Annotated in this window: 57 protein-coding genes, 2 riboswitches and 1 other annotated feature (1 of these 60 running past the window's edge); of the genes, 7 read left to right on the forward strand and 50 right to left on the reverse strand. The window is 29.9% G+C overall.

What is annotated here, in order from left to right:
- From CLCHR_RS11095 to CLCHR_RS11290, 40 genes are all read right to left on the reverse strand, one after another.
- A partial coding sequence (locus tag CLCHR_RS11095; RefSeq protein WP_341456896.1) for a peptide deformylase occupies nt 1-212 on the reverse strand: 212 nt, incomplete at its 3' end.
- Between the two features lie 161 nt (nt 213-373).
- Nucleotides 374-2,368, reverse strand: a complete 1,995-nt coding sequence (locus CLCHR_RS11100) for a methyl-accepting chemotaxis protein (RefSeq protein WP_079439869.1) — start codon at nt 2,366-2,368, stop codon at nt 374-376.
- 538 nt (nt 2,369-2,906) lie between these two features.
- Nucleotides 2,907-3,569 (reverse strand): phosphate signaling complex protein PhoU, encoded by a 663-nt coding sequence (gene phoU, locus CLCHR_RS11105; protein WP_079439870.1) that lies wholly within the window; start codon nt 3,567-3,569, stop codon nt 2,907-2,909.
- Nucleotides 3,570-3,862: 293 nt separating this feature from the next.
- On the reverse strand, nt 3,863-4,525 hold the full coding sequence (phoU, locus tag CLCHR_RS11110) for a phosphate signaling complex protein PhoU (RefSeq protein WP_079439871.1): 663 nt from the start codon (nt 4,523-4,525) through the stop codon (nt 3,863-3,865).
- An 18-nt stretch (nt 4,526-4,543) separates the two neighbouring features.
- The gene (pstB, locus tag CLCHR_RS11115) at nt 4,544-5,293 is read right to left on the reverse strand and encodes a phosphate ABC transporter ATP-binding protein PstB (protein ID WP_079439872.1); all 750 of its coding nucleotides are present in this window, start codon (nt 5,291-5,293) and stop codon (nt 4,544-4,546) included.
- Nucleotides 5,294-5,302: 9 nt separating this feature from the next.
- A complete protein-coding gene (gene pstA / locus CLCHR_RS11120) occupies nt 5,303-6,187 on the reverse strand; it encodes a phosphate ABC transporter permease PstA (protein ID WP_079439873.1) in 885 nt (294 codons plus the stop codon).
- Nucleotides 6,187-7,080, reverse strand: a complete 894-nt coding sequence (gene pstC, locus CLCHR_RS11125; RefSeq protein WP_079439874.1) for a phosphate ABC transporter permease subunit PstC — start codon at nt 7,078-7,080, stop codon at nt 6,187-6,189. Before pstC ends, pstA begins: the two co-directional genes overlap by 1 nt.
- Before the next feature lie 23 nt (nt 7,081-7,103).
- Nucleotides 7,104-8,021, reverse strand: coding sequence for a phosphate ABC transporter substrate-binding protein (locus tag CLCHR_RS11130; protein ID WP_079439875.1), 918 nt, complete (start codon nt 8,019-8,021; stop codon nt 7,104-7,106).
- Between the two features lie 200 nt (nt 8,022-8,221).
- Nucleotides 8,222-9,928, reverse strand: a complete 1,707-nt coding sequence (locus CLCHR_RS11135; protein WP_079439876.1) for a sensor histidine kinase — start codon at nt 9,926-9,928, stop codon at nt 8,222-8,224.
- 2 nt (nt 9,929-9,930) lie between these two features.
- The gene (locus CLCHR_RS11140) at nt 9,931-10,632 is read right to left on the reverse strand and encodes a winged helix-turn-helix domain-containing protein (protein ID WP_079439877.1); all 702 of its coding nucleotides are present in this window, start codon (nt 10,630-10,632) and stop codon (nt 9,931-9,933) included.
- 14 nt (nt 10,633-10,646) lie between these two features.
- Entirely contained in the window at nt 10,647-11,387 is a 741-nt protein-coding gene (gene pgeF, locus CLCHR_RS11145) for a peptidoglycan editing factor PgeF (protein ID WP_079439878.1), read from the reverse strand.
- Between the two features lie 307 nt (nt 11,388-11,694).
- Nucleotides 11,695-12,144, reverse strand: a complete 450-nt coding sequence (nrdR, locus tag CLCHR_RS11150) for a transcriptional regulator NrdR (protein ID WP_079439879.1) — start codon at nt 12,142-12,144, stop codon at nt 11,695-11,697.
- Between the two features lie 71 nt (nt 12,145-12,215).
- Complete coding sequence (locus CLCHR_RS11155) at nt 12,216-12,479, reverse strand: YlmC/YmxH family sporulation protein (RefSeq protein ID WP_079439880.1); 264 nt, start codon at nt 12,477-12,479, stop codon at nt 12,216-12,218.
- Nucleotides 12,480-12,515: 36 nt separating this feature from the next.
- Entirely contained in the window at nt 12,516-13,289 is a 774-nt protein-coding gene (gene sigG, locus CLCHR_RS11160; protein WP_079439881.1) for an RNA polymerase sporulation sigma factor SigG, read from the reverse strand.
- An 82-nt stretch (nt 13,290-13,371) separates the two neighbouring features.
- Nucleotides 13,372-14,079, reverse strand: coding sequence for an RNA polymerase sporulation sigma factor SigE (sigE, locus tag CLCHR_RS11165; RefSeq protein WP_079439882.1), 708 nt, complete (start codon nt 14,077-14,079; stop codon nt 13,372-13,374).
- A complete protein-coding gene (locus CLCHR_RS11170; RefSeq protein WP_079439883.1) occupies nt 14,054-14,896 on the reverse strand; it encodes a sigma-E processing peptidase SpoIIGA in 843 nt (280 codons plus the stop codon). The genes sigE and CLCHR_RS11170 overlap by 26 nt, the downstream gene beginning before the upstream one ends.
- A 449-nt stretch (nt 14,897-15,345) precedes the next feature.
- A complete protein-coding gene (gene ftsZ / locus CLCHR_RS11175; RefSeq protein WP_079439884.1) occupies nt 15,346-16,479 on the reverse strand; it encodes a cell division protein FtsZ in 1,134 nt (377 codons plus the stop codon).
- 14 nt (nt 16,480-16,493) lie between these two features.
- On the reverse strand, nt 16,494-17,744 hold the full coding sequence (locus tag CLCHR_RS11180; RefSeq protein WP_079439885.1) for a cell division FtsA domain-containing protein: 1,251 nt from the start codon (nt 17,742-17,744) through the stop codon (nt 16,494-16,496).
- A 322-nt stretch (nt 17,745-18,066) separates the two neighbouring features.
- Complete coding sequence (gene sigK, locus CLCHR_RS11185; protein WP_079439886.1) at nt 18,067-18,765, reverse strand: RNA polymerase sporulation sigma factor SigK; 699 nt, start codon at nt 18,763-18,765, stop codon at nt 18,067-18,069.
- 130 nt (nt 18,766-18,895) lie between these two features.
- Complete coding sequence (locus tag CLCHR_RS11190; RefSeq protein ID WP_079439937.1) at nt 18,896-20,515, reverse strand: penicillin-binding transpeptidase domain-containing protein; 1,620 nt, start codon at nt 20,513-20,515, stop codon at nt 18,896-18,898.
- Nucleotides 20,516-20,562: 47 nt separating this feature from the next.
- Nucleotides 20,563-21,783, reverse strand: coding sequence for a peptidase U32 family protein (locus CLCHR_RS11195; protein ID WP_079439887.1), 1,221 nt, complete (start codon nt 21,781-21,783; stop codon nt 20,563-20,565).
- Between the two features lie 6 nt (nt 21,784-21,789).
- Nucleotides 21,790-22,434, reverse strand: coding sequence for an O-methyltransferase (locus CLCHR_RS11200; RefSeq protein ID WP_079439888.1), 645 nt, complete (start codon nt 22,432-22,434; stop codon nt 21,790-21,792).
- Between the two features lie 17 nt (nt 22,435-22,451).
- A complete protein-coding gene (gene mltG, locus CLCHR_RS11205; protein ID WP_079439889.1) occupies nt 22,452-23,477 on the reverse strand; it encodes an endolytic transglycosylase MltG in 1,026 nt (341 codons plus the stop codon).
- Between the two features lie 100 nt (nt 23,478-23,577).
- Nucleotides 23,578-25,404 (reverse strand): translational GTPase TypA, encoded by a 1,827-nt coding sequence (gene typA, locus CLCHR_RS11210; RefSeq protein ID WP_079439890.1) that lies wholly within the window; start codon nt 25,402-25,404, stop codon nt 23,578-23,580.
- Between the two features lie 370 nt (nt 25,405-25,774).
- Nucleotides 25,775-27,442 carry a ribonuclease J gene (locus tag CLCHR_RS11215; protein WP_079439891.1) on the reverse strand — a complete coding sequence of 556 codons (1,668 nt, stop codon included), beginning with the start codon at nt 27,440-27,442 and terminating at the stop codon, nt 25,775-25,777.
- Between the two features lie 203 nt (nt 27,443-27,645).
- Complete coding sequence (locus CLCHR_RS11220) at nt 27,646-28,110, reverse strand: Fur family transcriptional regulator (RefSeq protein ID WP_079439892.1); 465 nt, start codon at nt 28,108-28,110, stop codon at nt 27,646-27,648.
- Between the two features lie 93 nt (nt 28,111-28,203).
- A complete protein-coding gene (locus tag CLCHR_RS11225) occupies nt 28,204-28,482 on the reverse strand; it encodes a DUF1292 domain-containing protein (protein ID WP_079439893.1) in 279 nt (92 codons plus the stop codon).
- 141 nt (nt 28,483-28,623) lie between these two features.
- Complete coding sequence (gene ruvX, locus CLCHR_RS11230) at nt 28,624-29,037, reverse strand: Holliday junction resolvase RuvX (protein ID WP_079439894.1); 414 nt, start codon at nt 29,035-29,037, stop codon at nt 28,624-28,626.
- Nucleotides 29,038-29,146: 109 nt separating this feature from the next.
- Complete coding sequence (locus tag CLCHR_RS11235; RefSeq protein WP_008424959.1) at nt 29,147-29,404, reverse strand: IreB family regulatory phosphoprotein; 258 nt, start codon at nt 29,402-29,404, stop codon at nt 29,147-29,149.
- A gap of 159 nt (nt 29,405-29,563) precedes the next feature.
- Nucleotides 29,564-32,203 carry an alanine--tRNA ligase gene (gene alaS / locus CLCHR_RS11240; RefSeq protein WP_079439895.1) on the reverse strand — a complete coding sequence of 880 codons (2,640 nt, stop codon included), beginning with the start codon at nt 32,201-32,203 and terminating at the stop codon, nt 29,564-29,566.
- A gap of 80 nt (nt 32,204-32,283) precedes the next feature.
- Nucleotides 32,284-32,462, reverse strand: a binding site (T-box leader).
- Nucleotides 32,463-32,518: 56 nt separating this feature from the next.
- Nucleotides 32,519-33,547, reverse strand: a complete 1,029-nt coding sequence (locus tag CLCHR_RS11245) for an AI-2E family transporter (RefSeq protein WP_079439896.1) — start codon at nt 33,545-33,547, stop codon at nt 32,519-32,521.
- A complete protein-coding gene (locus CLCHR_RS11250) occupies nt 33,528-34,028 on the reverse strand; it encodes a PRC-barrel domain-containing protein (protein ID WP_079439897.1) in 501 nt (166 codons plus the stop codon). Before CLCHR_RS11250 ends, CLCHR_RS11245 begins: the two co-directional genes overlap by 20 nt.
- A 765-nt stretch (nt 34,029-34,793) precedes the next feature.
- Nucleotides 34,794-35,870 (reverse strand): tRNA 2-thiouridine(34) synthase MnmA, encoded by a 1,077-nt coding sequence (gene mnmA / locus CLCHR_RS11255; RefSeq protein WP_079439898.1) that lies wholly within the window; start codon nt 35,868-35,870, stop codon nt 34,794-34,796.
- Nucleotides 35,871-35,881: 11 nt separating this feature from the next.
- On the reverse strand, nt 35,882-36,319 hold the full coding sequence (gene nifU, locus CLCHR_RS11260) for a Fe-S cluster assembly scaffold protein NifU (protein WP_079439899.1): 438 nt from the start codon (nt 36,317-36,319) through the stop codon (nt 35,882-35,884).
- A gap of 1 nt (nt 36,320) precedes the next feature.
- Nucleotides 36,321-37,502 carry a cysteine desulfurase NifS gene (nifS, locus tag CLCHR_RS11265; protein WP_079439900.1) on the reverse strand — a complete coding sequence of 394 codons (1,182 nt, stop codon included), beginning with the start codon at nt 37,500-37,502 and terminating at the stop codon, nt 36,321-36,323.
- A 2-nt stretch (nt 37,503-37,504) separates the two neighbouring features.
- Nucleotides 37,505-37,957, reverse strand: a complete 453-nt coding sequence (locus CLCHR_RS11270) for an RrF2 family transcriptional regulator (RefSeq protein WP_079439901.1) — start codon at nt 37,955-37,957, stop codon at nt 37,505-37,507.
- Nucleotides 37,958-38,076: 119 nt separating this feature from the next.
- On the reverse strand, nt 38,077-39,321 hold the full coding sequence (locus tag CLCHR_RS11275; RefSeq protein ID WP_079439902.1) for a replication-associated recombination protein A: 1,245 nt from the start codon (nt 39,319-39,321) through the stop codon (nt 38,077-38,079).
- A 266-nt stretch (nt 39,322-39,587) separates the two neighbouring features.
- On the reverse strand, nt 39,588-40,625 hold the full coding sequence (locus tag CLCHR_RS11280) for a PspC-like choline-binding domain-containing protein (protein ID WP_079439903.1): 1,038 nt from the start codon (nt 40,623-40,625) through the stop codon (nt 39,588-39,590).
- Between the two features lie 109 nt (nt 40,626-40,734).
- On the reverse strand, nt 40,735-42,060 hold the full coding sequence (locus CLCHR_RS11285) for an MPP10 family protein (protein WP_079439904.1): 1,326 nt from the start codon (nt 42,058-42,060) through the stop codon (nt 40,735-40,737).
- Nucleotide 42,061: 1 nt separating this feature from the next.
- Nucleotides 42,062-42,718 (reverse strand): hypothetical protein, encoded by a 657-nt coding sequence (locus tag CLCHR_RS11290; RefSeq protein ID WP_079439905.1) that lies wholly within the window; start codon nt 42,716-42,718, stop codon nt 42,062-42,064.
- Between the two features lie 436 nt (nt 42,719-43,154).
- Here CLCHR_RS11290 and CLCHR_RS11295 point away from each other — a divergent pair, with 436 nt between their 5' ends.
- On the forward strand, nt 43,155-44,171 hold the full coding sequence (locus CLCHR_RS11295) for an N-acetylmuramoyl-L-alanine amidase family protein (protein ID WP_079439906.1): 1,017 nt from the start codon (nt 43,155-43,157) through the stop codon (nt 44,169-44,171).
- Nucleotides 44,172-44,363: 192 nt separating this feature from the next.
- On the opposite strand, the gene CLCHR_RS11300 is transcribed toward CLCHR_RS11295, so the two are convergent.
- A complete protein-coding gene (locus CLCHR_RS11300; protein WP_079439907.1) occupies nt 44,364-46,337 on the reverse strand; it encodes an ABC transporter ATP-binding protein/permease in 1,974 nt (657 codons plus the stop codon).
- An 81-nt stretch (nt 46,338-46,418) separates the two neighbouring features.
- Nucleotides 46,419-46,931 (reverse strand): VanZ family protein, encoded by a 513-nt coding sequence (locus CLCHR_RS11305; protein WP_079439908.1) that lies wholly within the window; start codon nt 46,929-46,931, stop codon nt 46,419-46,421.
- 344 nt (nt 46,932-47,275) lie between these two features.
- On the opposite strand from CLCHR_RS11305, the gene CLCHR_RS11310 reads away from it, so the two are divergent.
- On the forward strand, nt 47,276-47,953 hold the full coding sequence (locus tag CLCHR_RS11310) for a CpsD/CapB family tyrosine-protein kinase (RefSeq protein WP_079439909.1): 678 nt from the start codon (nt 47,276-47,278) through the stop codon (nt 47,951-47,953).
- A gap of 153 nt (nt 47,954-48,106) precedes the next feature.
- On the opposite strand, the gene CLCHR_RS11315 is transcribed toward CLCHR_RS11310, so the two are convergent.
- From CLCHR_RS11315 to CLCHR_RS25455, 4 genes are all read right to left on the reverse strand, one after another.
- Nucleotides 48,107-48,406, reverse strand: coding sequence for a hypothetical protein (locus CLCHR_RS11315; RefSeq protein WP_079439910.1), 300 nt, complete (start codon nt 48,404-48,406; stop codon nt 48,107-48,109).
- A gap of 234 nt (nt 48,407-48,640) precedes the next feature.
- Nucleotides 48,641-48,823 (reverse strand): Spo0E family sporulation regulatory protein-aspartic acid phosphatase, encoded by a 183-nt coding sequence (locus CLCHR_RS11320; protein WP_079439911.1) that lies wholly within the window; start codon nt 48,821-48,823, stop codon nt 48,641-48,643.
- A gap of 79 nt (nt 48,824-48,902) precedes the next feature.
- Nucleotides 48,903-48,986: riboswitch (cyclic di-GMP riboswitch) on the reverse strand.
- Nucleotides 48,987-49,339: 353 nt separating this feature from the next.
- Nucleotides 49,340-50,215, reverse strand: coding sequence for a UTP--glucose-1-phosphate uridylyltransferase GalU (gene galU, locus CLCHR_RS11325; RefSeq protein ID WP_079439912.1), 876 nt, complete (start codon nt 50,213-50,215; stop codon nt 49,340-49,342).
- Between the two features lie 173 nt (nt 50,216-50,388).
- Nucleotides 50,389-50,520 carry a hypothetical protein gene (locus CLCHR_RS25455; protein ID WP_278337001.1) on the reverse strand — a complete coding sequence of 44 codons (132 nt, stop codon included), beginning with the start codon at nt 50,518-50,520 and terminating at the stop codon, nt 50,389-50,391.
- An 85-nt stretch (nt 50,521-50,605) separates the two neighbouring features.
- Nucleotides 50,606-50,699: riboswitch (cyclic di-GMP riboswitch) on the reverse strand.
- Between the two features lie 411 nt (nt 50,700-51,110).
- Between CLCHR_RS25455 and CLCHR_RS25190 the strand changes: the two genes are divergently transcribed.
- A complete protein-coding gene (locus CLCHR_RS25190) occupies nt 51,111-52,490 on the forward strand; it encodes a tyrosine-protein kinase domain-containing protein (RefSeq protein ID WP_079439913.1) in 1,380 nt (459 codons plus the stop codon).
- 50 nt (nt 52,491-52,540) lie between these two features.
- On the opposite strand, the gene CLCHR_RS11335 is transcribed toward CLCHR_RS25190, so the two are convergent.
- The 3 genes from CLCHR_RS11335 to CLCHR_RS11345 all read right to left on the reverse strand — a co-directional run bounded on the left by CLCHR_RS11335 (nt 52,541) and on the right by CLCHR_RS11345 (nt 55,298).
- Nucleotides 52,541-53,116 (reverse strand): Uma2 family endonuclease, encoded by a 576-nt coding sequence (locus CLCHR_RS11335; protein ID WP_079439914.1) that lies wholly within the window; start codon nt 53,114-53,116, stop codon nt 52,541-52,543.
- 177 nt (nt 53,117-53,293) lie between these two features.
- Nucleotides 53,294-54,199, reverse strand: coding sequence for a GH25 family lysozyme (locus CLCHR_RS11340; RefSeq protein ID WP_079439915.1), 906 nt, complete (start codon nt 54,197-54,199; stop codon nt 53,294-53,296).
- A 64-nt stretch (nt 54,200-54,263) separates the two neighbouring features.
- Nucleotides 54,264-55,298, reverse strand: a complete 1,035-nt coding sequence (locus CLCHR_RS11345) for a phage replisome organizer N-terminal domain-containing protein (protein ID WP_079439916.1) — start codon at nt 55,296-55,298, stop codon at nt 54,264-54,266.
- 632 nt (nt 55,299-55,930) lie between these two features.
- Here CLCHR_RS11345 and CLCHR_RS11350 point away from each other — a divergent pair.
- From CLCHR_RS11350 to CLCHR_RS11365, 4 genes are all read left to right on the forward strand, one after another.
- Nucleotides 55,931-56,521, forward strand: coding sequence for a sigma-70 family RNA polymerase sigma factor (locus CLCHR_RS11350; RefSeq protein ID WP_169896787.1), 591 nt, complete (start codon nt 55,931-55,933; stop codon nt 56,519-56,521).
- Nucleotides 56,503-56,688 (forward strand): YvrJ family protein, encoded by a 186-nt coding sequence (locus CLCHR_RS11355; protein ID WP_079439918.1) that lies wholly within the window; start codon nt 56,503-56,505, stop codon nt 56,686-56,688. The genes CLCHR_RS11350 and CLCHR_RS11355 overlap by 19 nt, the downstream gene beginning before the upstream one ends.
- A 95-nt stretch (nt 56,689-56,783) precedes the next feature.
- Nucleotides 56,784-57,008, forward strand: coding sequence for a DUF1659 domain-containing protein (locus tag CLCHR_RS11360; protein ID WP_079439919.1), 225 nt, complete (start codon nt 56,784-56,786; stop codon nt 57,006-57,008).
- A 50-nt stretch (nt 57,009-57,058) separates the two neighbouring features.
- Entirely contained in the window at nt 57,059-57,277 is a 219-nt protein-coding gene (locus tag CLCHR_RS11365; protein WP_079439920.1) for a DUF2922 domain-containing protein, read from the forward strand.
- A 67-nt stretch (nt 57,278-57,344) separates the two neighbouring features.
- Here CLCHR_RS11365 and CLCHR_RS11370 read toward each other — a convergent pair whose 3' ends face one another.
- Nucleotides 57,345-57,671: the 3' portion of a Uma2 family endonuclease gene (locus CLCHR_RS11370; RefSeq protein ID WP_079439921.1), read on the reverse strand. It continues 228 nt past the right edge of the window; the window shows 327 of its 555 coding nt (coding positions 229-555); its start codon lies beyond the right edge, outside the window; the stop codon is at nt 57,345-57,347.

Raw genomic sequence — 57,671 nt, forward strand, 5'->3', positions numbered from 1 at the left:
ACTGGATTTATCATAGGCACAATAAGGTTGCCTACAGTAAATACCAATATACGCTTTTTCACTCCAATTATATTACCAGCGAGTCCAACACAATGCTCTAAGTTTGCTCTTAATGTATCTATTAAATCATCAATTACTACAATATCATCTTTAGTTGCCTCTTCTGATTTTTGTCCTAAAAACAATATATCTTTTACAATTGGTTTTATCATAATTTATACCTCTTTTTCAGTTTTATTTTTTATAAAAAATAAGATATGATTTCAAAATATTTGAATAACACGATAATAATAAAATGCAAAAATATACTTACTTTTACTAAAATTCACTTATTATTCTTTATTTATGATACATTTATCTGTATCTGCTGCATTTAAACTTTAAACTTATTTACTTCCTCTATCATTTGATTAGTCATACTATTAAGTATTTGAGCTGCTGAAGCTACTTCCTCTGTTGAAGCATTCATTTCCTCTGATGATGCAGAAATCTCTTCCGATGATGCTGACACTTCTATCGAGACAGAAGATAAACCTTCTACTTTAAACAAAATAGAATTCTTATCATTTTCTATATTCTCTGCCGAATTTTTAACTGTTTCAATTTTAGGTATTACTTCATCTACAGCTTCTATAATCTTTTTGAATGATGCTATTGAATTATCAATAACTTTTACTTGATCCATTAATTCATTGTCCATACTCACAGAATTTTCAACTATAACATTAGTATCATTAGATATTCCATTAATTAATTTACTAATATTTTCTGATGAATCCTTTGATTGTTCAGCAAGCTTTCTTATTTCTTCTGCAACTACAGAGAATCCTTTTCCCGCTTCTCCTGCTCTAGCCGCTTCAATAGCAGCATTTAATGCTAATAAATTTGTTTGTTCTGCAACACTATTTATTAAATTTGTAATATCATTTATCTTATTTATATCTTTTCCAAGAGCTATAATTTTACTATAGAACTCTTTAAATGATTCACTTACATTAGCTACTGATTGATTTAACTGATTCATTTCATTGCTGCTCTCATTTGCCATTGTACTTATTTCCCTAGAATTTGAATCTACAACTTGTATCTCTCTAACCATTCCTGATAATTTATCACTAAAGTCATTAAGAGTTTCTGTTATTAGTATTAAGTTTTCCGACTGATTACTTGTCCCTCTTGCAATTTCTGAAATTGCTTCTGTAACATTTTGTGATACACTTGATATTTCTTCTGAAACAGAAGATAAATTATCTGATTGATTGTTAATATTTGTTGAATTCACTTTTATTTGTCTAATCATTTTCCCAAGTGATTCTTGCATCTTTTTCATTGATTTAGTCATTTCTCCAATTTCATCTGTAGAATTCAAACTTCTAGGTGAAATTTCTTCACAAAGATTTCCCTCTGCTAATAATGCTAAATGCTTTGAAGTATATTTTATTGCTCTAGACAAAGTATTAGCAACTATGTAAACTATGCAAAAACCAATTAATATAAATACTGCAGATGCTATAATAGTGGAAATTTTCAATGTATCTAATTCTGATAAAATCTCACTTTTTACTACTACAACTCCAACAGACCACTCAGTTCCTTGAACTGGAGCATACCCTATGAATTTATCAACTCCACCATAAGTATATTCTCCTAATCCTGTTTCCCCTGCACCCATTTTTTTCTCGATATCTGCTATAGCCTGTAACTTTGTATCCTTTTTTGCTTCTTCAATTGGATTATACATATTAATAACCTTATCTTTATCAGTGCTGGCAATATTAGTACCATCCTTTTTAATCATAAAAGCATAACCCGTTTCTCCTATTTTAAGTTGATTTGTTAATTCACTTAAACAATTACCATCTCTTTTTTCAATTAACACTCCCACGATTTCATTATTATATTTAATTGGAACTGCATAGACAATTATTACATTTCCATCTGCTTTACTTATTATTGGATCTGATGCATTGCTTTTTCCTGATAAAGCATTCTTGAAATATCCTCTATCTTTAATTTCAATATCTGTTCCATCTACATTTTTAGCATGTCCATTTTTGTCAGCAATTCCTAATGACATACTACCAATTCTTTTTGATTCTTCTAAAAGAATTGGCGCCTTAGCTTCCCAAGAAATGTTAGGATTTTTTATATCATCTCTTGCAGCAATAGATTCTAAGGATATCAATTGACCTTCCAACTGCCACTGAATTTTACCTGCAGTTTGTTCTGCAATTTTAGGAAGAGTCTTTCCTAAATTCGACCTTAGTGCCTTTGATGAATTTACAAATGAAATTGCCCCAAAACCAATACATATAACCCCTATTAATAATCCTATAAATACTATAAATTTTGCCTTTATACTTTTCATAATTTTATCCCCCTAGTTTATTACTTTGATATCTACTACGTATATTATATACAATTCTATGAATCACTTTAGTATATCTTCCATTATAACCTGTAATTTCCTCGATGCAATAGATACATCTTTATTCACAGAACTTATATAACTTGAACTATTTATTATTTGTAACATGAGATGTATAACTTTTTCCTTTTTAATACGTTAGTAAGTTTGCCTATTTCATAATGAAATATTTTTTATAAATACAATACACTTATTACAACAACTTATGTTATTACAGTATATATTTATTCTTTGAAGTGTATACTGCTCCAGAAAGAAAGGGGACTCTTTTGCGCAGTGTTGCATTGAGAAAATATCTATAGAATTTCTTCAGTAAAAGTTGTTCCATTCTTGCTTGTCGTGAGCTTCAGCTCATGAGCATGCAGGAATGGGTACAACTTTTACTGTTAGAAATTCATAGATGTTTTCTCTAGCAACCGAGCAAAAGAATCCCCTTTCTTTCGGTTAGTCACATCTAAAGTATAATTTTACATATACTTTATTCGTTTAAATCTACATAAGATCCACTTTTAGAATAAATAGTCCACTCACAAATATTTGTTACATGATCGCCTATTCTTTCTAAATACTTTATTACAAATAAAAGCCTTATTCCCTTATCAATTAAACTTTCATCAAGCTTTATGTCTTCAACAAATGTTGTAAATAAAGATCTATAAATAGAATCCACTTCATCGTCTCTTTCACAAATCTTGTATGCAGTTTCGTCATCATTATTAATATATGACTCTATAGCTAAACCTATCATTGCTCTAACTTTTTTCTCCATTTCCCATAATGGATCCAAATGTTTTTTAAATGAGTTAATAGTTCCACCAATCATCATTGTTATTTTACATATATCTACTGCGTGATCAGCCATTCTCTCTAAATCCGTTACTATCTTTGATGCAGTCATAACTTTTCTTAAATCTGTGGCTAATGGTTGCTCTGCCGCAATAAACTTAATACATAGTTCTTCTATTATTTTTTGTAATTCATCAACCCTATCGTCACCTTTAATAATATTTGCTGCTGCCTCTATATCGTAATTCTTTAAACTAATCATGCTATCATATATTTGTTTTTCAACTAACTTAGCCATAATTACTAGCTGCCTATTTATATTTTTCACTCTAGTATCTTGTGATCCTCTTGTCATTGTACCATTGCCCCTTTACAATTAAGTTTTATAAATTATAAATTCTCAAATTCCATAAATTTAAATATTGATAATCCCATTATATGTATCCTTTACTATTACGACATAAAATCCTATTTTTCCTTACCACTTTATCACAAAAAGTTTATTTCTATTATATTTTTATATTACATTAATATAATAATTGCGTCAAGGAAGGCATGGTTAATTATTTAAAATATTACTTATATAATATTTATTGTCATAAACAAAGGCATCCTAAATTTGTAAGGACACCTTCACTAATAATCCTATTATTCATTTAAATCAACATAAACACCGGTCTTAGAGAAAATAGTCCATTCACATATGTTAGTTACGTGATCTCCTATTCTTTCCAAGTATTTTATAACAAAAAGTAACTGAGCTCCCTTTTGAATTAGTTCTTCATCTAATTTAATTGAGTTAATTAAATTTGTAAATAAAGACTTATAAAACGCATCAATCTCATCATCTTTTTCACAAATTTTATAGGCCATTTCATCATCTTCATTAATATAAGCTTCTATAGATGATTTTATCATGGCTCTTACCTTTTTATCCATTTCCCATAATTCATCTGAATAAACTTTAAATGAATTTATATTTCCACCCATTCTTTTTGTTATCTTGCAAATGTCTACTGCATGATCAGCCATTCTTTCTAAATCCGTTACTATCTTCGACGCTGTAAACACTCTTCTTAAATCTGTTGCGAGCGGCTGCTCTGTTGCGATAAATTTTATACATTCTTCCTCTATTGTTTTTTGCATTTCATCAACTTTATCATCATCTTTAATAATTTGATCAGCCTTATCTAAATCGTAATTCTTTAAGCAAATTATACTCTCATATATTTGCTTCTCAACTAAACTCGACATATTTAATAGCTCTCTGTTAATAATTTTTACTCTTGCATCTTGCGACCCTCTTGTCATAATACTCAATACCCCTTCCTAGCCAAATCTACCTGTAATATAATCTTCTGTCCTTTTATCTCTTGGATTATAAAATATATCTTCTGTTTTTCCGTATTCTATAACTTCTCCATTTAAAAAGAATGCAGTTTTATCGGCTATTCTTCCTGCTTGTTGCATGTTATGAGTTACTATTACAACTGTGTAATTTTTTTTCAATTCATCCATAAGTTCTTCCATTTTTCCTGTTGATATCGGATCTAGAGCCGATGTTGGTTCATCCATTAAAATTACTTCTGGTGAGACTGCTAAAGTTCTAGCAATACACAATCTTTGCTGTTGTCCACCTGACATTCCAAGTGCACTTGATTTTAACCTATCTTTAGTTTCTTCCCATAGGGCTGCTCCTCTTAAGCTTTTCTCAACAATTTCATCTAACATTTTCTTATTTTTAGTACCATGTATTCTTGGTCCATATGCAATGTTATCGTAAATAGACATCGGAAATGGATTTGGTCTTTGAAACACCATTCCTATTCTTTTTCTTAAAAATATATCATCATAATCTTTATATATATCTTTATCTTCGAATAGAACTTGCCCTGTTATCTTAACAATCTCGATTAAATCATTCATTCTATTTAAAGTTCTTAAGAAAGTCGATTTACCGCAACCAGAAGGCCCAATTAGTGCTGTAACCTCATGCTTGTTTATAGACATATTAATATTTTTTAGAGCTTGATTGTCTCCATAATATAAACATAAATCTTTAGTTTCTATAATATTCATAACTATCTCCTACTTCCCACTATAAGCTTTCATTAATCTATTTCCTAATAATCTTGCACAAACATTAAATAATAGCACCGCTAATATAAGAACAGCTGCTGTTCCGTTTGCTATTTGAGCTGCATCAACTACTGTACCTTCTGAATTTAGCTTCCATATATGAACTGCTAAAGTCTCTGCCGGCCTAAAAAGTGAAAATGCCGAACTTTTTTCTGTTAAACTTATGGTATTAAAATTTATATTTTTCGAACTTAATCCTGCAGTGTATAAAAAAGCTGCTGCTTCTCCAAAGATTCTTCCTGCTGCTAATATTACACCAGTCAATATTTCCGCCATCGCTGTAGGTATAGTTAATTTAGCTAAGGTCTGCCACTTAGTTGCTCCTAGCCCCAAAGAAGCCTCTTTAACCCTTTTACTTGCTGCAACTATTGCATTCTCAGAAATTCTAGTCATAGATGGAATGTTAAGAATACTTACAGATAAAGCACCTGCAAGAATTGAATATCCCCATCCTGCCATATTAACAAAAACTAGTAATCCGAACATACCTATAACAATAGATGGCAGAGACGACATTGTCTCAAGACACATTCTTATAAATTTAAGTATAGGTCCTTCTTTTGCGTATTCAGCTAAATAAATTCCAGCTCCTACTCCTATTGGTATTGTAATAATTAAGGAAACAATCAACATATAAAACGAATTAAACAATTGTGGTCCAATTCCTCCGCCTGCTCCTGATAATTTTGGTTTACCAAATAAGAACGAAGGCTTTAGCATACTGCCTCCTTTATATAAAATATATATTATAAAAGCTCCAAGTAAAAAAACGATAAACATACTTATAATGTAGAATATAATCGTAGCTATCTTATCTATTCTTTTTGCATCCATTATCTTGCACTCCTTTTCTCTATCATTCTAACTATTACAATAAATATGAAAGAAATTACAAGTAAAATTAATGCTAGTGTCCATAATGCATCATTCCATGCAGTTCCACCAACTGTATTAGCCATGTCCATCGTTATAATACTAGTTAATGTGGCCATTGGTGTAAAAACTCCATCTGGTATCTTTACAGTATTACCAATTACCATTTGAACCGCTAATGCCTCTCCAAAAGCTCTTGCTATTCCAAGTACAACTCCTGTAAGTATCCCACTTTTTGCACCAGGAACTATTACTCTAGAAATCGTCTGCCACCTTGTAGCTCCAAGCCCATATGATGCTTCAATATGATCTCTAGGTATTGTTTTTATTGCATCTATTGATAAAGTTGCTATAGTTGGCAATATCATCAATGAAAGTACCAAAACTCCAGCAATCAAAGAAAATCCCATTCCCCCAAAATTATCTTTGATAAATGGAACTAATACAGAAATACCTACCCAACCATAAACAACCGAAGGTATTCCAACTAATATTTCTAATGAAGGCTTAATTATTCTTACTCCAAATTTACTAGATATTACATTCACAAAAATTGCTAAAGCAATAGCAATAGGTGCACTTAAAAGTACTGCACCTATTGATACTGCGGTTGAACCTAAGATGAAAGCGAGAGCTCCAAAGGAAGGCTCTCCACCTTTGTTCGGCTTCCAATTATTTGTAAACAAGAACTCAGTGAAACTATATCCGTCATTTGTAAATATCCTCAAACCTTTTGAAGCTATGAATACTATAATTGATATTGTTATTAATATTATTAATATTCCACATAGTCCCGCAAAGCCTTGGCCTAAATATTCATTTTTAAGCCTTTCTTTAAAACTTCTTTTTTCCATCTTTTACTCATCCTTTAATTGAATTATTTTACTTTCATTTCACTTCCTGAAATAAAACCTAATGTTTCTAAGTTTTCTTTATTTTCACTGCTCATAACGAAATCAATAAACGCTTTAGATAAATCTTTTGATTCACCCTTAGTATACATATGTCCCCAAGACCAGAATTTATAAGAACCATCTGTTATATGTGCTTTATCTGCTGCTACTCCATCAAGATTGGTTACTTTTAAAACATCTTGTGCTTCTTTTGTATTCATGTATGCAAGACCTAAATAACTAACTGCTCCATCATTTTCTTTCATTGCACTTAAAACCGCACCATTTGAATCTTGAGTTACACCTAAAGCTTCATTTTCTGCTGATTTATCTCCACCAAGTACTGTCTTTTCGAAAGTTGCTCTTGTTCCTGAACCAGCTGTTCTATGGATTAATAAAATCGCTTTATCTGGTCCACCAACTTCTTTCCAGTTTGTAACTTTACCAGAGAATATGTCTTTAATTTGAGCTGAAGTTAAATTATCTATTCCTAATGACTTACTTACTACAATTCCAAATCCTTGTGCTACGACTTTATGGTCAACTAATTCTTTTGCTTTTGCTGCATCTAATTTTTCTTCTGCAAATACATCAGAATTTCCTATATTTACTGTTCCATCTAATACTTGAGTAAGACCTGTACCAGATCCGCCTGCTTGAGCTCCAATTTCAGCATCTGGATATTTTTTATTAAATGTTTCTATAGTCTTCTCCATTAACGGTAACAATGCTGATGAACCACTCATAGTTATTGAGCCTGTTACTGCTTCTGATTTTGTCCCCTCTGATTTAGTGTCATTTGCCGGTGCTCCACCAGATGCATTCCCGCATCCTACCATCGCAGTTCCTAACATTGCCATCACTAAGGCAGACACCATTAATTTTATCGATTTTTTCTTCATTAACTATTACCTCCACTAATAAATTCATATTATGTTAGTTTCTAATTTTCTTCTTCTTTCATATTTTATAATATACCCTTTTAGTTAATCTATTATTAGAGTAATGTTAAGTTATATTAGATATTTGTTAAGAAAATTTAACATTGCTTTGTAAATAAAAAAAATAATGCGTAAAATTTCTACACTTTACGCATTATTTCTTACATATATGGAATTTTTACTTCAAAAATTGTTCCTTCACTTAGCTTACTTTTAACATTGATTTCTCCATTAAATATTTTAACAATATGTTTTACAATAGCCAAACCAAGACCTGTTCCGCCTTTTTTTCTCGATTTATCTACTCTATAGAATCTCTCAAAAATTCTTGAGATGTCTTCTTCTGGTATTCCTATGCCATTATCTTTTATTCTTAGGCAATAGTATTCATCTTTGGTATAACTAGTCACTTCTACACAGCCGGAACCATCCTTAGAATATTTTATGGCATTCTCAATTAAATTTAAAACCAATTGATAGAATTTATCTTTATCACCCAAAATATGTTTACTATTATTATTAATAAACTCTAACTTAATATTCTTATTTATTGCAGTTTTTCTCATCATATTAATTACTTCTTCAATTACAAGACTTGGTTCAAATTCTTTCATGTCAATAACCAAATTACTTTCTATATTTGATAATACTAATATATCATTAATAAGTCTTGATAAACGTTCAGCTTCCTTGTCGATAATATCCAAAAACTTTTCCCTTGTCTCATCATCCTTTACAAATTTTAAAGTTTCTGCAAATCCCTTAATGGATGTTAATGGTGTTTTTAATTCATGGGATACATTAGCAACAAATTGACTTCTCATAAGCTCAACTCTATTTATATCAGTTATATCTTGAAATATTATAACCTTCCCTATGTTCTCTACACCATCAAACATATCAGATTTTTTTATCTTATAATCCCGTTCAAATGGATGAAGTAATTTTATTTCCTTATCAGATTCTTCATCCTTCATTAAAAATTTACTTATATCATAATCATTAATATGATCTAGCAAGTATTCACCAACAATATTTTTCCTTATTTCAAGTAACGCCTCAGCACGAGGGTTAATGGAAATTACTCTATTATGATTATCAACAGCAACAACACCATTTTCCATGCTTTTTAATATTGACTCAATTTTATTTTGTTTATCAATTACTTCTCGAATTTTTATTTGCAATTGATCAGCCATATTATTAAAACTATTTCCTAAAATACCTAGCTCATCATGAGTTTCAATATTTGCTCGTATCTTGTAATCGCCATGAGTCATTTTTAGTGTTACACTTTCTAACTCTTTTACTGGATCAATAATTTTCTTAACAAGCCTTAAAGATAAAAATAATGAAAATGGTAAAACCAGCATTAGTATCCCTAAACTATATTTGATATTTTCTTTTTGCAGCAAAGTTATTGTGTTAATACTGACAGAACTTCTGATTACATAATTATCACTTAATCTAGTTGCATAATAAATTAAATTTCCTTTAATAGTAGCACTATATCGCTCTGAATATCCTTCGCCTTTTTCAAAAGCTTCTTTCACTTCAATTCTGTCTTTATGATTTTCGCTGCTTTTTTGTTCATTATCATACAAAACAACTCCACTACTATCAATAAGTGTGATTCTAACTTCGACATCATTTATTTTCATGTCTTTTATATTTTTTAGATCTTCATAATCATTTCTACTAACATCTGTTACATCATTGAGTTCATAAATTAAATAATTAATATTTTTAAGCTCTTCTTTTGTAATCTTAGTTTGTTCCATATTAATTAACATCATAAAAGAGCAGGCAACAATAGATATTGCAAATATCACAGTTATAATAACCGAAGTTAAAATTTTGTTCCTCATAGCTATTCTGCCGGGTTAAATCTATAACCCACACCCCTTATAGTTTCTATAAATCTAGGATTTTTATCATCTTCCTCTATTTTCTTTCTTAAATATCTTATATGAACATCCACAGTTCTTGTTTCTCCTATATATTCATAACCCCAAATCTTGTCCAACAAAGTTTCTCTTTTAAGAATTTTCCCTTTATTTTTTATTAATATTTGTAGTAATTCAAATTCCTTAAGTGTTAAATCTACTTTCTTATCGCTAATGTACACTTCATGCCTTTCAAAATCTATCTTTAGGTTTTGTGAGGTGAATACATCTTCTTCCACTTCATTAAATGAATTTGTTCTTCTTAATACTGCTTTTACACGTGCAAGTAATTCTCTAATAGAAAATGGTTTTGTTATATAATCATCTGCTCCAAGCTCTAGACCAAGTATTTTATCTAACTCTTCTCCTTTTGCTGTCAACATTATTATTGATGTGTTTTTCATATCATTGTTTCTTTTAATTTCTTTACAAACGTCAAACCCGTCAATTCCAGGCAACATTAAATCTAGTAATAATAAACTAGGCTTTTCTGCCTTAGCTATTTTTACTGCATCTATCCCATTATTGGCTGTAAAAACATCATATCCAACATTTAATAAATTAAATCTTAGCAATTCAATTATGTGTTCCTCATCATCAACTATTAATATTTTTTCTTTTGCCATATTAAATTTCCCCCTTAACGTAAAATAATAAAAGAAAACATCCTGCCATAAGACCCTTGAGATTTCCTATATGAATGTAATTTTACATCTTCACTACAGTACGTACATAAATCTATACTATTAATATTTTCATCTTGAATTCCGGCTTTTTTTAAATCATCTAATATGCAGACTTCCAAATTCAGATTTCTTCCACAAAACAAATCTTCTTTTTTAATTTCCGTTTTCTTCTCTATAAATTTAAGCTTTAATTCCTCAGAAACCTCATAACAACACTTTCTAATATGAGGCCCAATATATGCTTTTAAATTTTTAACATTAATACTAAATTCTTTTTTCATTTTTTCTATCGTTTTAAATGTAATGGATTCATAGGTTCCTCTCCATCCGCTATGTATTGCGGCTGCGACCTTTTTTTCCTCATCAACTAATATGATTGGTACACAATCAGCTGTAAAAACACCAATAATGATCCCTTTTTCCTTTGTTATTATGGCGTCCGCCTCTTCATCTTTAATACTTTTTCCATTCTCTATATAATTTAATATTTTATCACTATGAATTTGTTTTAGGTATATCACTTCATTGGCGCCAAATTCCTCTTTTAATGAATTGAGCTCTTTTATACCTTCTTCTGTATTTCTGTTAAAACTTCTTTCCTTCTCTGCATTTGTAAATCCAATATTAAATTCTTTACCATTTATTATAAAAAAATCTTCTTGCTTATCTAATACTTTTAAGTCCAATTTATTCACTATATTTAATCCTCCACTAAATTTATCTTATCACTTAAGGTATCCACTTAAATTTTATTTTTCTTCTTTATTATGAGCAATATCTATGGATATATTTTTATGATTTATTTAGCATTTTACTTACTTAATCTTAACATTCTATTTAGCATTTATCAGCTTAATTAACTAAATTTTAACTTATATATAACAATATCATAAGATATTTAATTTAAATAGAATATATATGAATTCCTCATTATTTTTATATATTATATCTAAACAATTATAAAAAGGACATTGAATTTATTCAATATCCTCAATAGTATAATTATGTTACGAGATTTTTTATTTCCTCTAAAAAAGTATTTATATCCTTAAACTGGCGGTATACTGATGCAAATCTTACATATGATATTTCATCCAACTCTTTTAGTCTGGCCATAACCATTTCTCCTATATCTTTTGATGGTATCTCTGTAAGCATACTATTAGATATTGTTTTCTCTATATCATAAGCTATATCTTCAATCTGTTTTCTAGACACAGGTCTTTTTTGGCATGCAATAATTAATCCAGTAATAATTTTCTCTTTATTAAAATTTTCTCTAGTTAGATCTTTTTTGATTACTAAAATAGGAAAATCTTCTATTTTTTCGTATGTAGTATATCGTTTGGCACATTTTAAGCATTCTCTTCTTCTTCGAATTGTTGTATTATCGTCTGTTGATCTTGAATCAACAACTTTACTCTCTTCAAATCCGCAAAATGGACATTTCATACTTTCATTCACCTCTTTGCTTTCGTGTATTAAAATCTTATAATCATTATACATATAATTTTAAAATATGGCTATATATTGTTTTCACTAACTTTTTCATTAGCTTTTACCAATATAACATCAGTGCCTATTTTAACTATATCTTTCCATAAGATTTCTTTTTCATCATCTTTAGCAAACCATGATTTTATTTCTCCAGGTAATATTAAAGCAACAATCTTATTATCTTCACTACTTATTTTAAAGTCTTTGATAAATCCTATTTTTGTTCCTGTTAATATATCTATTACCTCCATATTTCTCATAGCATTCAGTGAATGTAGTTCCAATTCCATAATTATCCCCCACAATTACAATATTATTAATCTCTTCTATACATGCTTCCTCATATGTTTTAAAGCTGTCTTTTCTAATCTTGAGACTTGCGCTTGCGAAATCCCAATTTCATCTGCAACTTCCATCTGAGTTCTACCATTAAAGAACCTTAAATTTAATATTAGTTTTTCTCTATCTGTGAGTTTTTTCATTGCTTCTTTTATGGAAATATTCTCAAGCCAATGTTCATCTGTATTCTTAGCATCACTTATTTGATCCATTACATATATTGCATCTCCTCCATCATGGTAAATTGGTTCAAATAATGATACCGGATCTTGTATCGCATCTAATGCAAACACTACTTCTTCTCTTGGTAATTCAAGTTCCTTTGCGATTTGTGAGATTGTTGGTTCTTTATTATTATCCTTTATAAATTTTTCTCTCATTATTAAAGCTTTATAAGCAATATCTCTTAACGATCTGCTTACCCTAATAGAATTATTATCTCTTAGGTATCTTCTAATTTCTCCAATTATCATCGGAACTGCATAAGTTGAAAATTTAACGTTCTGCGATAAATCAAAGTTATCTATTGATTTCATCAATCCAATACAGCCAACTTGAAATAAATCGTCTATATTTTCTCCTCTATTGTTAAACCTTTGAATAACACTAAGTACTAATCTCAAATTTCCCTTTATAAAAGTTTCTCTTGCACTTTTATCTCCATCTTTCATCTGCAGAAAAAGTTGTTTCTTTTCTTTCTCTTTTAGTATCGGGAGTTTTGAAGTATTAACGCCACATATTTCTACTTTGTTAATTATCACAAGTATTCACCCCTTCGAAAGTAATAATCCATTGCATTAAACATTATCTCCGATAGGCAATACTTTTATACTTGAAGACAAGCTAAATCATTCTACTAATTTCTTTTTTCAATCTCTTAATTATTTTTTTTTCTAGTCTTGATATATATGATTGAGAAATTCCAAGCATATCAGCTACTTCTTTTTGAGTCTTTTCTCTTGTCCCATTCAACCCAAATCTAAGCCTTACAATTTCTTTTTCTCTATCATTCAAACTCTTTAATGCCATAATTAATAATTGTTTATCAACTTCATCTTCAATCAAATTATATACAGTATCGTTTTCAGTTCCTAATATATCCGATAGTAGAAGTTCATTTCCATCCCAATCAATATTTAGCGGTTCATAAAATGAAATTTCAGCCTTTATTTTACTATTTCTTCGTAGATACATTAATATTTCATTTTCTATGCATCTAGATGCATAAGTTGCAAGTTTTATCTTTTTTTCCGGATTAAAAGTATTCACCGCTTTAATTAATCCTATAGTACCTACTGATATCAGGTCTTCAACATTTACTCCTGTATTCTCAAACTTTCTTGCGATATAAACAACTAGTCTTAAATTCCTTTCGATTAAAATACTTCTTATATTCTCATCGCCATCATTTAATTTATTTACTAGATCTTCTTCTTCATCCTTTGATAATGGCGGTGGCAATGCATCGTTGCCTCCAACATAATATAGTTTTTTTCTAAACAACCTAAATTTACAAACCAATTTATTAAACAGCAGAATTAACTTTTCCATAAACATCCCCCTCACACACTACTCCCCTTGATAATAAAGCGTTGAATTCATCTTCTTTACTCAACCGCTCCTTACATGGACATATTATCGCATCGATTTTTTCAAGTAAATAATTTTTATTTTTTATTTTTATATTATTAACTCTGATACCTTTAAGACTACCGCCATACCCTATGGAACTATAAAGTATATTATATGTATTTTTATCGTTAAAGTTCAGATGATTTATTAGATTTTCTTCAATTAGAATACATGGAAGATTTGTGATGGGTTCCCTTAATTCATTTCCAGTATCTAAAAAACTTCTAAATTTACAATGCTGGCCCTGCACTTCAAATTCAATTTCAAAAATATATTCATTTGTGAATATTTTGTCTTTTATATGATCTATAAGTCTACTAAAAATAATATATATTATCATGATTCCTAGCATAATATATTTTACGGAGTACTTTTCTATTTTAAATGTACTTCCAATCAAATATATGTTTTGCCTTAAAGAAAACAAAAAACAAATTCCACTTAACGCACAAGTTATTAGTAAAAAAACAAGTAATAATTTAATCATATTAAGGATGCTTGTCTTTCCATACACCATTCTAAGCATTATTATAGCTACTAATAATTCGCAAGGTAACGATGCTATTATATTAAGTTTTGGAATTATCAAGACTAAACTATATACACCACCGATAAAACCTGAAATAACTAAAGAAACCATTTTACATTTATGCCTTATACACTTCATTGTTATACTTAACAAAAAGAAGTTAACTATAAAATTTTCAAAAATAAAAACATCAGCATAAATTTCCATTGTAACTCCTCCAGTCTTTCTGGATTTATTATATACTTAATTAGTTTAAAAATTTGTCACAATCACATTAAATAATTTTGTTTTTTTTATTAAACTTTTTACATATATTTACACTTTATTTTTTTGTTTACATTTTATATTTAAAACCATCCTAATGACTTAAAATATATTCTTCTATATTACATAAATCACCAGAAACTTGAACGAAATATTCATTACGCTCTTTTATTCATAATTTAGACGCAAAAAAATAGAATGTAACTTTGAAATAGTCTAAAAATTTACTTACAGCTCCTGCAATAAACTTAAGTAACATAACTGTACAATAAATACAATCATTTATACTTAAATAATATTAAGAAACTTTTTTTGCAAATTTCTAGTATCTAAAACAAAATTTCATTCTATTTAAATTTACTATTTTAAAACAATACAATAATATCTATATGTTAATGTCTTTTTTGTCTTCTCAAGAAAACTGGAATATCCAAATCATCAGCTTCATAACTATTAGAGCTTATTTCTGGTTCTTTTACATCAACAGCAACTTCTGGTTCTCTCTTTATTGGTTCTTGTACTTGAACCTTTTTAGGCTCTTCTATAATTTGATTCATTCCTATTCTATTATTTTCACTTTCAAATCCTGTCGCAATAACTGTAATTCTTATTTCTTCAGTAAGTGTCTCATCAATTACTGCTCCAACAATTATATTTGCATCTGGGTCAACTGCTTCACGAACAACATCTGCAGCATCATATACTTCTAACGCACCAAGGTCCGCACCACCAGTAAAGTTTATAATAACATCTGTTGCTCCATCTATTGATGTCTCTAAAAGAGGAGAAGATATCGCTTGCTTAACTGCATCTTGAGTTCTGTTATCACCTTTACCAAATCCAACGCCCATATGAGCTAATCCCTTATTAAGCATTACTGCTTTTATATCAGCAAAGTCAGCATTAATTACCCCTGTTATTGTAATTAAGTCAGAAATTGCTTGAACACCTTGTCTTAAAACTTCATCAGCTAGTTTAAACGAGTCCAGCAATGTTGTTTTCTTATCTGCCATGTTTAGTAATCTTTCATTAGGAATAATTACTAATGTGTCAACTTTTTCTTTTAATGTTGCTATTCCCATTTCAGCGTGTCTCATTCTTCTTTTTCCTTCAAACGGAAATGGTTTAGTTACTACTCCAACAGTTAGTATATCCATGGATTTAGCTATTTCGGCAACAATTGGAGCCGCACCAGTACCTGTTCCTCCGCCCATTCCAGCAGTAATAAACACCATATTTGCACCTTTAATTGATGCTGTTATTTCTTCTCTACTTTCTTCAGCAGCTTTCTTCCCTATTTCAGGATTTGCTCCAGCTCCTAAACCTTTTGTTAACTTTTCCCCTATTTGAATTTTTTGATTTGCATTAGAAAGCATTAATGCTTGCTTATCTGTATTTATTGCAATAAATTCAACATTTTTTAATCCTTCAACGATCATTCTATTTACGGCATTGCTTCCACCGCCACCACAACCAATTACCTTAATATTGGTTAATTCTTGCATATCTGTCTCAAAATCTAACAAAACAATTCCTCCCCTTAAAAAATCTTACCAAAAAAAACTTTAATTTTTTTTAAAATATGATTTTCAACTTCAATATTGTGTAAACATTCTTTTTCATTAATTTTATCATTACTTTTATTAGTTGGAACTATGATAGCATCCTCTAATAAATTTAATCTATCATATACTTCCTTGGCTATAGCTAGAGAAGTTATATTTTCTGGATTTTTTATTCCTAAATCTTTTTTTCTTACAACTTGGGTTTTTATCTTAAAAATTTTACGAATAATTTCGCCTATATCTTCAAAATAGTTTATACCATCCCCATATAGAATTATACTACAAATTCTATCATAATGACCAGTATTTTTTAATTTCATATTAATATGACTTAATATTTCTTCTATCCTCGCATTTACTACTTCATAAAACAATTTTCTGGATACTTTAATAGTTCCTATTTCAGTTTCATCCGGAAGAGAATCATCTATATACAAAGATTTGTAATTACTCGAATAAATTTTTTTTATATTATCGGCTTCTAAAAAAGAAAATTCTCCACAAATAGCCAGATCATTGGTAATATTATTTCCTCCTACTGGTATACTACTTACACTTTTAGGGATTCCATTATTAAACACTGCCATTTCAGTAATTCCAGCACCAATATCCACTAGCGCAATATACTCCATAGAATTTTTTTCACTTAAAAATATTTGTTTACCAGCTAATATATTTAGCTTAATAGAATCTATATTATATTTTGTATCCTTAAAAATTTCATAGTATCTTTGAATCTCTTTTTTTTCTGCAATTACTAAAGTGAGGTTAATCTCCAGTCTTTTCCCTTTCCAATTAAGTATATCTTTATGTATCACCTTGCCATCTAGTATATAAAAATTTATTAAAATATCCACTATAGATTCATCATTACTTATAGTAATACTATTTTGAGCCTTTTTTAATGCTTTTATTATATCATGGCTCTTTACCTTATCCTCATCTAATTCAACAATAACTGTTGTCTCTGTTATTCTTACTTTATTTGAAGATATTCCAATTGCTATTCCTTTAACGTTCTTACCTGTCTTTATCTCTAATTCACTTAATAAATTTAAAACATTGGCTTTACATTTTTCACTATCTATCAGCATTCCTTTTTCTATACCTATTGATTTACAAGATTTAACTGCTAAAATATCTAAATTTTCTTTTCCTCTCACTGCTATAGTTGCAGAGAATTTCTTACTGCCAAAGTCTATGGATGTAATTATATCTTGCTGCATAATTAAGCCTTTCCCTTCTTTAGTAGAAAGAATCTACTAATTGCAATATATTCAACATATTTACTAAAATTCCTCTTTTATTTATGTAGTTTTTTTGATTTTTTGCTTATTATTCCCTATTTATTTCTTCTATTGCTCTCTCAAGACATAGTATCACTAATACTCTTCCATAAAAACAGGGTGCTATATTAAAAATAGCACCCTTCGTCTAAGTATGTCAATATTTCTTTATATGAATAAAATATTTCTATCTTTATCACTATCACTTCTCAAAAATTACTTTTTTATTATATAAAAAAATTCTTGATATAATGAATGTTTATTAGTTTCTTGTAAATAACTCCTTCTTTAATTTTTTCAATGCTTTCTTTTCTATTCTTGATACATACGAACGGGAAATACCTAAATTTACTGCAATTTCACGCTGCGTCTTACACTTTCCATCTATCAGCCCATATCTCATTATCAAAATAGCACTCTCTCTCTTAGTTAATGATTCTATCAATTTTTTATATAAAGCTTTAACTTGTAAATTACTCTCAACCTTTTCTAAAACGCAATCTTTTTCACTGCTTAATATATCCATTAAACAAAATTCATTACCCTCTTTATCAACTCCAATTGGATCTTGAAGATAAATTTCACTTTTTTGCTTTTTATTATTTCTAAAGAGCATTAGAATTTCATTTTCAATACATCTTGATGCATAAGTAGCAAGTCTAGTACCTTTACTAGAATCAAACGAATCGATAGCTTTTATTAACCCAACTGTACCAATGGATATTAGTTCATCTACATCCTTATTAGGAAATGAATATTTTTTTACTATATGAGCAACTAATCTTAGGTTTCTTTCAATAAGGATACTTTTTGCTGCCTTATCTCCTTCTTTAAATTTTTTCAAATACATTTGTTCTTCGCTTTCATCTAATGGTAGAGGGAATGTGTTACTGTTTGTCACATATCCTGTCAATAGAAACGAATTTAGAAACAAATCTATAAAGCTATTTAATATAAACACCTTTTTCCTCCATAGCAGTGCTTGATATTATAATATGTTTATATTTAATAAAAGTTGCTTATACTTCTTTATTTTTTTTCGCATACTTATAAACTCATCATAAAAGTCATTTATATTAAATTATTGCCTATCAATCTCTCATATTTAATTTTTTAACTATATCTTTAAATATTGGTGCCGCTGTATCTCCTCCGCCTAAGTCTTCGTTGTCAGTTCCATTTAAAGATGGTATATCTGGAGTGAATACTACCATTGTATAATTCTTATCACCTACACTAAAGAATCCCGCAAACCAACCATGTGTCTGACCATCGCTGCCAGTTGAAGTACCAGTTTTACCTCCTATATCCAAGTCACCAACATATGCCTTTATACCCGTACCCTTTATAACCACTTGCCTCATAGCATTTTTAATTAATTTAGCAGTTGTCTGACTATATACTCTTTTCTGATCAGTTTTAAATTCCTTTACAGCGTTATCGTCCTTATCTAATATGCCTTCAACTATATATGGTTTTTCATACACTCCGTTATTAGTTATAGCATTTATTGCTCCCAACATCTGTACTGGCGTTACATTCATACATTGTCCTATAGATATATTGTTTATCCCTAACTCTTCACTAGGTTTTACTCCCTTAGCTTCATTTACTATTCCACTATTTAAATTTAAAACTCTATCATATAAACCTAATGATTTTGAATACTCCATTAGTTTTTCATATCCGACTTTAGATCCTATTTCCGCAAATATATCATTACAGGATTTCTCAAATGCTTCTTCCACTGTTAATTTACCATATACCTTTTTATCTATTTTCCCAGATCCTATAAAAGTATCATTGATATTTATTAACCCCATATCTAAGGCTGATCCAAGAGTTATTATTTTATAAATAGATCCTGGCTCGTATCCTATTTGTTGAATTCCTAGATTTATATTAGCAGCACTTTCATCTTTTTGAACCATAGCTCTGATTCTACCTGTGTCGCTTTCCATTATACTCACACCTATATTCCCCAAATATGAATACTGTTCGTTACCCAAAATTTCTCTTACTTTATTCTCCATATCACTATCTATTGTTAATTTTAAATTTCTATTACTATCGCTTACACTTACTGATTGTTTTGCATATACTGCCCTATTATCCAAATAAAATTCACTTTTAGGTTTTTCATTATCCTTTAAATAACCGTACAATTGACTTTGGAGTGATCCTTCTTCATTACCTTCATCTAATATTTTTGATAACATACTGCTAACACTCCATGCCTTTTTAGTGTCAATTTTATCTGCAATATAAGTATATATTCCTTTTATATTTTTCAAATTATTTATTTTATTATATGTATCTTCAGAAATATTAAAATATATTTTTCCACTTTGCTTCATTATATCCGTATAATTAAAATCAGGATTTTCAGACTTCATAATAAAATTTAAAGCCATTAAGTCTTCTAGTGTTTCTTCATAATTATTCAAACTGAATGGTCTTGTATCAATTACTAGTACATATTTTTTATCATATTTCATCAAATCTTTTCCATTTGTATCTAAAATCATATAATTCATGTCACTTATATTTTCTTCTTGATGGTTCTGATAGGATCCTAAGACTCTTTCAGACGGATATATTTGTAATAAATACAAACGTGTTGTTAAAATCACTATAATAGTAATAAATAAAGATAAAACTTGCACTAACCTTTTATCTCTATAAAATTTTTCAGTAAAAATATAAAACACCTCCCTACGCTTAAATTCTAGCCTTAAAGGAGGTGTTTTATTCAACTTTATTCTTTATCTTTAACTATTAAATCTTTAACCTTTAGAGGAATATCAACTCTAACTTTATACAGCATTTTTGCTCTAGGTGCCGATTCAATTGGAGTTCCATTTTCTTCTGTCATGTCGTGGAGAACAATTTCAAAATTATCTCCTTCTGGTCTTAATATTTCTACTGTATCTCCATTTAATACTTTGTTTTTTTGCTCAATAGTCGCAATTTTAGTTTCTTCATCGTATTCTCTTACTATTCCGATTATATCTGCATTTCTAATATAAGCTGAATCTTCATAAACCTGTTCAGCAGTTTGCCCATAGTAAAAACCTGTATGGTATTGCCTATGACTAACTTTGAATAAATTTTCCATCCATTTTGGATCAAATTTATAATTATCAGGATCTTTCATATATGCATCTACTGCCTGCCTATATGATTTTACTACAGCCGCAACATAGTATACGCTTTTCATTCGTCCTTCAATTTTAAGAGAATATACTCCTGCTTTAATCACATCATCTATATGTTCAATCATACATAAATCTTTTGAGTTCATTATGTATGTTCCCTTTTCATCTTCATATACAGGGTAAAACTCATTCGGTCTTTTTTCTTCAACTAAATGATATTTAAACCTACATGCCTGCGCACAAGCACCTCTATTAGCATCTCTTCCAACCATATAATTTGAGATCAAGCATCTTCCTGAGTAACTTATACACATTGAGCCATGAACGAATGCTTCAATTTCACATTCTTCAGGTAAATTGTCTCTCATTGTTTTTATCTCAGTTAAGCTAAGCTCTCTAGCCATTACTATTCTCTTAACGCCTTGATCGTACCAAAATTTAGCCGCTCTCCAGTTAACATTATTAGCTTGAGTGCTTAAATGAATTTCTAAATTTGGCGCAACTTCTCTAGCTGTTGCAATTATTGCTGGATCTGATGCTATTATTGCATCAACACCTGTATCGTACAATTCTTTTATATAATCTTCAACGCCTGTTAAATCCTCATTATGAGGAAAAACGTTCATTGTTACATAAACTTTTCTATCTCTATCATGAGCATATTGTACACCTTCTTTTAATTGCTCATTTGTAAAATTATCAGCAAATGCTCTTAAGTTTAATTTGCTTCCTCCAAGGTATACAGCATCTGCTCCAAAATCTATTGCTATTTTTAGTTTGTCTAGATTTCCTGCTGGTGCTAAAATTTCTGGTCTTATCATTTAAATTTACCTCCTCTTAGTAACTGCAATTCCATCTCCCATAGGTATGACAGACGTAATTAAGTTTTCATCTTGAGTAACTAATTCCAAATAAGTCCTCATTCTTTTTACTATTGTTATTTTTCTTCTTTTTACTAATTCTTGAGATGCTACCATCCCTCTAAATAATACATTATCAGCTATTATTATACCATCATTTTTTAATAATCTTAAACAATGAGGTAAAAAATGATTATAATGGCCTTTACCTGCATCCATAAAAATCAAATCAAAAGGTTCCTCTAATCTTTCTAAAACTTCTAGGCAATCTCCCTCTTCAATTTTTATTTTATGACTTAATTCGAACTTTTCCAAATTAGAATTCGCCAATTCTATCATATTCTTATCACGTTCTATTGTAATTATTTCTGGCTCTGTTCCTGAAGATTGATACATCAATATAGAAGAAAATCCTATTGCTGTTCCAAGTTCTAATATTCTTTTAGGCTTTTTCATACTAGTCATAAATTCAAGAAAAACTCCAGTTTCTTTTTGAACAATAGGTACATGGTTTTCTCTTGCAAAATCCTCTATCTCTTTTAAAATACCATTTCTATCAGGGATTAATCCTCTAATATATTCCTCCATATAGTCATATGTAATTTCACTCATAAATTTCCTCCACGATTCTAATATCCTAACTCTTTTTTCTTCTTTAAAAATTCATCATAGTTATTAGTAAAGTAATGTGATCCATCTACCTGCAGTATATAATATAAATAGTCTGTCTTTTCAGGTATTAATGCTGCCTTTATGCATTCTATTCCCGGATTTGATATAGGCCCAATCGGCAGTCCATTATATTTATATATATTATAAGGTGAATCTATTTCTAAATGCTTGTTCAATACAACATCTACATGATATCCTAATGCATAGATTACTGCAGCATCTATTTGAAGTTTCATGTTCTTTTCCAGTCTATTATAAATGACTGATGAAATTAAAGGTCTGTCTTTAGGAATTCTAGCCTCTTTTTCGATTATTGATGCTACTGTCACTATCTTTTCTATATCTTCATTTTTAATATCAATCTTATTTTCATCTTTTACTCGGTTTAAAACATCTTCAAATCTATCAATCATAAGTTTGATTATAGTATCCGCATCAGAACTTTTTTCAATTAAATATGTATCCGGGTATAAAAATCCTTCAAGATTATATCTTTTTTTCTTATCAGCCTTTATGTAGCTAGGTAATTCATAATTATTAACTGCCTTTAAAAATTCCTCTTTTGTACAAATGCCTTTTTCTTCTACAGTTTTAGCGATATCTTCAACTGAATACCCTTCTGGTATAGTTAGCTTTACCAAATCCATATCTCCGGCTTTATTTTCCAATGAATTTATCAAATTTTCTAATGTTGTATTAGTATCTATTTCGTATATACCTTCCACTAATTCTATATTCCTTTTATCAATAGCTAAATTTAATTTAATAAGAAACTTATTATTTAATTTGTTAGCTTTATCTAGGTCATTTAAAACTTCGTAAAATCCTTCACCTTGATTTATTTCAATAATAATTTTACTTTCATTAGATTTAAGTGGATTTTCTATAACTTTATTATAAAATATTACAAATAGCACCGATATTGAGAATAAAAAAAATATAAACAGTAACATTAGTTTTCTAAAAGGCTTATATTTATTCATAAACTTTCTCCTAGATATAATTAAAAGTAAACAGCCAAATAAAGACCATTTACTTTAATTATATTTATTTTATTCAATATTTAAAGTGTTTTCAGCAAAATTATTTTTTACTTCTGCTAATCATTCTTCTTCTTTCAGCACTATCTAAAATTCTTTTTCTCATTCTTATATTTTTTGGTGTAACTTCTACTAATTCATCAGCATTTATGAATTCTAAACATTGTTCAAGAGACATTTCAACTGGTGGAGTTAATTTTAATGCATCGTCAGCACCTGATGATCTTGTATTAGTAAGCTTCTTCATTTTACATACATTAATTTCAAGATCCTCTGCTCTTGCAGAAACCCCAACAATCATACCACCATATACTGGAACACCAGCACCTATGAATAATTGACCTCTTTCTTGAGCACTATATAATCCATATGCTATTGAATCTCCTGCTTCAAATGAAACTATTGATCCTCTGCTTCTTCCTGGAATTTCACCTTTGAATTTTTCATATGAATGGAATACGTGATTCATAATTCCATTACCCTTTGTATCAGTCATTAATTCACTTCTGAATCCAATAAGACCTCTAGCTGGAATTGTGAATTCTAATCTTGTGTATCCATTTACTGCAGATGTCATATTAACCATTTCAGCTTTTCTAGGTCCTAACTTTTCCATAACTGGTCCCATAAATTCTTCTGGAACGTCAATTGTTAAGTACTCAATTGGTTCTTCCTTGTGGCCATTTACGTCTCTAAATATAACATTTGCTTTTGAAACTTGGAATTCATATCCTTCTCTTCTCATTGTTTCAATAAGAACTGAAAGATGAAGTTCTCCTCTTCCTGAAACTTCAAAACAATCTGGAGTAAGTTCGTTTACTCTTAAACTTACATTTGTTTCAAGTTCTCTCATTAATCTATCTCTTAAATGTCTTGATGTTACAAAATCACCTTCTTGACCTGCAAATGGTGAATCATTAACCATGAAGTTCATGTTTAATGTTGGTTCATCTATTTCTAAAAATGGTAATGCTTCTGGTGATGAAGAATCCGCTATAGTATCACCTATGTTAGCATCAACGACACCACTTACTGCAACTATATCTCCCATTGAAGCTTCTTCTGCTTCTTCTCTTTTTAATCCTTTGTATGTAAATATACTAGTTATTTTGTAATTAGCATTTGATCCATCGTTCTTTAATAAAGTAACAGTTTGATTTCTCTTTACTGTACCTCTATGTATCTTACCAATTGCAATTTTACCAACAAACGCATTTGAATCTAATGTACTTACTAACATTTGAAGTGGTTCATCTATATATCCTTCTGGTGGTGCAACATATTTTAATATCGTATCAAATATAGGAGTCATATCAGAATTTGTATCATCTACATTATATTTTGCAAAGCCTTCTCTAGCTGATGCATAAATAATTTGGAAGTCTAATTGTTCGTCATTAGCTCCAAGTTCTACAAACAGGTCAAATACTTCATCAATAACATCAGTTGGTCTAGCATTTGGTTTATCTATTTTGTTAATTATAACTATTGGTCTAAGTCCTAGTTCTAATGATTTCTTTAAAACGAATTTAGTTTGTGGCATTGGTCCTTCATAAGAATCAACAACAAGTAATACTGAGTCAACCATCTTAAGTACACGTTCAACTTCTCCACCGAAGTCAGCATGTCCTGGTGTATCTACTATGTTTATTTTTATGTCATTGTAAATTACTGCAGTATTCTTTGAAAGAATTGTAATTCCTCTTTCTTTTTCTAAGTCATTAGAATCCATTACTCTTTCTTCTAGTTTTTCATTTGCTCTAAATGTGTGACTTTGTCTAAGAAGTGCATCTACTAGAGTTGTCTTACCATGGTCAACGTGGGCTATTATAGCAATATTTCTTATATCTTCTCTTTTATTTAATTCCATTCTTATTCCTCCAAACAGTAATCAAACTGCATTTTTTTTCTTTTCTATTAGTTTATTTATAGTATTCATTTAACTAGGTCGAAGTTCATATATATATTGTACGTAATTTTTTAATTAACTATTATACAAAATTATATTATTAATAAACAAGTTCATTTAAACTACTTATTGTGTCGATGTAAACCTATAACTGTTTTTTTCCAAAAGAAAATTGGATACTTAAAGTATCCAATTTCCTACACAACTAGTTTAAATTCTACTCTTTTCTTCAAAAAAAGTCAACCCTATTACAAGTAATAATAAACTAATTCATTATAGATCCTGTTAATATAAACAATTTATATCTTAAATCATTTATTTCACAAGCATCCTAAAATTCCATAATTATTGGTAGTATCATAGGTTTTCTCTTAGTTTTTTCATAGAGATATTCTCTTAATTCATCTCTCATTTTTGACTTCAATGTAGCCCAATCAGTAATTTGTCTTTCTTCACAGTTTCTTAATACAGATTTAACTATCACTCTAGCTTCATCCATAAGACCCTCTGATTCTCTTACATATACAAATCCCCTTGAAATTATATCTGGCCCAGATACAACTCTGCCAGTTTGTTTTTCTATTGTCACTACAATTGTTAAAATTCCGTCTTGTGAAAGATGCTTTCTATCTCTTAGAACTATATTTCCAACATCTCCAACTCCAAGACCGTCAACAAATACCTGTCCGGAAACAACAGTACCAGTTTTTTTAATTTGGTTTCTTGCAACTTCAATTACATCTCCATTTTCAGGTATTAATAAATTCTTCTCTGGTAGACCAACTTCCATTGCTAACTCACCGTGTTTCTTCAGATGCCTATATTCACCATGAACTGGTATAAAGAATCTCGGTTTAACTAACGCTTGCATTAGTTTTAATTCTTCTTGACAAGCATGCCCCGATACATGAATCTTTTCTATTGAATCATATATTACTTGAGCACCCTTCTTAAATAATTGATTTATTACCTTTGAAACAAATTTCTCATTCCCTGGAATTGGTGTTGCTGAAATAATAACTGTATCTCCTGGAACAACATTTATTTTTCTATGTTCTGACGCTGCCATTCTTGCAAGTGCAGACATCGGTTCTCCCTGACTACCAGTCGTTATTACCACAATTTTTTCATTAGGATATTTTGAAATCTGATCTACTGGAATAAGTACGTCTTTTCCAACTGTAAGATATCCAAGTTCTATCGCTACTTGAACAATATTCTCCATACTTCTTCCTGATACCGCTACTTTCTTCTCATAAGCTTCTGCAGCTGTAATTATTTGTTGGATTCTATGAACATTAGATGCAAAAGTTGCAACTATTAATCTACCTTTTGCTTTACCAAATAAACGCAAGAAAGCCTCTCCAACAATTTTTTCTGTCATAGTATATCCTGGTCGTTCAACATTAGTTGAATCAGCCATCATTACTAATACACCTTTTCTTCCTAATTCAGCCAATCTTCCAAAATCCATCATCTCCCCATCAATAGGAGTATAATCAATTTTAAAATCCCCCGTATGAAGTACAACTCCAAGTGGAGTATGAATCGCGATTGCAACTGAATCTGCAATTGAGTGGTTTGTTTTTATGAATTCCACAGAAACGCTATCTAGTTTAATTATATCTTTTGGCTTTACTCTTATTAGTTCTGTTGAAGCTAACAGACCGTGTTCTTTCAGTTTTGTTTCAACTATACCAAGAGTAAGTTTTGTACCATATACAGGAACATTCAACTGCCTCAACACATATGGCAATGCCCCTATATGGTCCTCATGTCCATGAGTTAAAAATATTCCTTTGATCTTTTCTGCATTTTTCATGAGATATGAAACATCTGGTATTACTATATCTATTCCAAACATATCATCATCAGGAAATTTTAATCCACAGTCTATTACAATAATATCTTCCTTATATTCAATAGCTGTTATATTTTTCCCAATCTCGTTTATACCACCAAGAGGAATAATCTTTATCTTAGCTCTCTCATTTTTCATGCTTCCCCTCCTTCTTCCTATATTAATATATAAACAAAGGTTCTTTTTCCAAACGTTTAAAAGCATGCAATTTATTTAGTTTCATTTTTAATTAGTATTTCTTATACTCTTACCATATAAAAAACTACTTTATATTAAATCTAAAACAAATTTTGCATAAATATTTTATTATAATTTGCTCTCAAATACCCAGAAAACTCCTTTTATTCATCATGTTGTTTTTTTTGACATTCATCACATATTCCATAAAATTTTACACTGTGGTCAAGTATTTTAAACTTGTATTGCTTTTCAATTCCCGACTCTAGTTCCTCTAATAAATCATCTTGAACCTCTAAAACCTTATGGCAATTATTACAAATCAGATGGTGATGTCTATGAGTTTCGTTAGAATGCACTATCTCATATCTACTACAACCATCATTTAAATCTAATCTAGATATAACTCCGAGCTCTTCTAACAAAAGAATAGTTCTATATACAGTTGCCAGCCCAATTTCAGGACAACTTATTTTTACTTTATCATATATTTCTTCTGCTGTTAAATGTTGACCTTCATTATCTATAATTGTATCAACTATGGATCTTCTTTGTGGCGTTAATTTATAACCCTTCTTTTTCAAATCTTCTTTCAAGGCATTCATATCAATCAAATTTGATACATCCATTCATAACACCTCACATTTCATATTTCATTACACTAAGAAAATTCACTCTTATTTGTGTAAATTTAAAATTAACAATTTGTTAAATAAGTAGTCTTATTCTTCACTAATTCCATCTTCATCCATGAGAGTTTCATAAGTTTCTAATACCATTTCGAACTCTTCATCTTCATCTTCTAAAGCTATAAATATCTCACTACCATCTTCATCTTTAAATATCTTGAAAGCATATGCTTCATCAGTTTCTTCAAACGCAGGTGTTGCAATGATATATTGTCCTTTTAACTTTTCTATTTCAAAGTATATAATAACCTCGAATTTAACGTCGTTTCCGTCTTGATCTGGTATATATACATATTTTGCATCTTTATCCATAACTATATCCCTTTCTATCTTTAATTTTTTATATTTCTAAGCATAACAAACTCAACCTATACTATTTCATTTTTTTATATTAAGTATAAATTACTCTTAAGCTATTTTATTATGCACAATTGTAATCAAATCAATTGTAGGCTACCTTGAAATCATATCTAAATATCCTTGCAGGATATAAGTTGACGCCACTTTATCTACTATCTTTTTTCTCTTACTTCTTGACAAATCCGCTTCAAGCATTGCTTTATGTGCTGCTACTGTTGTTAAACGCTCATCCCAAAACTTAATTTCCACCTTAAGTTCTTCCTCTATCAATTTACCAAAAGACATAATAATTTCCCCTGATGGCCCTATTGTTCCATTCATATTTTTCGGTAATCCGACTACTATGGTTTTAACATCATAATCATCACAAAACTTTTTTATTTCTTCTATATCTTTGTTTTTATTAGTTCTTCTAATTGTAGTCAATCCTTGAGCCGTGAACCCTAACGGATCACTTACCGCAACTCCTATAGTCTTACTACCTACATCTAATCCAAGTATTCTCAAATTCTAGCACCTCTCACGGTATATTTAAAATATAATAAGTCAGAATTATAGACTTATTATATTATTTCATACACCTAAAATTAAGAGTGCCCGCATAAACGGGCACTCTCTACTTTATCTCTAAATAAGATTTTATAACCTCTTCTAGTATGTCATCTCTTTCGAGTTTTCTTACTAAAGCTCTTGCTCCGTTGTAATTAGTGATGTAAGTAGGGTCTCCAGAAATCAAATATCCAACTAATTGATTTATAGGATTATATCCTTTTTCCTGTAATGAATTATAAACCTCTGTTAAAATTGTCTTTGTAAGAGCTTCTTTATTCTTACTTAAATCAAATTGCATTGTATGTTCAATATTATTACTCATAAAACTGTTGCTTCTAAAAGCAACTCCACCCCCTTAATCATGTTATAAGGAAATTATATCCACATAAATATATACATTTATATTTATTATTAACTTTATATTTAAATTTTATTCATTAATCTATATTTTGATTATAACCTATAATTTATAAAAAGTATACTACTTTGCTAAAGTTTCCACTATTTTATAAGATGCTTCAATTGCTTCTTGTATTTTTTCTGGTTGCTTTCCACCGGCTTGAGCCATATCTGGTCTTCCGCCTCCGCCTCCACCAAGGATAGCAGAAATTTCTTTTATTAATTTTCCACAATGAGCTCCTTTTGCTACTGCATCCTTATCAGCCATTGCACATATAATAACTTTTCCAGCATTTGCACTCATAAGCAGTACTATGCTATTTTCGCTCTTATCTCTTACTTTTTCACATACATCTCTCAATGTATCGCTATCAACATCTTTCAATTCATATGCGACTACATTAATCCCTTTTACATTTCTTGAACATGATATTATGTCATCTATACCCATTGATGCAAATTTAGATTTTAATGCTGTTATTTCTTTTTCTTTTTCCTTTAGTTCCTTAACTTGTTGTTCAAGTTTTGTTAACAATTCTTTTTCTGAACATTTAAGTTTACTTGAAACTTCTTTTAATAAATCTTTTTTCTCATTTACAAACTTATATGCTTCTTTTCCTATTACAGCTTCTATTCTTCTAGTTCCGGCTGCAATACCGCTTTCTGATAATATTTTAAACAACCCTATTTTTCCTGTGTTATCTATATGAGTTCCACCACATAATTCTTTTGAATATTCTCCTGCACCTACAACTCTAACCTTATCAGCATATTTATCGTCAAATATACCTATTGCACCACTATTCTTTGCTTCTTGAAGATCCATAATTTCTGTTACAACTGGCGTTACACTTGTTATTGCTTCGTTAACTAACTCTTCAACTTTTCTAATTTCATCTTCTGTCATTGCTTCAAAGTGAGAGAAGTCAAATCTAAGTCTATCATTAGTTACAAGTGATCCAGCTTGATGAACATGAGAACCAAGAACTTTAACTAGTGCTCTATCTAATAGATGCGTTGCAGTATGATTTTTCTTAATATCTTCACGTCTAGCTTTATCTACTTCTATAGTTACTTTATCCCCTACTTTAAGTTCCCCTGATAAAACTTCAACAAAATGAACTATCTTACCACCAATATTCTTCTTTGTATCAAGAACATTAGCTTTAAGGCTGTCATTGTATATTGTTCCTTTATCTCCTATTTGACCACCCATTTCAGCATATAGAGGAGTAATATCTGTAACAATTATAGCGCTATTTCCTTCAGTTATTGTATCAGTAAAGTCTTCACCTTCAATTAAAACTTTAACTTCAGCATCTAATATATCATTATCATATCCATCGAATGTAGTTTCAACATCTGCTGGTATATTATCTAAAGTTCCAACATCAGCTCCCATGTAATTAGAAGTTTTTCTTGCACTTCTAGCTCTTTCTCTTTGGATTTTCATTTCTTCATTAAAAGCATCTTCATCTAAAGATAAATCTTCATCTTCTAAAATTTCCTTTGTTAATTCCATAGGGAATCCAAAAGTATCGTATAATTTAAATCCATCTGCACCACTAAGTACTTTTTCATTGTTTTCTTTTAATTCGCTTATAAATCCATTTAATATTTCAGTTCCTGAATCTAAAGTTTCTCTAAATTTATCTTCTTCAATTTTGATTACTTTCTTGATGTATTCTTTTTTATCACTTAATTCTGGATATGCTTCACTTGAATCTCTTATAACAGTTTCACATAGGTTACATAAGAAAGCTTCTTTAATCCCTAATGTCTTTCCATGTCTTGCTGCTCTTCTAAGAAGTCTTCTTAATACATATCCTCTTCCTTCATTAGATGGCATAACATCATCTGAAATCATGAAAGTTATAGATCTTATATGGTCAGTTATTAATCTTAAAGAAATATCTGTCTTTTGATTTTCGCCATATTTAACATTTGCTAAACCTGCAACTTCATTTAATATATTTTCTAAAGTATCTATTTCAAATATACTATTTTTCCCTTGCATTATTACTGCAAGTCTCTCAAGTCCCATTCCTGTATCTATATTAGTATTTGCAAGTTTCTCATAGTTACCTTTTCCATCTCCATCAAATTGAGTGAACACAAGATTCCAAAACTCTATAATCTTATCTTCATCAGCTAATTTAACGAATTCATCTGAATTAGTTGGAATTTCATTTGATCTATTAAAATGAATTTCTGTACAAGGTCCGCAAGGTCCAGCTCCATGTTCCCAGAAATTATCCTCTTTACCTAATCTAAAAATATGTGTTTTATCAACATCTGTTAAAGTAGTCCAATATTCATATGCTTCATCATCATCTAAGTATATTGTTACATATAATTTTTCTTTTGGAAGCTCTAAAACTTCTGTGATGAATTCCCATGCCCATGGAATTATTTCTTTCTTAAAATAATCTGCAAAAGAGAAATTTCCTAGCATTTCGAAAAACGTACCATGTCTGCTTGTAATACCTACATTTTCAATATCACCTGTTCTAATACATTTTTGACAAGTTGTGATTCTCTTTTTTGGCGGCTCTTGTAACCCTGTAAAATAAGGCTTCAATGGTGCCATTCCAGCGTTTATTAATAATAAACTCTTATCATTCTTTGGAACCAAAGAAAAACTATCTAATCTCAAATGGTCTTTACTTTCAAAAAATTTCAAATATGCTTCTCTTAAATCATTAGTCTTCGTTATCTTCATTTTTTATTCCTCCACGTATTATTTATGTATTTTAAATTATATTCTATTTTTTACCAAACACAAAAAAGCTCTCCCCTAGAAATAGGGACGAAAGCTTAAATTCCGCGGTACCACCCTAATTGCGTACGAATTTCATACACCACTTAGTAATCAATAAGCTCCTAGGCAGCTTCAAGATATACAGCCATAAAGTTTTCACCAACCACTTTTTCTCTAAAATAGCTATAATAAATCTACTCATCCTATTCATTGCTTAATATTTTATTATTTCACCAAAATTATATTTCATATAGATAATTCTGTCAATATTATCGATTAAAATAGGTAGTAATTAATATCGTCATATAAAACTTTTATTGTAACAGCTATAGGAACTACTAAAACCATTCCTATGAAGCCGCCAAATTTATCACCTATTAATAGCAATATTATTATCATAAAAGGATGCATATTAGTACTATCACCAGTCATCTTGGGAGATAGTATATCCCCTTCCAGCTGTTGAATTATGAACATTCCAAGAGTTACCCAAAGGGCCTTTATAGGTGAATCTAAAAGCGCAACTATTATTGCTGGTATTGCACCGAATATTGGGCCAAAATACGGGATAATATTTAATATTGCGTTTAAAATCGAAATCCATAACGGAAACTTGACCTTCAACATTAGTAAGATTACAAACGTCAATGCTCCTATTAATCCCGAAAGCAAAAGTTGACTTGATATATATTTAGTTAACACTCTATCTATATCACTTAAAATTTTTTTTGTTAATCCTCGTTTTTGAGTTGGCAATAATAATAATATTTTGTTGTATATCTTATTTCCATCACACAAAAAATAGTAAACCATAATTGGTATTATTGAAAGTGATAATAAATTATTACCTAAGCTCATTAATCTATCTACAGCATTTTCCGAAAAATTAATCCAAATAGAATTTGCTTCTTCTAACACTTCGTTGTATAACACATTTGTAGTTATATTATTATTTAAGCTGAATTTCCCAAAAGCTTCTTTCAAGAAATCGCTCACATTCTCAAAAACATTACTTATGTTAGCAATCTCATTAAATAATGTTGGTACAATTACTATAACACAGGTTGCAACTATTCCTATTATAATTAAAATCACTAATATTGATGATGATTTTCTGCTCACTTTTAACCTGGTTTCAAATAAGTCTCTTATAGGACTTAACGTATATGCTAAAATAAAAGATAATATAATAATATTTATTGTTGTTCTTATTGGGTCACTGTAAAGGTAAGATAGTATTATAGCGAAAAAACACACTAGGGTTAGTATAAGTATAATCTGATTTTTATGCTTTTTTACGTACATTATAATTCTCCATATTATGAGGTATAGATTTAAACAAAATTCCTTCGTTTCCTGTATATAGGATATAACTTTCTCCTAGTATACATCTATCTAAAAGTATAATTTGTTTACCTTTTATCATCTTATCTACTAATCCTGAACTTATTACTATAGCTTTTATAGAATAATCCTTAATATCTATAATAATATCTTCCAAAACACCTTTTACATTTCCCCATGTGTCAATTACCTCTATATACTTAATTTCCTTAAAGTTTAATCCTTCGCCTTTCCTTATAGAGCTGATAATTACATCTTCCCCTATATCTATAACATCCTCCATATCTACATAATTCTTTTTAGAAAACAAGAGACTATTAGATACTTTAAACCCTACAATTTTACCCATATAAAAATCAATATATAAGTCATCTATTATACCAATCTTTTTACCTTGAACATTATAAACTTTCTTAAAATAAAAATCTCTAGTCTTGAACATAGTTTCCCTCCAAATTCTAAAATAGAAATATCATTACATCTAGAATTCCCGACAAAAAGGAAAATTATTCATAACTACTCAGTATTGCTAAGAACAAGAAATAAAAAAAATACTTGCATTAACAGATAATTTTAAGTTTACAGCCAAACAACCGAAATGGAATATATGTGTTTGCTCCGGTTCCTTGAAGATTTGGCTGGGTGATTCTAAGATTACAAGTTGTACCCAAAGTGCTTGCCTCAAGGACTACGCCCTGAACAAGCACCTTTGGAACAACTTATAATCTAGAATCACAGCCAGCAAAATCTTCTTATGAACACTCCGCAAAAACATATATTCCATTTCTTTGTTTAGTGTTAATTTAAAGCAAAACACATTTAAGCAAGTATTTCTATGTTCATTCTGTTGTCAATACTCTCAAACTAATATTTATAAACTTCAAGATTGTACATTGATTAATGGCTTTAACTCTTATTTAATGGCGAAGTTGTGACATTTTTTAAGCTTTTATCTTAGAAATACTTAAAGTGATAGCAAAACAAAGAAATAGAATACATATATGTGGAGCAGGCATTGAAAAATAAGCTGCTGCATATCTTAACGGGAAGTTGTTCCATGTCTGCTTGTCATTCGATTGTCGAAGGAACATGCAGACATGGGTACAACTTCCCGTTTAGATATGCTCAGCGAAATCTTTCACAGTCCTGAGGAACATATATGTATTCTATTTCGTTTGTTCACGCTTCACTTTAAGTATTTCAATGATTAAATTATAGATTCTATTATTCCGCCGCCAACTACTATTTCGTTGTCGTAAAATACAACTGACTGCCCTTTAGTTATTGCTCTTTGTTTTTCATTAAAGGTAACTTTTACTCTGCCATTTGGTAATGGAGTCAAAGTAGCATCAGCTGGTCTTGCAGAATATCTAATTTTTGCTTTAACTTCGATTTCAGTTTCAAGTTTATCAAAAGAAATAAAATTAACATCAGTAGCAATTAATTCAGTCTTAAATATATCATCTTCAGCTCCTAAAACAACTTCATTTGTTTTAGCATTTATATTTGTTACAAAAACTGGTCTTCCAAGCGATAGTCCAAGACCTTTTCTTTGTCCAATTGTATAGTACACAATACCCTTATGTTGACCAAGAACATTTCCATTCTTATCAACAAAGTTACCTGGTTTAACTCTATCTGGTTTAGCTTCTGATATATATTTACCATGATTATTATCAGAAATAAAGCATATCTCCTCACTATCTTTCTTGTTATGAACAGCGAGTCCTATCTCTTTTGCTATTTCTCTAATTTTAGTCTTTTCATATTCTCCACAAGGCATTAAGGTATGTTCTAATTGATCTTGTGTAAAGTTATATAACGCATATGTTTGATCTTTCCTATCATCATCAGATCTGATTAAAAGATATCTATCATCACGCTTTTCTATTTTAGCATAATGACCTGTCGCTACATAATCTGCACCTATACCCCTAGCTCTTCTTAAAAGTTCATCGAACTTTAAATGTTTATTACATTCAATGCAAGGGTTTGGTGTCTTTCCATCTATGTACTCTTGAACAAATGGATCAATAACTTTTTCCTTGAAATAATCTCTAAAATTCAAAACATAAAAAGGTATATCAAGTTTGTCACACACTCTTCTTGCATCATCAACAGCAGAAAGGGAGCAGCAGCCCCCTTCCCTTTCTTCAAATTCCTCATCGTGCTGCCAGATTTGCATCGTAGCACCGATGACTTCATATCCCTGCTGTTTTAATAAATATGCTGCAACAGAACTATCTACACCACCACTCATACCTACTAAAACTTTTTTCTTCATAATTTCACCTATTACTCTTCTCCATGTACAGCAGCATGTAATTCTTCGTCACTATGCTCTTCCATTGGTATTACTTCTAATCCGTTCTTTGCTCTATAGTCATTTATAGCTTTATGAATTGCTTCTTCAGCAAGCACTGAACAGTGCATTTTTACAGGTGGAAGTCCATCTAAAGCTTCTGCAACTGCTTTATTAGTTAATCCCCAAGCTTCATCTAAAGTCTTTCCTTTAATTAATTCAGTTGCCATTGATGAAGATGCAATAGCAGATCCACATCCAAAAGTTTTAAATTTAACATCTTTAATAATGTTATCTTCTACCTTTAAGTAGATTTTCATTATATCTCCACACTTAGCGTTTCCAACTTCACCTACACCATTTGCATCCTCTATTTCTCCAACGTTTCTTGGATTTTGGAAGTGTTCCATTACTTTTTCTGTATATATCATATTAATTATCCCCTTTCTTTAAAAAGTCATCCCATAATGGTGACATATTTCTTAATCTTTCAATAATTGGTGGTACAACTTCAAGAACATAATCTACATCTTCTTCTGTTGAACCTTCACCCATACTAAGTCTTAATGATCCATGAGCTATTTCATGCGGAAGTCCAATCGAAAGCAATACATGTGATGGATCTAAAGATCCTGATGTACACGCACTACCACTTGATGCACAAACACCCTTAAAATCTAAAGATAATAATATCGATTCTCCTTCAATAAATCTAAAACATACATTAACATTTCCAGGTAATCTCTTATCTCCTCTTGGTCCATTCAATCTAGTATATGGAATTTCAAGTAACCCATCAATTAACTTATCTCTTAATACAGTTAATCTTTCCATATGTTCTTCTAAATGATCATTTGCAAGCTCAACAGCTTTACCTAATCCTACTATAGCTGCAATATTTTCTGTTCCAGCTCTTCTATTTCTTTCTTGTCCTCCACCATGAATTAAGTTATCAATCTTAATTCCTTTCTTTATATAGAGAACTCCTATTCCCTTTGGTCCATAAATTTTATGTCCTGCTAGTGACAGCATATCAATATTTAATTCCTTAACATCTACTGGCACGTTTCCAACCGCTTGAACTGCATCCGTATGGAAATAAACTTTCTTTTCTCTACAGATTTCTCCAATCTCTTTTATCGGTTGAATTGTTCCTATTTCATTATTAGCAAACATAATGCTTACTAAAATTGTTTTATCTGTTATAGCATTATTCAAATCTTCTAAGCTGATGAAACCTTCTTCATTTACATCTAGATATGTAACATCAAACCCATTCTTTTCTAAATATTGACAAGTATGAAGAACAGCATGATGTTCAATCTTAGTTGTTATTATATGATTTCCTTTATTTTTATGAGCTGATGCTATTCCTTTTATTGCCCAGTTATCAGCTTCTGATCCACCACCAGTAAAATATACTTCATCAGGTAAGCAGTTTAATGAATTTGCTATCTGCTCCCTTGCCTTATCTATAGATCTTTTTGTTTCTCTTGATATTCCATAAAAAGAAGATGGATTTCCAAACTTTTCAGTAAAATAAGGAAGCATTTCTTCTAATACTTCAGGCTTAACATATGTTGTAGCCGAATAGTCCATATATACATTTTTCATAATTATTCACTCCTATCTGCTATCTTGATACTGCTTTTCTTATTCTTTATATTTTCGTAATCATCAAGGATATCTTGTAAAGTAATTGAAGTCATAACATCATCAATACTTTTTTTAATCTTCTCCCAAACGGCTTTAGTAGCACAGCAATCTGCGCTGTCACAGTCTACTCCATCTATGCAGTCTGCGATTTCAATAGGACCTTCTAAGATGGTCATAATATCGCCAACCGTTATATCTTTTGGCGGTTTACATAAAACATACCCACCCTGTGCACCTCTAATACTTCTTATCATATTAGCACGTCTAAGTGGACTAAATAATTGTTCTAAATAATACTCCGAAAGATTTTCTCTCTTTGATATAGTTTTAATTGAAACTGGGGCACCACCATAATTAGATGCTAAGTCAACCATAGCTCTAACTCCATATCTTCCTTTAGTCGAAAGTTTCATTACATTTCACCCCTTTTCATTATTTACATTGATATTTCATAGCTTTTTTGATAATATAAAAATATATTAATTTTGTTTATATCTTATCAAAATACTCGGCTTTTGTCAAACGATAATTATTATTTTTTTATTTCTTTCCAGTACTTCTTCAAACTCTCTTCATATCTATTATTTTGTTCTTTATAATAAATCTTCCCACTTAGTTCTTCTGGCAGATACTTTTGTCTCACGTAATTGTTAGGATAATCATGAGGATACTTATATCCACCTACCCCAAGGTTTGCTGCACCAGAGTAATGAGCATCCTTTAAATGCATCGGAACATCTCCAAAATTAATATTTTCCAAGTCACTCATTGCATGCATTATAGCTAAACAAGCACTATTAGACTTAGGGAGTGTTGCTAAATATATAACTATTTCTGAGAGAATTATTTGAGCTTCTGGAAATCCAACTTTTAAAGCAAGCTCTATACCCGAGTTAACAACTGATAATGCATTAGGAAAAGCTAATCCTATATCTTCTGCGGCTATAACGGATATCCTTCTAACAATAGCAGTCAAGTTTCCACCCTTTATTAATCTAGCTAAGTAATGAATTGCTGCATCTGGATCACTTCCACGAATGCTCTTTTGAAGTGCACTTAACAGATTATAGAATTCATCTCCACTCGAATCTGCTCTCATGCTAGACTGTCCTAAGCTTTCTATATATTCACTTGATATTACCCTGACATTTCTAACCTGTGAGTTTATCGCTAATTCTAAGATATTGTAAGCTTTTCTATAATCACCTTGTGATATTTCTCCAATATAAATCAAGGATTCTTCTGAGTATTCTATTTCTATGCCTTCAGCTATTAATTTTTCAATAGATTTCTTTAATCCAACAATAATATCATTTGTATTTAGAGGTTTAAATGAAAATATATTACACCTGCTTATTATGGCTTTATGTATAACAAAATACGGATTTTCTGTAGTACTTGCAATTAAAGTTATTCTACCATCTTCTATAAATTCCAATAATGCTTGTTGTTGTTTCTTATTAAAATGCTGCAGCTCATCTATGTACAAAACTACTCCATTATAATTCAATAAATTATCCATATTATTAGTTATGTCCTGAATATCTTTTACAGAAGCAACTGTGGCATTTAATTTATAAAACTTTTTATCAACATAATTAGCCATTATGTTTGCCAAAGTTGTCTTGCCTGTTCCTGGCGGGCCATAAAATATGCAATTACATATATTCCTGCTTTTTATCAAGTTATATAATGGCTTCCCCTCACTTAATATTTGCTGCTGTCCTACAAAATCTTCCAACTTACTAGGCCTCATTAAATCTGCTAATGGTCTCATTATTACACCTCTCCATATGCCATTATATTATTATAATCAATTAATGCAAACTCATACATATAAAAATCTATATCTTCCAATCCTTTTTTTAACTAGAAGTTAAGCACCTAAAGATAAATAAAATTTCCAAATTTTCCTTGAATATGCCTTATGTTTGCAACAAATAATATTATAGCAGATACAAGAAAATAAAAAAGCAGCAAGAATTATAATAATCTCGCCGCTTTGCTTTAATTATTTAACTGAACTCTATTTTTTACATAAAATTACTTAGTTACTGTTTGTACTGAAGTTACATACCCTATTTGTCCATTTCTATATACTCGAACAACACTGTATACTTTTGCACCAGATTTAACCTTATACTCTCCATTGCTATATGAAATATCTTTATCAGTTCCATCTTCGTTAGCTACAAATATATCTTGAGAAACATAATCATTTCCTGTTTTACTGTTGTCAACAGCCTTATTAAATGTGACTTTGAAGCTTATAGTTCCATCTTCATTAGCTGTCTTATCATCTATACTTATAGCACTACTTGCACTATTTAATCCTATAGTAGCATATTGGCTATAAGCACTGTTAATTTGTTGTTGGAATGTTGGTGTATTACCACCACTGTTATTTGATGATCCGCCACCACCCGATGACTTAGTAGGTTCAGTTACGCTTGGTTTACTTGGAGTTGTTTGAGCTCCAGTTCTTGAGAATGATATAGCTGGAGTTGGAATTTTATCTCCCACTGCTTCTCCGCTTGCTGCAAATGTATAAGTTACTCCATTAATAGTAACATTTCCTGTTGCCATAGCTCCACTTGGTGCTAAATAATAAACTTTTCCTTCAACTTCAACCACACCTGTTTGCATTGCTCCTGATGCTGCTGTAAAGTACCATGTACCTCCATCATTTACCCAACCTGTTTGCATTGCTCCTGATGCTGCTGTAAAGTACCACGTACCTCCATCATTTACCCAACCTGTTTTCATTGCTCCTGATGCATCTGTAAAGTACCATTTACCTCCATCATTTACCCAGCCTGTTCTCATTGCTCCTGATGGTTGTAAATAGTACCATGTACCTCCATCATTTACCCAGTTTGTTTTCATATATCCATCTGAACCGAAGAAGTACCAGCTACCACTAATAGTTCTCCAACCAGTAGAATATGAACTTCCTTCTGTATTCCACCATCCGTTAGAATCCTGCTTCCATTCCGCTGATGCTCCTGTTGGAGATAAAGCTGCTACTGTTAATGCCACTACTGCAGCTGTAACTAAATTTTTTAATCTTAAACTTTTCATTATTATATTACCCTCCTCAAATACTCTTGCTTTCAAAGTTATACTATTTAGTATAAAACTCTCATTAATCTAGAGTTATTCTTAATTTAAAACTAATTAATTTCTTATTTTACTTAATTAAACGTTTCTTAAATGTTGGAATAAACGCAAATAAACCTATGACAAGTGTTATAGCATCATACTTTGCCAAAACTATCAAACAATGTCTAGCTATATTTGAAATAGCATCTTTTATATAAACCTGACTTATATTAATGTTTTCATAAATTTTCAACATATAAATACTAGAGGATACTACAACTAAAATAAATCCTGATATTAAAAACGCAGTTCCTATGTATTTTAAACTTGAGTTTAACCCCTTAACATTTATTTTTATTAATATGGCCATTATTATCATTGGTATCAAAATAAATAACCAAAACAGTTTATAAAGTGTTGATGTTATTTTGGCTAATTTTTGAACTTTACTCGATTCCATGATCTTGTTAAAGTTCATTTTTTCAACTTCTTTATCAATGCTTTTGCCCGCTTCATCCACCAATTTATTTTTAACACTATCTAATTTACTTTTAAAATTCGTATTATTTTCTGCTTTGCTTGTGGTACTTTGATTTTCATTATTCGACGATGCTGCGTTTCCCTGCTCTCCACCATTACTATTTCCAGTAACACTTTGGGAATTAGAACTATCACTATTAGTACTATTTCCCTCTTTAGTAGAGCTTGCAGCACTGCCTCCACCTGGTTCATAACCATCAATTGTTATACCATACCCAGCTAATATTTTTAAAGCTTGTTCTTCTGTTATGCCTTTTTTTCTTGCTTTTTCAATAGCTTGTTCTTCAGTTAATCCTTTTTGCTTTAGTATTTCTCTTACTCTAGCTTCTGCTTCTTCCTTGCTCATTAACTTTTCTACTTTTACTACGTCTTGTCCATCTTCTGATGCTTTCTTAACATAGTTCATTTCATTAAGTTGTAGCTTACTTGTAGTAGATACCATGTTTTTAGTATAAAAGTTATCATTAAAAGATACTTCATTACTAGCTGGCTTTATTACACTGCTTATAACAGAATCTAATATATCGGATATTCTCTGCTTATATATGGACGTATCTGGAGACTTCACATTATTTTCTCCAGTTTTAAAATACTCTAAAACTCCATAGACAGCACTCTCTACTTCTCGTTCTATATCTTCCTCTGTTACTATTGATTCTTTTATATCAACATTGATATTTTTAGAGCTTAAAAGACTATCTATTTTTTGATATACAGAATCTTTAATCTGACTATAAGTACCACTTTCATTAAATATATTCAGATAAGTAGTTTCATTTAAAATCACATACCTTACGAATATGGATGAAACAGCTAGCATAATGCTAATTACTAATAATATCTGAGCTGTTATTTTTATTAAGCTTGTTTTCATTTTACTTCACTAAATCTTTAAATGTTTGCGCATACGTAACTAAATTCGATGCATTATTATTAAGAAAATCACTAATTTTATATGCATCTCCAGAATCAAGTTGAAGAATTATTTGCTTGTCATTTATAACAGACATAGCAATTTCTCCGTTTTTATTCATTCCAAAGAGCACATTATAATTAGGATTATATTCTCTTACTAAATCCTTAATGTCGCTTTCAAGCTCATATTTACCATGGCCTTTTACAATACCACCATTTTCAATATCTCTTAATGTAACCGCTACACTTCTAACTTCTGCTACTAAAGCATCTAAATCATCTTTATTAAATGCATTAACTATTATTTTTGCATTTTCTAAAAGTGTCTTGTTAGACTCAAGTAAATCTAATGCTTTGTTTAACTTAGTATAATTACCCTTATCAACTTCATATTTTTCAATGGTTGTTTTAAGTCTACTTAAATTAATAATAGTCCCGATCTTTGTATTTGTATTAACATTATAAGATATTGGACTTTTATTAGCTAGAAACATAGCTATCATATCCGCTTGTAGTTTTTCTTTACTAGGTCTCTCTGCTGCAAATGCTCCTATTGAACTAAACATAGTTAAAGCTAATCCAAGAGCTCCAATTGATACTAATTTTTTAATTTTCATTTCTATTTTATCCCCTTTCAATACTATAAATGCTAAGTATAAACCGCCCAATATGATTCTATACATATTCTATATTATAGTATTTTTAGCATTTTTACAATTACTTTTACATTTTATTCTTATGAATTAACATTATTACAATATATGAAATTATGATCTACACTAGTTAAATAAGCTTAATAGTTCTTTAATTTTTACATAAAAATTAAAATACTTTATTACAATAATATAGATCTACTATATTTATATTATTTTACTGACCACATGTAAATTAATTCACATAAATCCACTTCCTTTATATATTTGCATATATATGATTAACATGGTAAATTATATATATACGTTTCAAATTTTGTAACTATCTAACATATATATAGTTTACATAGTTACAAAATTTGAGGAGATTAGATAATTAAGTATTATAGGGAGTGTTAAAATGAAAAATTTCAAATTCAAAAAATTAGTGGTTTTAGCCGCAGTAACTCTTGCTGCTACTGCAACTGTTATTCCAATAAAGGCATCTGCTGCTTGGAAACAATCTGATAATGGCATCTGGAGCTATACTGATGGAAACTCATCAATTTCTGGTTGGAAATTAATCGAAGGAAAATGGTACTTCTTTGATTCAAGTTCTATAATGAAGACTGGCTGGGTTAATGACGGTGGTAAATGGTATTACTTAGAGACATCTGGGGCTATGAAAACAGGTTGGATTAATGATGGTGGTAAATGGTACTATGCTGCTCCATCAGGCAATATGCAAACTGGATGGTTAAATAATAATGGTTCTTGGTACTACTTAAATTCATCAGGAGATATGCACACAGGGCTACTTGACATAAACGGAAAAACATATTACTTAAGTGAGTCTGGAGATATGAAAACTGGAAACATAACAGTTAACGGTATAAGCTATAGCTTCGCTGCAAGTGGTGAAAAAACAAATTCGTCTAATGCAAATCAGATAGCCTCAGGTATAGCTAACGCAACAGATGCTACCAACGCGACAGACGCTACTAAGGATACTGCTCTATCAGGCGGCTCTGGAGGATCAGGCGGCGGTTCTGGATCTGGTGGATCAAAAGCTTCAGCCGAAGCCTTATATGGTACATGGACTGTAGGTGATTATGTTGCTTCAAATCTAGATTCAAAAATGACAGATGAGCAAATAGCTTTATGCCAAGGACAATCAATAACAATTACTAAAAGCTCAATAAGCTTTAATGATTATAACATAACTATTCCTAATCCTTCTATTAGCGCAAAAACTATGACCTCTTCTGATTTTGATAATAAATATAATATAAATATTTCAGGTAGTAAAGTTCAATGTTTTACTGCCACTATAAATATTATTTCACTAGACAAAAGCGCATCTGTGACTGTTTTTATCTCAGATGATGGAGATTCATATGCTTTATTAAAAGGAGCTTTCTTCAAATTAGAAAAATAATGTAGATAACTACGTGTACAAGCTTTTTACCTTATAAATTTACATACCTTAGGAATATGGATGAAACAACATCTATTACTATAAAAGCTAAGTATACTTCTATGCAAGAAAGACCAAATATGTTGTTCTTAAACAGAGCAACATATTTGGCCTTTCTTTTGTAATTATTGTCATATAACTGAGCTTTCTATATTATTCTCTTCTTAACGATTCTACTGGATCCAATTTGGATGCCTTATTTGCTGGCAGCAATCCAGCTAAAGTTCCAATAACTATACTTAGTGATATTCCAAACAATCTATAAGAATTCCTTATCAATACTATATCAATACCAAATGCTTTATTTGACATAAGATTTATTCCTCTCCCTAAGGAGTATGATAATATGATACCAATAATCCCGCTAAAAAATCCTATTAAAAATGCCTCACAGACAAAAATTCTTCTTATATCCTTTTTTCGCGCTCCAATGGCCTTAAGTATCCCTATTTCTTTCGTTCTTTCCACAACGCTAATATACATAATTATTATTATCATAATTGTTGATACCAATAAAGCCACTCCTGAAATCCCTGATAATACATAAGTTAAAATACTTATCATTGAATCAAACATATCAACCATCTGTTCTTGTGAAGATCCTGAATATCCAAGTTCTTTAACCTTTTCTTTAATACCATCTGTAAATTTACTACTTGCGCTATTAAGATACAGTACATTAGGCTTTAATTGGTATTTATTATCTGAATATAGTTCCTCTAAATCTGAATAGTTTAAAAAAACAGATTTCATAATAGAAGTTAAATCCCCACCTGTTGTAGTATAAACTCCACTTACAACAAATTCCTTATTAATCATCTTTTGATTAACTAAAATTCGTAAAACAGCCTTTTTCCCAATAATATCTTCAGCAAACCTATCCAAAATGGATTTATTAATTAATATTTCACCTTTTTCAGGTAAAGCCCCTTCCTGTACATTTGATTCAGTTATATTCGAGGATATTGTTGAAACCCTCATAACATTACTTCCTTTACCATCATAACTTAAAGAATTGGCCCCCATAGAAATATCAGAATATCCTTTCTCTATAGAAGATACATTTTCTATTTGTGATAACTTTTGTATATCCTCATCCTTGAATGGATTTTGTTTATTGATATTAGGCTTTTCCATGGTAACAATATCTAAGTTAACTGTTTCCGAATCATCACTTGGCATATTGACTTCTATTACGAGAGGATTAACATAACTGTTCATAGTTTTACTAAAATAAGCTTTAACACCATTCCCAAAAGACAGCATTAAAATGAGACTCATAATACCAATACTTGCACCTATAGAAATAGCTACATTACGTATTAGTTTTTCTTTCATATTAGTTAGTGCCAGCTTTGCTGCACTAAAAATGCTTAGGCCATTTCTTTTTTTCTTTATATTAAAATTTATCTTTTCTTCTTCCCCGTTATATCTGTCTAATTTAAAAAATTCTTCATCTTCAGTTATTCTGCCGTCTGCTATTTTAATTACTCTGCTGCAGCAAGCTGCCACTTTCTCAGAGTGAGTAACCATAATTACAAGTTTTCCTCTTTTAGCTATATCCATCATTATTTCTAAGATTTGATCTGATGTATTAGAATCCAAGCTTCCTGTTGGTTCATCAGCAATAATTATTTCAGGATTATTTATTAAAGCCCTAGCAATGGCCACTCTCTGTTTTTGCCCTCCTGATAATTGGTTTGGTTTCTTACTCATGTGATCTTTTAAACCAAGCTTAATTAACATTTCTTTAGCACGTTCAACTCGCTCTTTATTTTTAATATTAGATAAAGTCATAGCTATTACAACATTATTCAAAACAGATAAATGAGGTATCAAATTAAAACTTTGAAATATAAAACCAACTTTGTTTTTTCTATACTCATCAAGTTCTCTCATCTTAAGCTTTTTAATATTTCTTCCATTTACAAGTAATTGTCCATTATACTTCGAATCCAATCCACCTATGAGATTCATTAGTGTAGATTTTCCACTTCCAGATTCCCCTACAATAGCTACTAATTCATGCTTATTAAAAGATAAATTAATATCTTTTAATACATAAGTCTTTTCATTACCTTTTAGATTATAATGCTTGCTAACATTTTTTAAACTTAATAAACACATATTCATTCCTCATTTGATTATCTTAGTTTACCGATCATACTTAGATAATAATATTCTTTAAATAATTCGTAAATTTACCATTCATGAGTTTCTTCTACGTAACTTATAATAAAATAAATAAAAGACTGTAAGCCCTATTAAAGCTCCACAAAAGTCGACTAAGACATCACTAATCAAGGAAGTTCTCCCTGGTACAAATGCTTGGTGAAACTCATCGGTTACAGCATAAAACAAGCAAATAAATAATATATAAACTATTGCATCTTTTCCTTTTTTATTAAAAGTAAACAACGCACTGCTCACTATTAATGCTAATACCATATACATAAATCCGTGGGCATTTTTTCTAATTATGTGATCTAAAGAATCTAATTTCACTTGTTTAACATTTGCTTTCCCATCATTATTATTTACCTTTGGCTCCTTGCTAATTGCTGCTTTACTTTCACCATTTGTCTTAAGTTTTGATTCAGTCTTTTCAATTATATTAACAACTCTATTACTTTGTTCATGTGATATAGCACCGTTATTACTTGACATATAAAATATAAATCCCATCCAAAGGAAACATAAAAGTATAACTATTTTCTTCACTTAGCCGCCTCTTCTCTCAATTTATATATTAGATTTTCATTACTTATCTTACTTAATTTAATACAAAAACCTTGAATAATATAAATAATTATAACAAATATAGGATTAATATATCTACATTTGCTACTATTCTTAAGAATATAATAATAATTGTATAGATAATCAAAACTTATACTTATGAGATAACTTACCGAAATTATAAACATTTTTATTCTGAAAAACTATGAAAATGAGTTGAACTTATTTTAAATAATTGGAATTTTATTCTGTTTGCATTAATAAAAATAAGTAAAACAAATATATAAATTATTTGGTGACTATTTTTATAAAAGGTGGGTATAAAAATGTTAAGAAACTCAATGAGCTTAGAAGAAAAGAAAGGATTCATAGTTGAACAAAAACCAAAATCGCACTCATCAGAAGCTTACAAAATTTTGCGGACTAATATTCAATACTCTTCATATAATAAAGAACTAAAAACCATTTTAATTACCAGTTCAGTGGCCTCTGAAGGAAAATCTACTATATCGGGAAATTTGGCATTATCATTTGCTCAAGATAATAAAAAAGTATTATTAATGGATTGCGATTTAAGAAGACCTTCAATTCATAAGAAATTTAATGTTTCTAATTTACTTGGGCTCTCTGAGATTCTAATAGGTGAAATAGATTTAAAAGAAGCAATAATATGCCATAATGATACTCTTGATATTTTGACATCTGGCAAGTTACCTCCTAACCCTGCTGAAATGCTATCCTCAAATTCAATGAGTAATTTAATAACTACATTAAGAGAAATTTATGATTTGATAATACTAGATTGCTGCCCTCTTCTTGGAATTACAGATGCACAAATTTTATCAACAAATGTTGACGGAACAATTCTCGTTGTACAATCAGAAAAAACAAAAAAAGATGAAGTAACCGAATCAAAAAAACTCTTACTTAAAGTAGGTGCTAACATTGTAGGAGTTATACTAAATAGAATTCCACGTTGTAGACATAAATATTATTATTACTAAAAATTCATCTTTTAATAATAAAAACAGGTAAGATTTTATCGAACTAATCAATCTTACCTGTTTTCTTTATTTCTATATTATTTAAACTTATACCCGATAATTTCACAAGATCTGGCCTCCTTTACAAGAATGTCTCGAGCTTGCTAGTAAGTTTTACTTTTTCCATGAATACCTTACTTCTAAATATTCTCCCTGCTTATCATACCCACGCATGTCATACCCTTTTTTATTATATCCATCCTTATCGAATCCCGCACTGTTGTAACCATCCTTATCAAAACCGTGCTTATCATACCCTTCCATGTTATACCCTTCATCATTAAAATACGAACCATTTTTGTGAACACCATTTTTATCAAATCCATTATCATTATATCTTGTACCATTTTTGTGAAATCCTTTAGAATTAAACCCATATTCATCAAACTTTTTAAAGACATCAAAGATCGCCACAGATATTCTCCCCTCTTCTTTATTGCGAGTAAATATAATAATTATTATATTTACATTCGTCTAAAAACTCACTTACTTCCATTATATACATTTTATGGAATTAGTAAATGATATTTCGTTTCTATTTATATGTAATTAATTACAAAAAAATATGAGAATAATCAACATTAGACATGTCAAACTCTTCGTATTCCACCTAATAATAATCCTCACTGTAAAGGCATAAAAAGAAGTCTATCTTAATTCTGCCTTTATAGTGCATTCTAATAAATAATTAACTATTAGTTTGTCCAACTCCTGGCTAATTCTTAAAATTTCTTTTTTGTCTATATTTTCTTCTATCTTCTTATGTAATATTTCTCTCACTATTTCAATCTTTCTAGCAAATTCTTTTATCCTATCCTTTTTCTCTTTCATGATTTTCTCCCCTTAATTTTCTTTTCATAATAATCTTTTAAAACAAAAAACCAATCTAAACTAATTGATTTATCAATTAATTTAAATTGGTCGGTTGCACCACAAACTCAAAATTCTCCAGGCGCCCAAATAAAGAGAATTTTTCACAGTCCCCAATATCTTTTAACTTTAATACTTAACGATTGAGTTATATGTATTTTTATACATATAATTCCATTATCCGAAACATATCACTAATTTTATCATCAATGTCCAAAGATTTCAATACAAAATTAATATAAAATAATCCAATTTTTTGCATACTTATTAATTTAATAATTTAATAAAAAACGAATAATTTCTTTACTTTTTCCAGAGCGTTATTTAGAAAATATAGAATTCAATTAATAGAAAGAAATGTCACTAAAATTTATGTATTTTCCTAGACATATAAAAAGGCTCGTTACTTAACAGTAACGAGTCCTTTATGCTAAAAAAGCCAGCACTAGACATTTAATTTATTTACTTAATTTAAACTTATTCTAAATTAAGGCCTTTTAAGTATTTTATAAAATCATCTTTAATTTCAGGTTTTCTTAATGCATATTCAACTGTTGCTTCTAAAAATCCAAGCTTATCTCCAACATCATATCTTTTTCCTTCAAAGTTATAAGCATACATAGCTTCACTTTTAGCAAGCTCTTTCAATGCATCTGTAAGTTGAATTTCATTTCCTTTGCCAGGCTTTGTATTTTCTAGAATTTCAAATATAGCAGAAGTAATTATATATCTGCCAAGTATTGCCGTATTTGACGGTGCATCTTCTATACTTGGTTTTTCTACTAATCCTTTAACTTTACATACTCTATCTTCAATTATTATTCCATTAACTATACCATACTTGCATACATCTTCAGGCTTAACACTTTGCACACCTAAAATGCTTGTTTTATATTCACCATAGCAATCAATAAGCTGCTTTAGGCAAGGTTTTTCTTCATTATATACTATATCATCACCAAGAAGAATTGCAAAAGGCTCATTACCTACAAAACTCTTAGCACATAAGATGGCATGTCCTAGTCCTCTAGGTTCCTTTTGCCTTATGTAATGAATATCAACCATATCTGAAATATTTTTAACCAAATCTAATAATTCATCCTTATGATTTTTTTCAAGCTCTACTTCAAGTTCAATAGATTTATCAAAGTGATCCTCAATGCATTTCTTATTTCTGCCAGTAATAATGAGTATCTCTTCAATACCAGAAGCAATAGCTTCTTCTATAATATATTGAATTGTTGGCTTATCAACTATAGGAAGCATTTCCTTTGGTTGAGCCTTGGTTGCAGGCAAGAATCTTGTTCCTAGCCCTGCTGCTGGAATTATTGCTTTTCTTATTTTCTTCGACATTACTTCCTCCATGAATTATTAATAAATTTTTTATAAATTAATATAATACTTTTAAATACTTATGACTCGTCTTCCTTATAAGTACGCTTAATCTTGATTAACGAAATACTGCACGAAATTCATCTTTCGTGCAGTATTTATGACTTGTTAATTTATAGCAAGTTAGAAAACCATTACAAATGAAATATACGGGAATTTGATAGTATAATCTGTGCATTTCTATCTGATCTTTTAGAAATTTTGCATAAAGCTAATACAAATAGTACTGTTATAGCCACTATTGAAATACATAAAACTTTAATCATTATTTTTCCCCACCTTTCATTGTGAAAAAGGAAAATAAGGACAATTAGATCTCAACAGAGTCTAAAGACTATAAATAGTCATCCTCGTGGTAACCGGCTACCTTCCATGAATAGAACAATTATGGTTCAGGTCCTTGGCTTTGCGTCTCATAGTTTCCTATGATTTGCCTTTTTCACTATAATTAATGATATCATATTTTCCATAATTAGGCAACAACATTTTTAAACCCTTGAGGATTATTAATGTGTATATCCTTTATTTTTTTATCACATAGCAATATTGAATTTATAAACGAAATAAGAATATCTTCATTCTTCTCAATTCTAAAAGCTTCTTAAAATACAAATTCAGATTATTGTAAAAATAATTTGAATATTTGGTTATTTAATGGTAATATGAATTTATATGTAATTTATTACATAATATATTATAAATTGTATTAATTTATAATAAAATTACATTTACTATATTCTGTTGATTCTATTAAATTATTGTGGAAGGATATCATAGTTTTGCGCATCATTTCTTTTTCTTTTAAACTATACTCTATTTTACTTTATCTTCGTATATTACTCACTGGGGGGATTAGATGGATTCAGAAACAATATCTATTGAAGAAATTTTTCAAATACTTAAAAAGAAATGGAAATTAGTAATTATTTTGCCACTTATAACAACAGCGATATCTATCTTATATAGTTTTTATATAGTTAAACCTCAATATGAAGCTTCTACTAAAGTCTTTGTAGGCAAGGAAACTGGAATCGAAGAGAAATATAATAATAATGATGTAGAAATGTATCAAAAATTATTAAAAACCTATTCGGAATTAATAAAAACTAACACTTTAGTTTCAAGAGCACTAAATAGATACGACCTAGACTCACAATCATCAGCTGTACTTAGTTCTCTTACAACAGTTCCAATGGCAAATACTCAAATACTAGAAATAAAATATAAAAATCTAAATAAGTCCTTAGCGAAAGATACAGTTTCTGCGATAACTAATGAATTCATTAAAGAAACACAGGAACTCATCCCTAATGGCATAGTAAAAGTGATAGAAGATGTTGTAATCTCAGAAACTTTAACTAGTTCAAAGAAAAAAATGTATGTTGCCATTGGATTTATGCTCGGCCTTATGATAAGCATTGGAATTATTTTTTTAATAGAACTTCTTGATTATACATTTAAAAACAAAGAGAAATTAGAAAGAATTGTCCAGCTGCCGACTTTTGGCCTAATCCCCGATGACACTAAGATACGAAAAACGAAAAATCATATAACGCTTATAGTAGAGCAAAAGCCAAAATCTATTGTGGCAGAAGCTTATAGGACGCTAATAACTAATATCCTATATTCCGAATCAGAAAAAAATATTAAAACCATATTAATTACAAGTTCCAAATTGCAAGAAGGAAAATCAACAGTAGCCGGAAACTTAGCTTTATCTTTTGCAGAAAACGATAACAAGGTAATAATAGTAGACTGTGATCTTAGAAAACCTTCTCTGCATCAAAAATTTAATATACCTAATACCTCTGGTTTATCTGATGTTATACTCAAAAAAGAATCTTTAGATAAGGTAATTCAAAAGCATAACGAAAACCTTTACTTAATGTCTTCTGGAAAATTTACCGGAAAACCAGCAAGTATGTTAGCATCTCAAGAAATGGATAATATACTAACTGAATTAAAGAAAAACTTCGATATAATCCTGCTAGACAGCCCACCTGTCCAAGCAGTTACTGATGCCCAAATTTTATCAACAAAAGTAGACTGCACTTTAGTTGTAATACGCTCCGGCGTAACAAATGCTAAATCAGTATTAGAAACCAAGAGCCTATTAACAAAAATCAACGGCTTAGTAATTGGAACTGTGCTGCATAGAACTGAGTATAATAAGGATACATATTATTATAGCAGTCATAGTTCCAGCAGTAATACTATCAAAAGTCTGCTAGGTTAAATGGAATTGGATATATGATAGAAAATCAGTCGCGATCTTGCGACTGACTTCTATTCTTCCTCTATTAGTTCGACTTCTGATAAATCTATTTCTAAATTTTCAAATCTTATGGCTTTAAATTTCTCATTTAATGTACAACTATGCTTTAATTCATATTTATTATTTATCAATGAATATATCCATATTTTTTTACTCATTGGCGATACAATCCAATATTCAGGCACTCCATATTCCTCATATAGATCTTTTTTAGGAATAAGATCATCATCCGGATTCGATGGACTTAAAACTTCTATAACTAATTGTGGAATTCCTATATAACCCCTATAAAAAATTTGATTTTTATCACAATAAACTGCAATATCTGGAGCCACCTCAGCTTTTTTTGATTTTATCAAATTATCAACGCTATTTTTATCAGATTTAATAATAGTCGGATCTTCTTTAGTTAAAAATAAAGCTGCTTCAATTGAAACATTACATGATTTTTTGAAATAACTTTTTAATTGTAAATATAATTCTCCTTGTAACTCTATATGATTATATCTAGGCCTTGGCGACATATATTTTATATTGTTAATCCACTCTTCTTTTAACAATGATTTTTCTAATTTATTGGATTCCATACTATCATCTCCTCGTATATACAATAATCATATCATAAAATCATTTAATAATTTAATTATAACCTACATTTAATCTTCTTAAAACAAAAAACAGATAAGATTTCATTGATTTAATCAATCTTACCTGTTATCTTCAAAAAACATTGTACTTGTAAATTTTGAGAACTCAGGAGCTTGCTACTGACTTGCTTTTGCAGCTATCCCACTACAATCAAATTTATATCCATAAATAATACAATCATGAATCATTTCACCATTTGAATACAAGCAATAATCCTTTCCTGCATCCTTTATCCATCCCGTTTCCATAGCTCCATTATTATCTAAATGATACCATTTATGATCTACCTTAATCCATCCTGTCTGCATTATACCCTCTTCATTAAAATAGTACCATTTCCCGTCTATAAATTCCCATGCGCCCTTAGTGCATGTTCCATCCTTATGTTTATACCTCCATTTATTTTTATCATTTATCCATGTTTCTAAATAGGAATTGTTTTTAAGCAAAATGCCTTCATTAAATGAATTCACATCTACTTTCCCATCTATTCCTACTATATTTCCGGTTTCAGTAAATTGATGTCCTACTTTATTATTAAAGAAATTCGAAGGCAGGTTCCAAGGAACATTATTATAATTTGCTTCCCAGAAAGGATAATCTTTTATGGTATTTTGTATGCTCTTCATATTACCTATAAATCCTGTGTAAGAATAAATGCCTAGCTGCAAAGGACATAATTTTTTAAAGGCATCTATAAATCTTACTACATAATCACATAATCCATAGAATTCTCTCTCGATATCCAATATAGGTATTAGATCCCACTCATACTCTTTAATCTTCCTATAAAAGTTTTCTGCCTGTGCTTCAGGATAGCTTGATCCAACCAGGAAATGGTACGCACCAACCTTTAGTCCATTGCTTTTGCAAGAATTATAAAAGCTTTCCATCATGCTATCTTGAAAAGTCTTACCTTCACTCGCCTTCATATAAACGAACTCTACATTATCCGTTGCAACTTTCTTAAAATCAATCTCTCCATTATTATTTGATATATCTATACCTTTAATATATTCCATTTCCCAATCCTCCCTATTTAGGCACATTCATCAAAATTTCAAGTCAATATTTACCTCAATTATCTTATGTCCATCCTAGAAGCTTCTTCTCTAAGTCATCATAATCATATTTTCTTGCCTCAAAGTTAATAAATCTAAGTCTTGGTTTTTCCCTTCTAGCATATGAATTACCAGTACTGCAATTATTAAATTCCATTTCCTCATAAGTTTTAGGATATCCTTCCCTAAGCCAATTCTTAAGAATGCCATTAATATAATTTATATCAAGCTTATCTCTTTCTATAGCTTCTTCCATAGCCATTTTTATATATTCTTCATCATGAGTACCCAAAGCCTTTGTTACCCAGCTTAGATTCATTCCCCTTATGGAGATTTTATTTTCTTCTAAAGTTTTTATAATCTTGAGGCTATTCATTTTCACTTCATCATCAGACGAAGAGAGAGCTTCTTCCTTTGAAAGCATATCATCTGAGCTTGTATCATTTTCTTTAATGCAGATAACATCATTTAGTCTTTCTTCTCTAATCTCTTTATTATCTATATTCTTTTTCTTAGTTCTTTTATCTTCTTCTCTCTTCTCTTTCTGCAGCGTTACATTTGCGTTACACTTTTTATTTTTATTTGTTTTTTCACTGCTACTGCTTTCATCTACTGCATTATTACAAGCTTCATCACTACTCGTACCTTCCTTCAAGATCTCATTTTCTTTTTTCTTTCTTTCTCTAAAATTTTTAACTCTACTTCGACTTCCTTCTCTTACTTTTTTCATTCCCTCAATATTTTGATGTTTCTCCCAATTACGTATTTTTATCACATTATTTTCATATATCTCAATAAGTTTAAAAGATTCTAGAATTTCTAGAACCTTTTCTATAATTTCTAATGGTCTATTAAATAATATAGACAGCATCTCCTTAGTATATGGCACACCTTTTTTTAAATATATTAACCCATTATCATTAACTTTGCCTGCTTGTAAAAGCAATCTTATCCATACATAATTGGCAACGTCTCTATAACGTTCCATAGAATCAATTAATCTCATAGTTTCATCTTCGCACATAGCAGTTTTTAATTTAATCCACTCTATCCCCTTCATAAATACATCCCCTCATTTATTTTTAGTTAATTGCACACAAGTCTAGCTATAACATTGATATTATACTGGGAAATTTCTTTTTTGAGGTGATTGTATATTTATACCTAATATAATACAAATTTCATTCCCATAAATGCATTTCAAATCTCTTTCAACCATATTCCCTTCTCCAATGCAAATTAATTTATTACACACTAATTAGTTATCGTTTACAAATAGATTATGTCTAAAAATATTCACTTATTTTGATGTTAAATAGACATCGTATGCTTCTTAAAAATTTTCAGAAGCAAATTTATAATAGTTTTCTTCTAATTTTATCATAATCCTATCCCCCTAAAATTTTAGCAACAACATTTGCGCATCACCATTGATTTAATTATACCTTTACTTCCCCTCATGTCAACAAATTTTTTGGTAATTTTTTGAAATTAATTTCTTGCATTAAATATTTTATGATGTATACTTTCTTCAAGACATTTTTTAGATTACAGGGGCGAAATATGAACACAATATATCCAAAAAAATTGAAAGATATTCAAATTTTCTAAGAAAATTTTTTTCCAGGTGTTTATAAAAATGTTTTTTACTGTATATTCCTTATGACAAGTAAATTTTGGGAGGGATCATATGTGAATTATGATTATATTGAGGAATTAGTTGCTAAAACTAAATATGGTGATTTAATATCAAAAGAGAATTTAATTAAAGAATTTACTCCATTTATAAATTCTTTGTCTAAAAAGACATTTATTCATGGTTATGAAAAGTCTGATATCCAAAATGAATGTTTCTTAACTCTGATTAACTGCATATCTCAATATAAACTAGATAGCCATCGTTTTGTCGGCTATGCTACAAATTCTATAAAAAATCGTTTATGTACTTTACTGAATATCGATGATAAGCGAAAAGATATCGATGGACTCTTCTCTCTAAGTGATGACATTGAATGTAATGCATCGTTATGTCATGACATGGAAAATGACAGCATTATACTTGAATATCAACATCTTAAATTATTGTCTGCAATAAAAAATGATTTAAGCGATTCTGAAAAGCATTTAATAAACTTTGTATTTTTTAATAAAAATACTCTTACTAATTATGCGCATCATGAAAATATATCTTATGTCACTGCTTCAAAGAGAAAGAAAAAAGTCTTAAAGAAATTAAAAACTTATATTATTGGAGGTAATGAATTATGGGGATTAACGATATGATGAGTCTAATTACTAATGCAGGATTTCCTATAGCAGTCTGTGCTTATTTACTTTTTCGTCTAGAAAAACAACTCTCTAGCCTTTCATCTTCCATACAAAAATTAAATACCATAATTTCTACAAAATTAGGTGTAGTTATCGATACTACTTCTGACAGTACCACTTAAAATTCATGATAATAAAAAAGTTTTAAAATATCCCTTTATATAAATCAATTTTTCTGTATATAAAATATGAGAATAAAATTTAGGAGGTAAGAAATATGGCTGTAATAAAACAAATTGCAACTACATCTTTAAGCATCGAGGTTCAAAGTGGAGTAGATCTTGCGGGAGACCCAAAATTTAGTAAGAAGAATTTTTCTAATGTACGAACTGATGTGGTGCCTGAAAATGCATATGCAGTGGCTCAGGCTATAAAAAGTGTTTTATCTGCTGCTACTGGATCTATTTTATTAAATGAATCATCAAATCTTGATCAAATGTAAGATATTCTAAAAACAAATAATAAAAATTTAATTTTAGGAGGTTTTAAATTATGGAATATATTTTAGCAATGACTTTTATAACTGATGGTGGCTTAAAAACTAATTTCAGCATCAACGGAGTTAAACCTGATCTTACACCTACTGAGGTAAATTCCTTAATGGATACAATAATTCAGAAGAATATCTTCTTTGCTGCCTCTGGAGCTTTAATAAAAAAATCCGGAGCTCAAATAACAGAGAGAAATATTACTAAAATTGATGTAGCTTAAATTTTAAAAACCTCGTTGCTTAGTCGTAACGAGGTTTTTTTGATGTTGCTGCTGAGTACAAAACTGACTAAAATTCAAATATATCCTTTAATTCAATTCTTAAATCTGGAAATACTGAACTTACATAAATATCTTTATTATTTAATACTTTAGGTGTCCTATATGCCCCATCTATTAATGAATATTGTGTAATCATTCCGTTTTGTTCAACTATATTATATTCAAGAACCCCAAACCTTTGATATATATTAGCTTTTATAAAGTAATCGTGGTCTGAATACTCTGGGGACACAACTTCAAATATTATTTTGGGTGCTGATATAAAACTCTCACCTTTTTTACTGGCATCCTCACACATTACGAATATATCTGGTAAAAACTTATATATTTCACT

The organism is Clostridium chromiireducens, from assembly GCF_002029255.1.
Taxonomy (GTDB): domain Bacteria; phylum Bacillota; class Clostridia; order Clostridiales; family Clostridiaceae; genus Clostridium; species Clostridium chromiireducens.

Excerpts from the sequence above, each read along its gene's own strand:
- CLCHR_RS11235 (WP_008424959.1), bottom strand. The coding sequence starts at position 29,404 with ATGAGTAATAATATTGAACATACAATGCAATTTGATTTAAGTAAGAAT.
- CLCHR_RS11285 (WP_079439904.1), bottom strand. The coding sequence starts at position 42,060 with ATGAAAACAAGCTTAATAAAAATAACAGCTCAGATATTATTAGTAATT.
- CLCHR_RS11250 (WP_079439897.1), bottom strand. The coding sequence starts at position 34,028 with ATGTTCAAGACTAGAGATTTTTATTTTAAGAAAGTTTATAATGTTCAA.
- CLCHR_RS11155 (WP_079439880.1), bottom strand. The coding sequence starts at position 12,479 with ATGGAATTGGAACTACATTCACTGAATGCTATGAGAAATATGGAGGTA.
- CLCHR_RS25190 (WP_079439913.1), top strand. The coding sequence starts at position 51,111 with ATGGATTCAGAAACAATATCTATTGAAGAAATTTTTCAAATACTTAAA.
- CLCHR_RS11340 (WP_079439915.1), bottom strand. The coding sequence starts at position 54,199 with ATGGAATATATTAAAGGTATAGATATATCAAATAATAATGGAGAGATT.
- CLCHR_RS11320 (WP_079439911.1), bottom strand. The coding sequence starts at position 48,823 with ATGAAAGAGAAAAAGGATAGGATAAAAGAATTTGCTAGAAAGATTGAA.
- nifS (WP_079439900.1), bottom strand. The coding sequence starts at position 37,502 with ATGAAAAATGTATATATGGACTATTCGGCTACAACATATGTTAAGCCT.
- phoU (WP_079439870.1), bottom strand. The coding sequence starts at position 3,569 with ATGACAAGAGGATCACAAGATACTAGAGTGAAAAATATAAATAGGCAG.
- nrdR (WP_079439879.1), bottom strand. The coding sequence starts at position 12,144 with ATGAAATGTCCATTTTGCGGATTTGAAGAGAGTAAAGTTGTTGATTCA.
- CLCHR_RS11195 (WP_079439887.1), bottom strand. The coding sequence starts at position 21,783 with ATGATAAGACCAGAAATTTTAGCACCAGCAGGAAATCTAGACAAACTA.
- CLCHR_RS11135 (WP_079439876.1), bottom strand. The coding sequence starts at position 9,928 with ATGAGGAACAAAATTTTAACTTCGGTTATTATAACTGTGATATTTGCA.
- pstB (WP_079439872.1), bottom strand. The coding sequence starts at position 5,293 with ATGAATATTATAGAAACTAAAGATTTATGTTTATATTATGGAGACAAT.
- CLCHR_RS11130 (WP_079439875.1), bottom strand. The coding sequence starts at position 8,021 with ATGAAGAAAAAATCGATAAAATTAATGGTGTCTGCCTTAGTGATGGCA.
- CLCHR_RS11140 (WP_079439877.1), bottom strand. The coding sequence starts at position 10,632 with ATGGCAAAAGAAAAAATATTAATAGTTGATGATGAGGAACACATAATT.
- phoU (WP_079439871.1), bottom strand. The coding sequence starts at position 4,525 with ATGACAAGAGGGTCGCAAGATGCAAGAGTAAAAATTATTAACAGAGAG.
- mltG (WP_079439889.1), bottom strand. The coding sequence starts at position 23,477 with ATGAATAAATATAAGCCTTTTAGAAAACTAATGTTACTGTTTATATTT.
- CLCHR_RS11180 (WP_079439885.1), bottom strand. The coding sequence starts at position 17,744 with ATGCAGCAAGATATAATTACATCCATAGACTTTGGCAGTAAGAAATTC.
- nifU (WP_079439899.1), bottom strand. The coding sequence starts at position 36,319 with ATGATATATACAGAAAAAGTAATGGAACACTTCCAAAATCCAAGAAAC.
- CLCHR_RS11275 (WP_079439902.1), bottom strand. The coding sequence starts at position 39,321 with ATGAGACCATTAGCAGATTTAATGAGGCCTAGTAAGTTGGAAGATTTT.
- CLCHR_RS25455 (WP_278337001.1), bottom strand. The coding sequence starts at position 50,520 with ATGATTAAAGTTTTATGTATTTCAATAGTGGCTATAACAGTACTATTT.
- mnmA (WP_079439898.1), bottom strand. The coding sequence starts at position 35,870 with ATGAAGAAAAAAGTTTTAGTAGGTATGAGTGGTGGTGTAGATAGTTCT.
- CLCHR_RS11100 (WP_079439869.1), bottom strand. The coding sequence starts at position 2,368 with ATGAAAAGTATAAAGGCAAAATTTATAGTATTTATAGGATTATTAATA.
- sigE (WP_079439882.1), bottom strand. The coding sequence starts at position 14,079 with ATGGAAAAGTTAATTCTGCTGTTTAATAAATTGGTTTGTAAATTTAGG.
- CLCHR_RS11215 (WP_079439891.1), bottom strand. The coding sequence starts at position 27,442 with ATGAAAAATGAGAGAGCTAAGATAAAGATTATTCCTCTTGGTGGTATA.
- CLCHR_RS11335 (WP_079439914.1), bottom strand. The coding sequence starts at position 53,116 with ATGGAATCCAATAAATTAGAAAAATCATTGTTAAAAGAAGAGTGGATT.
- pstA (WP_079439873.1), bottom strand. The coding sequence starts at position 6,187 with ATGGATGCAAAAAGAATAGATAAGATAGCTACGATTATATTCTACATT.
- CLCHR_RS11290 (WP_079439905.1), bottom strand. The coding sequence starts at position 42,718 with ATGAAAATTAAAAAATTAGTATCAATTGGAGCTCTTGGATTAGCTTTA.
- alaS (WP_079439895.1), bottom strand. The coding sequence starts at position 32,203 with ATGAAGATAACGAAGACTAATGATTTAAGAGAAGCATATTTGAAATTT.
- CLCHR_RS11365 (WP_079439920.1), top strand. The coding sequence starts at position 57,059 with ATGGAATATATTTTAGCAATGACTTTTATAACTGATGGTGGCTTAAAA.
- CLCHR_RS11270 (WP_079439901.1), bottom strand. The coding sequence starts at position 37,957 with ATGAAACTTTCGACTAAAGGAAGATATGGAGTTAGAGCTATGGTTGAC.
- CLCHR_RS11355 (WP_079439918.1), top strand. The coding sequence starts at position 56,503 with ATGGGGATTAACGATATGATGAGTCTAATTACTAATGCAGGATTTCCT.
- galU (WP_079439912.1), bottom strand. The coding sequence starts at position 50,215 with ATGTCGAAGAAAATAAGAAAAGCAATAATTCCAGCAGCAGGGCTAGGA.
- CLCHR_RS11310 (WP_079439909.1), top strand. The coding sequence starts at position 47,276 with ATGTTAAGAAACTCAATGAGCTTAGAAGAAAAGAAAGGATTCATAGTT.
- CLCHR_RS11245 (WP_079439896.1), bottom strand. The coding sequence starts at position 33,547 with ATGTACGTAAAAAAGCATAAAAATCAGATTATACTTATACTAACCCTA.
- CLCHR_RS11360 (WP_079439919.1), top strand. The coding sequence starts at position 56,784 with ATGGCTGTAATAAAACAAATTGCAACTACATCTTTAAGCATCGAGGTT.
- CLCHR_RS11170 (WP_079439883.1), bottom strand. The coding sequence starts at position 14,896 with ATGGAAATTTATGCTGATGTTTTTATTTTTGAAAATTTTATAGTTAAC.
- CLCHR_RS11225 (WP_079439893.1), bottom strand. The coding sequence starts at position 28,482 with ATGGATAAAGATGCAAAATATGTATATATACCAGATCAAGACGGAAAC.
- CLCHR_RS11345 (WP_079439916.1), bottom strand. The coding sequence starts at position 55,298 with ATGAAGGGGATAGAGTGGATTAAATTAAAAACTGCTATGTGCGAAGAT.
- CLCHR_RS11200 (WP_079439888.1), bottom strand. The coding sequence starts at position 22,434 with ATGAGTGAAATTACATATGACTATATGGAGGAATATATTAGAGGATTA.
- CLCHR_RS11300 (WP_079439907.1), bottom strand. The coding sequence starts at position 46,337 with ATGTGTTTATTAAGTTTAAAAAATGTTAGCAAGCATTATAATCTAAAA.
- CLCHR_RS11295 (WP_079439906.1), top strand. The coding sequence starts at position 43,155 with ATGAAAAATTTCAAATTCAAAAAATTAGTGGTTTTAGCCGCAGTAACT.
- CLCHR_RS11220 (WP_079439892.1), bottom strand. The coding sequence starts at position 28,110 with ATGGATGTATCAAATTTGATTGATATGAATGCCTTGAAAGAAGATTTG.
- CLCHR_RS11280 (WP_079439903.1), bottom strand. The coding sequence starts at position 40,625 with ATGAAAAGTTTAAGATTAAAAAATTTAGTTACAGCTGCAGTAGTGGCA.
- typA (WP_079439890.1), bottom strand. The coding sequence starts at position 25,404 with ATGGAATTAAATAAAAGAGAAGATATAAGAAATATTGCTATAATAGCC.
- pstC (WP_079439874.1), bottom strand. The coding sequence starts at position 7,080 with ATGGAAAAAAGAAGTTTTAAAGAAAGGCTTAAAAATGAATATTTAGGC.